General features: G+C 73.3%; 49 protein-coding genes and 4 pseudogenes (2 of these 53 only partly in view). 36 read left to right on the top strand and 17 right to left on the bottom strand.

Going from position 1 to position 56,988, the window contains the following annotated elements; genetic code table 11:
* A protein-coding gene (locus tag ACNAYW_RS14255) for a MarR family winged helix-turn-helix transcriptional regulator (RefSeq protein ID WP_415850341.1) crosses the window boundary here: on the top strand, nt 1-199 show its 3' end. 302 nt of this gene lie to the left of the window's left edge; only the last 199 of its 501 coding nucleotides appear in the window; its start codon lies beyond the left edge, outside the window; the stop codon is at nt 197-199.
* Here ACNAYW_RS14255 and ACNAYW_RS14250 read toward each other — a convergent pair.
* Nucleotides 183-1,619 (bottom strand): MFS transporter, encoded by a 1,437-nt coding sequence (locus ACNAYW_RS14250; protein WP_415850340.1) that lies wholly within the window; start codon nt 1,617-1,619, stop codon nt 183-185. The genes ACNAYW_RS14255 and ACNAYW_RS14250 overlap by 17 nt on opposite strands.
* A 111-nt stretch (nt 1,620-1,730) precedes the next feature.
* Between ACNAYW_RS14250 and ACNAYW_RS14245 the strand changes: the two genes are divergently transcribed.
* On the top strand, nt 1,731-2,561 hold the full coding sequence (locus tag ACNAYW_RS14245; RefSeq protein WP_415850339.1) for a helix-turn-helix transcriptional regulator: 831 nt from the start codon (nt 1,731-1,733) through the stop codon (nt 2,559-2,561).
* A 16-nt stretch (nt 2,562-2,577) separates the two neighbouring features.
* Here the strand turns inward: ACNAYW_RS14245 and ACNAYW_RS14240 are convergent, their stop codons facing one another.
* Nucleotides 2,578-3,255, bottom strand: a complete 678-nt coding sequence (locus ACNAYW_RS14240; protein WP_415850338.1) for a FadR/GntR family transcriptional regulator — start codon at nt 3,253-3,255, stop codon at nt 2,578-2,580.
* A gap of 172 nt (nt 3,256-3,427) precedes the next feature.
* On the opposite strand from ACNAYW_RS14240, the gene ACNAYW_RS14235 reads away from it, so the two are divergent.
* Genes ACNAYW_RS14235 through ACNAYW_RS14220 form a run of 4 tightly spaced genes read left to right on the top strand, consistent with a single transcriptional unit; the run spans nt 3,428 to nt 9,922 of the window.
* Nucleotides 3,428-5,179, top strand: a complete 1,752-nt coding sequence (locus tag ACNAYW_RS14235) for a 2-isopropylmalate synthase (protein WP_415850337.1) — start codon at nt 3,428-3,430, stop codon at nt 5,177-5,179.
* A gap of 50 nt (nt 5,180-5,229) precedes the next feature.
* Nucleotides 5,230-7,695, top strand: coding sequence for an alpha-glucan family phosphorylase (glgP, locus tag ACNAYW_RS14230; RefSeq protein ID WP_415850336.1), 2,466 nt, complete (start codon nt 5,230-5,232; stop codon nt 7,693-7,695).
* Nucleotides 7,692-8,597: an ROK family protein gene (locus tag ACNAYW_RS14225; RefSeq protein ID WP_415850335.1), complete on the top strand. Its 906-nt coding sequence runs from the start codon at nt 7,692-7,694 to the stop codon at nt 8,595-8,597. The genes glgP and ACNAYW_RS14225 overlap by 4 nt, the downstream gene beginning before the upstream one ends.
* Nucleotides 8,594-9,922, top strand: a complete 1,329-nt coding sequence (locus tag ACNAYW_RS14220) for a WS/DGAT/MGAT family O-acyltransferase (protein ID WP_415850334.1) — start codon at nt 8,594-8,596, stop codon at nt 9,920-9,922. Before ACNAYW_RS14225 ends, ACNAYW_RS14220 begins: the two co-directional genes overlap by 4 nt.
* Here the strand turns inward: ACNAYW_RS14220 and ACNAYW_RS14215 are convergent.
* Nucleotides 9,910-10,899: a LacI family DNA-binding transcriptional regulator gene (locus tag ACNAYW_RS14215; RefSeq protein ID WP_415850333.1), complete on the bottom strand. Its 990-nt coding sequence runs from the start codon at nt 10,897-10,899 to the stop codon at nt 9,910-9,912. The two genes, ACNAYW_RS14220 and ACNAYW_RS14215, sit on opposite strands and share 13 nt — an antisense overlap.
* A gap of 50 nt (nt 10,900-10,949) precedes the next feature.
* On the opposite strand from ACNAYW_RS14215, the gene ACNAYW_RS14210 reads away from it, so the two are divergent.
* Complete coding sequence (locus ACNAYW_RS14210) at nt 10,950-12,167, top strand: MFS transporter (RefSeq protein WP_415850332.1); 1,218 nt, start codon at nt 10,950-10,952, stop codon at nt 12,165-12,167.
* Between the two features lie 23 nt (nt 12,168-12,190).
* On the opposite strand, the gene ACNAYW_RS14205 is transcribed toward ACNAYW_RS14210, so the two are convergent.
* Nucleotides 12,191-12,787 (bottom strand): TetR/AcrR family transcriptional regulator, encoded by a 597-nt coding sequence (locus ACNAYW_RS14205; protein ID WP_415850331.1) that lies wholly within the window; start codon nt 12,785-12,787, stop codon nt 12,191-12,193.
* 106 nt (nt 12,788-12,893) lie between these two features.
* Here ACNAYW_RS14205 and ACNAYW_RS14200 point away from each other — a divergent pair, with 106 nt between their 5' ends.
* From ACNAYW_RS14200 to ACNAYW_RS14185, 4 genes and pseudogenes are all read left to right on the top strand, one after another.
* On the top strand, nt 12,894-14,630 hold the full coding sequence (locus ACNAYW_RS14200) for an amidohydrolase (RefSeq protein WP_415850330.1): 1,737 nt from the start codon (nt 12,894-12,896) through the stop codon (nt 14,628-14,630).
* Nucleotides 14,627-15,946, top strand: a complete 1,320-nt coding sequence (locus ACNAYW_RS14195) for a M20 family metallopeptidase (RefSeq protein ID WP_415850329.1) — start codon at nt 14,627-14,629, stop codon at nt 15,944-15,946. Before ACNAYW_RS14200 ends, ACNAYW_RS14195 begins: the two co-directional genes overlap by 4 nt.
* 32 nt (nt 15,947-15,978) lie before the next feature.
* Nucleotides 15,979-16,836 (top strand): annotated as a pseudogene (locus tag ACNAYW_RS14190) (nitrilase-related carbon-nitrogen hydrolase); the annotation flags it as partial.
* A 99-nt stretch (nt 16,837-16,935) separates the two neighbouring features.
* Nucleotides 16,936-17,118: a hypothetical protein gene (locus ACNAYW_RS14185; protein ID WP_415850359.1), complete on the top strand. Its 183-nt coding sequence runs from the start codon at nt 16,936-16,938 to the stop codon at nt 17,116-17,118.
* Between the two features lie 16 nt (nt 17,119-17,134).
* Here ACNAYW_RS14185 and ACNAYW_RS14180 read toward each other — a convergent pair whose 3' ends face one another.
* Complete coding sequence (locus tag ACNAYW_RS14180) at nt 17,135-17,899, bottom strand: CPBP family intramembrane glutamic endopeptidase (RefSeq protein WP_415850328.1); 765 nt, start codon at nt 17,897-17,899, stop codon at nt 17,135-17,137.
* A gap of 63 nt (nt 17,900-17,962) precedes the next feature.
* Between ACNAYW_RS14180 and ACNAYW_RS14175 the strand changes: the two genes are divergently transcribed.
* From ACNAYW_RS14175 to ACNAYW_RS14155, 5 genes are all read left to right on the top strand, one after another.
* Nucleotides 17,963-19,267: a glycosyltransferase 87 family protein gene (locus ACNAYW_RS14175; protein WP_415850358.1), complete on the top strand. Its 1,305-nt coding sequence runs from the start codon at nt 17,963-17,965 to the stop codon at nt 19,265-19,267.
* A 4-nt stretch (nt 19,268-19,271) separates the two neighbouring features.
* The gene (locus ACNAYW_RS14170) at nt 19,272-20,336 is read left to right on the top strand and encodes a thiamine ABC transporter substrate-binding protein (protein WP_415850327.1); all 1,065 of its coding nucleotides are present in this window, start codon (nt 19,272-19,274) and stop codon (nt 20,334-20,336) included.
* Nucleotides 20,333-21,970: an ABC transporter permease gene (locus ACNAYW_RS14165; protein WP_415850326.1), complete on the top strand. Its 1,638-nt coding sequence runs from the start codon at nt 20,333-20,335 to the stop codon at nt 21,968-21,970. The genes ACNAYW_RS14170 and ACNAYW_RS14165 overlap by 4 nt, the downstream gene beginning before the upstream one ends.
* A 40-nt stretch (nt 21,971-22,010) precedes the next feature.
* A complete protein-coding gene (locus ACNAYW_RS14160; RefSeq protein ID WP_415850325.1) occupies nt 22,011-23,051 on the top strand; it encodes an ABC transporter ATP-binding protein in 1,041 nt (346 codons plus the stop codon).
* 568 nt (nt 23,052-23,619) lie between these two features.
* Nucleotides 23,620-25,014, top strand: coding sequence for a GMC family oxidoreductase N-terminal domain-containing protein (locus ACNAYW_RS14155; protein WP_415850357.1), 1,395 nt, complete (start codon nt 23,620-23,622; stop codon nt 25,012-25,014).
* 94 nt (nt 25,015-25,108) lie between these two features.
* Here the strand turns inward: ACNAYW_RS14155 and ACNAYW_RS14150 are convergent, their stop codons facing one another.
* Nucleotides 25,109-26,113: a cation diffusion facilitator family transporter gene (locus ACNAYW_RS14150; protein WP_415850324.1), complete on the bottom strand. Its 1,005-nt coding sequence runs from the start codon at nt 26,111-26,113 to the stop codon at nt 25,109-25,111.
* A gap of 49 nt (nt 26,114-26,162) precedes the next feature.
* Here ACNAYW_RS14150 and mgrA point away from each other — a divergent pair, with 49 nt between their 5' ends.
* Complete coding sequence (gene mgrA, locus ACNAYW_RS14145) at nt 26,163-27,224, top strand: L-glyceraldehyde 3-phosphate reductase (protein WP_415850323.1); 1,062 nt, start codon at nt 26,163-26,165, stop codon at nt 27,222-27,224.
* Entirely contained in the window at nt 27,197-27,928 is a 732-nt protein-coding gene (locus tag ACNAYW_RS14140; RefSeq protein WP_415850322.1) for a TetR/AcrR family transcriptional regulator, read from the top strand. Before mgrA ends, ACNAYW_RS14140 begins: the two co-directional genes overlap by 28 nt.
* An 84-nt stretch (nt 27,929-28,012) precedes the next feature.
* On the opposite strand, the gene ACNAYW_RS14135 is transcribed toward ACNAYW_RS14140, so the two are convergent.
* On the bottom strand, nt 28,013-28,291 hold the full coding sequence (locus ACNAYW_RS14135; protein WP_415850321.1) for a hypothetical protein: 279 nt from the start codon (nt 28,289-28,291) through the stop codon (nt 28,013-28,015).
* Between the two features lie 269 nt (nt 28,292-28,560).
* Between ACNAYW_RS14135 and ACNAYW_RS14130 the strand changes: the two genes are divergently transcribed.
* Nucleotides 28,561-29,976: an NAD(P)/FAD-dependent oxidoreductase gene (locus tag ACNAYW_RS14130; protein ID WP_415850320.1), complete on the top strand. Its 1,416-nt coding sequence runs from the start codon at nt 28,561-28,563 to the stop codon at nt 29,974-29,976.
* A gap of 78 nt (nt 29,977-30,054) precedes the next feature.
* Here the strand turns inward: ACNAYW_RS14130 and ACNAYW_RS14125 are convergent, their stop codons facing one another.
* Entirely contained in the window at nt 30,055-30,252 is a 198-nt protein-coding gene (locus ACNAYW_RS14125) for a hypothetical protein (protein ID WP_068524542.1), read from the bottom strand.
* 182 nt (nt 30,253-30,434) lie between these two features.
* On the opposite strand from ACNAYW_RS14125, the gene typA reads away from it, so the two are divergent.
* The 8 genes and pseudogenes from typA (at nt 30,435) to ACNAYW_RS14085 (ending at nt 39,484) form a co-directional block, all read left to right on the top strand.
* Nucleotides 30,435-32,342, top strand: coding sequence for a translational GTPase TypA (gene typA, locus ACNAYW_RS14120; RefSeq protein WP_415850319.1), 1,908 nt, complete (start codon nt 30,435-30,437; stop codon nt 32,340-32,342).
* 313 nt (nt 32,343-32,655) lie between these two features.
* Nucleotides 32,656-33,613 (top strand): annotated as a pseudogene (locus ACNAYW_RS14115) (ABC transporter substrate-binding protein); the annotation flags it as partial.
* A gap of 1 nt (nt 33,614) precedes the next feature.
* Nucleotides 33,615-34,284: pseudogene (locus ACNAYW_RS14110) on the top strand (ABC transporter family substrate-binding protein); the annotation flags it as partial.
* On the top strand, nt 34,281-35,204 hold the full coding sequence (gene mshB / locus ACNAYW_RS14105) for an N-acetyl-1-D-myo-inositol-2-amino-2-deoxy-alpha-D-glucopyranoside deacetylase (protein ID WP_415850318.1): 924 nt from the start codon (nt 34,281-34,283) through the stop codon (nt 35,202-35,204). The pseudogene ACNAYW_RS14110 and the gene mshB, both read left to right, overlap by 4 nt.
* Nucleotides 35,204-35,557 carry a hypothetical protein gene (locus tag ACNAYW_RS14100; protein ID WP_415850317.1) on the top strand — a complete coding sequence of 118 codons (354 nt, stop codon included), beginning with the start codon at nt 35,204-35,206 and terminating at the stop codon, nt 35,555-35,557. The genes mshB and ACNAYW_RS14100 overlap by 1 nt, the downstream gene beginning before the upstream one ends.
* Nucleotides 35,554-38,145, top strand: coding sequence for a bifunctional FO biosynthesis protein CofGH (locus ACNAYW_RS14095; protein ID WP_415850316.1), 2,592 nt, complete (start codon nt 35,554-35,556; stop codon nt 38,143-38,145). Before ACNAYW_RS14100 ends, ACNAYW_RS14095 begins: the two co-directional genes overlap by 4 nt.
* Nucleotides 38,142-38,909, top strand: coding sequence for a hypothetical protein (locus ACNAYW_RS14090; protein WP_415850315.1), 768 nt, complete (start codon nt 38,142-38,144; stop codon nt 38,907-38,909). Before ACNAYW_RS14095 ends, ACNAYW_RS14090 begins: the two co-directional genes overlap by 4 nt.
* Nucleotides 38,910-38,974: 65 nt before the next feature.
* Complete coding sequence (locus ACNAYW_RS14085; protein WP_415850314.1) at nt 38,975-39,484, top strand: Uma2 family endonuclease; 510 nt, start codon at nt 38,975-38,977, stop codon at nt 39,482-39,484.
* A gap of 42 nt (nt 39,485-39,526) precedes the next feature.
* On the opposite strand, the gene ACNAYW_RS14080 is transcribed toward ACNAYW_RS14085, so the two are convergent.
* Nucleotides 39,527-40,726, bottom strand: a complete 1,200-nt coding sequence (locus tag ACNAYW_RS14080) for a NupC/NupG family nucleoside CNT transporter (RefSeq protein WP_415850313.1) — start codon at nt 40,724-40,726, stop codon at nt 39,527-39,529.
* A 126-nt stretch (nt 40,727-40,852) separates the two neighbouring features.
* Here ACNAYW_RS14080 and fdxA point away from each other — a divergent pair, with 126 nt between their 5' ends.
* From fdxA to ACNAYW_RS14055, 5 genes are read left to right on the top strand one after another with little or no spacing between them, the layout of a single operon-like run.
* On the top strand, nt 40,853-41,185 hold the full coding sequence (gene fdxA / locus ACNAYW_RS14075; RefSeq protein WP_068524555.1) for a ferredoxin: 333 nt from the start codon (nt 40,853-40,855) through the stop codon (nt 41,183-41,185).
* A 17-nt stretch (nt 41,186-41,202) separates the two neighbouring features.
* Nucleotides 41,203-42,288, top strand: coding sequence for a succinyldiaminopimelate transaminase (gene dapC, locus ACNAYW_RS14070; RefSeq protein WP_415850356.1), 1,086 nt, complete (start codon nt 41,203-41,205; stop codon nt 42,286-42,288).
* A complete protein-coding gene (locus ACNAYW_RS14065) occupies nt 42,288-43,175 on the top strand; it encodes a multinuclear nonheme iron-dependent oxidase (protein WP_415850312.1) in 888 nt (295 codons plus the stop codon). The genes dapC and ACNAYW_RS14065 overlap by 1 nt, the downstream gene beginning before the upstream one ends.
* Nucleotides 43,176-43,193: 18 nt before the next feature.
* Nucleotides 43,194-43,475 carry a hypothetical protein gene (locus ACNAYW_RS14060; protein WP_415850311.1) on the top strand — a complete coding sequence of 94 codons (282 nt, stop codon included), beginning with the start codon at nt 43,194-43,196 and terminating at the stop codon, nt 43,473-43,475.
* Nucleotides 43,462-43,869 (top strand): hypothetical protein, encoded by a 408-nt coding sequence (locus ACNAYW_RS14055; RefSeq protein ID WP_415850310.1) that lies wholly within the window; start codon nt 43,462-43,464, stop codon nt 43,867-43,869. The genes ACNAYW_RS14060 and ACNAYW_RS14055 overlap by 14 nt, the downstream gene beginning before the upstream one ends.
* A 10-nt stretch (nt 43,870-43,879) precedes the next feature.
* On the opposite strand, the gene ACNAYW_RS14050 is transcribed toward ACNAYW_RS14055, so the two are convergent.
* Genes ACNAYW_RS14050 through ACNAYW_RS14015 form a run of 8 tightly spaced genes read right to left on the bottom strand, consistent with a single transcriptional unit; the run spans nt 43,880 to nt 50,488 of the window.
* Nucleotides 43,880-45,073, bottom strand: coding sequence for an acetyl-CoA C-acetyltransferase (locus tag ACNAYW_RS14050; RefSeq protein WP_415850309.1), 1,194 nt, complete (start codon nt 45,071-45,073; stop codon nt 43,880-43,882).
* 37 nt (nt 45,074-45,110) lie between these two features.
* Nucleotides 45,111-45,914, bottom strand: coding sequence for an alpha/beta fold hydrolase (locus ACNAYW_RS14045; protein ID WP_415850308.1), 804 nt, complete (start codon nt 45,912-45,914; stop codon nt 45,111-45,113).
* The gene (locus ACNAYW_RS14040) at nt 45,907-46,581 is read right to left on the bottom strand and encodes a 3-oxoacid CoA-transferase subunit B (RefSeq protein ID WP_415850307.1); all 675 of its coding nucleotides are present in this window, start codon (nt 46,579-46,581) and stop codon (nt 45,907-45,909) included. Before ACNAYW_RS14040 ends, ACNAYW_RS14045 begins: the two co-directional genes overlap by 8 nt.
* Nucleotides 46,578-47,270, bottom strand: a complete 693-nt coding sequence (locus tag ACNAYW_RS14035; protein WP_415850306.1) for a 3-oxoacid CoA-transferase subunit A — start codon at nt 47,268-47,270, stop codon at nt 46,578-46,580. Before ACNAYW_RS14035 ends, ACNAYW_RS14040 begins: the two co-directional genes overlap by 4 nt.
* Nucleotides 47,267-47,566 (bottom strand): muconolactone Delta-isomerase, encoded by a 300-nt coding sequence (catC, locus tag ACNAYW_RS14030; protein WP_415850305.1) that lies wholly within the window; start codon nt 47,564-47,566, stop codon nt 47,267-47,269. The genes ACNAYW_RS14035 and catC overlap by 4 nt, the downstream gene beginning before the upstream one ends.
* Nucleotides 47,566-48,420, bottom strand: coding sequence for a catechol 1,2-dioxygenase (gene catA, locus ACNAYW_RS14025; RefSeq protein WP_415850304.1), 855 nt, complete (start codon nt 48,418-48,420; stop codon nt 47,566-47,568). Before catA ends, catC begins: the two co-directional genes overlap by 1 nt.
* Before the next feature lie 53 nt (nt 48,421-48,473).
* Nucleotides 48,474-49,586 (bottom strand): mandelate racemase/muconate lactonizing enzyme family protein, encoded by a 1,113-nt coding sequence (locus ACNAYW_RS14020; RefSeq protein WP_415850303.1) that lies wholly within the window; start codon nt 49,584-49,586, stop codon nt 48,474-48,476.
* Nucleotides 49,583-50,488: a LysR substrate-binding domain-containing protein gene (locus ACNAYW_RS14015; RefSeq protein ID WP_415850302.1), complete on the bottom strand. Its 906-nt coding sequence runs from the start codon at nt 50,486-50,488 to the stop codon at nt 49,583-49,585. Before ACNAYW_RS14015 ends, ACNAYW_RS14020 begins: the two co-directional genes overlap by 4 nt.
* Before the next feature lie 207 nt (nt 50,489-50,695).
* Here ACNAYW_RS14015 and benA point away from each other — a divergent pair, with 207 nt between their 5' ends.
* The 4 genes and pseudogenes from benA to ACNAYW_RS13995 form a co-directional block, all read left to right on the top strand.
* Nucleotides 50,696-52,072 carry a benzoate 1,2-dioxygenase large subunit gene (benA, locus tag ACNAYW_RS14010; RefSeq protein ID WP_415850301.1) on the top strand — a complete coding sequence of 459 codons (1,377 nt, stop codon included), beginning with the start codon at nt 50,696-50,698 and terminating at the stop codon, nt 52,070-52,072.
* The gene (benB, locus tag ACNAYW_RS14005; RefSeq protein ID WP_415850300.1) at nt 52,069-52,593 is read left to right on the top strand and encodes a benzoate 1,2-dioxygenase small subunit; all 525 of its coding nucleotides are present in this window, start codon (nt 52,069-52,071) and stop codon (nt 52,591-52,593) included. The genes benA and benB overlap by 4 nt, the downstream gene beginning before the upstream one ends.
* Nucleotides 52,594-52,614: 21 nt before the next feature.
* Nucleotides 52,615-55,188, top strand: coding sequence for a benzoate 1,2-dioxygenase electron transfer component BenC (benC, locus tag ACNAYW_RS14000; protein ID WP_415850299.1), 2,574 nt, complete (start codon nt 52,615-52,617; stop codon nt 55,186-55,188).
* A gap of 1,490 nt (nt 55,189-56,678) precedes the next feature.
* A pseudogene (locus ACNAYW_RS13995) lies at nt 56,679-56,988 on the top strand (LuxR C-terminal-related transcriptional regulator); its annotated part runs 679 nt beyond the window's last position; the annotation flags it as partial.

The following is a 56,988-nucleotide window of genomic DNA, read 5'->3' as shown; positions in this document are numbered from 1 at the left end:
CGGGCTGGTCGAGCGCAAACCCCACCCCACCGACGGCCGCACCACCCTCGTCGCCATCACCCCGGACGGCCGGGAGCTGGTGGAGAAGGCGACCGTGGTGCTCAACGACGTCTTCTCCGACATCGGCATGCCCGACGACGAGTCCGCCGCGCTGGTCGGCGCGATCCGCTCCCTCCGCCGCTTCAACGGCGACTTCTGACGGCGGCGTCCGGGACCGGGGCCTCCGCGCCTTCGGTCGACGGTGCGCGGTGCAGGCTCCGGGCGCACACCGCGAACGCGATCGCGAGCCCCGCGTGCACCACCAGGATCAGCGCGAAGGCATGCCGCGCGGGCATCCCGCCCGCCAGCGCCGTGTAGCCCGTCCCGAGCGTCGCGACGCCCAGCGCGAACGCGGCCTGCTGCGCCGTCGACACCAGCCCGCCGGTGAGGCCCGCGATGCGGTCCGGTACCGCGCCCATGATCGTCCCGACCAGCGGCCCGAACTGCATCGCCTGCGCCGCGCCCACGAGGATCAGGGCGGGCTGCACCGCCCACGCCCAGATCTGCGGGGCCGCGAGGCCACTCGCCGCGAGCGCCAGGAGGCCGACGGCGTTCAGCGCCGCCCCCACCGGCATGGTCCGCGTCCCGAGCAGGCGATGGATCGCCGGCTGCCCCAGCGAGAAGGCCACGAAGGCGGCGCCGTAGGGCACCAGGGCCACGCCCGACGCGACCGGACTCATCCCCAGCGCGCGCTCGCTCACCAACGCGTACTCGAAGACCAGGGCGCCGTAGCCGGAGAAGAACAGCAGCGCCATGAGCAGCCCGACCCGGATCGGGCGGTGCGCGAACACCGACGGCGGCAGCATCGGCGCGCCGCCCGCCGCTTCCGCGCGACGCTGCGCCGACCAGAACGTCGCGCCGGCGGCGACGGCCACGACGAGCAGCACCCACGACACCGGCGGCCAGCCCAGCGAGCCGCCCACTGAGAGCCCGACGAGCAGCGCGAGGAGCGCCACCGTCAGCAACGCCGTGCCGCCGTGGTCCAGCGGCAGCCGGCGCGCCGCCCGGGTGTCGGGCACCGCGCCGGACGCGGCCGCGGCGATCAGGGCGATGCCGGCCGCCGACCACCACACGGCCCGCCACCCGAGGCCCGCCGGGTCCCAGGCGAGCAGAGCGCCGCCCAGCACCTGTCCGCCGCAGAAGCCCAGCCCCGCCGTCGCCGCGATCACCGCGATCGCCCGGCGCCGCGCGTCGCCCGCGGCGGTCGCCTGCACCGTGGACAGCACCTGCGGGGTGAAGGCCGCCGCGCCGACGCCCTGCACGGCGCGCAGCACGAGGAGCGAGGTGATGTCCGGGGCGAACCCCGCCGCGACGGAGGCGATCCCGACGGCGAGGAGGCCCGCGACGAAGATCCGCCGCCGCCCGCGGTTGTCGCCGAGCCGGCCGAACAGGATGAGCGCCGTCGCGAACGTCGCCGAGAACGCGGCCAGGATCAGCGTCTGCTGCGCCGGTGACGCGGAGAGCCGCCGCGCCACCTCGGGGACGGCGACGTTCGCCGAGGCGAACAGGAAGGTGGTGAGGAAGTAGGCGGTGCCGAGGACGGCGAGCCCGCGGCGGGTCAGGCGGGGAGCGGAGGTCATGGCTCGACGGTGCTCCGCCGCCATCCGGGTATCCAGACCGTGCGGATCCTAGTAGTGACACCACCGGGCCGGCGGCGCGGCGACGGGCCCGCGACGGGGGATACTCGGTGCATGGGCACCCGCAACAACGCCGAGCTGGCGCGCTTCCTGCGCACCCGCCGGGAGCAGGTGACCCCGGAGCAGGTGGGGCTGGCGCCCGGTGGTCGGCGGCGCACGCCCGGGCTGCGCCGGGAGGAGGTCGCGGCGCGCGCCAGCGTGGGCACCACCTGGTACACGTGGGTCGAGCAGGGGCGCGACGTCAATCCCAGCCCGGAGGTCCTGTGCGCCGTCGCCGACGCGCTCCTGCTGGATCCGGGGGAGCGGGACCACGTCCTGCGCCTGGCCGGACACCCGCCCGGACCCCCGGCTGCCGACACCGTCACGGACACCGTCCAACCCGTCCTCGACGCCCTCCTGCCGAATCCCGCCGTGGTGCTCAACGCGCGGGGCGACATGATCCGCTACAACCGCGCCTTCCGCTTCCTCATCACCGACGTCGAAGAGTTCGCCCCGCAGGACCGGAACTGCCTGTGGCTCGACTTCACCGACGAGCTCTGGCTCGGCGCCTACGTCGCGGACCGGCAGGAACTGGAGGCCGTCGTGGCGCGGACCCGGGCGATCTACGCCGACAGCCACGCCGACCCCGCGTGGAAGCCGCTGCTCGACCGGCTGCAGGCGGCGTCGCCGTTGTTCGCGCAACTGTGGGGCGCGGGCCTGGTGCTCGATGCCGCGGACTGGGAGAAGACGATCCGCAATCCGCGGGTGGGGGAGCTGCGCCTGCAGGTGAGCACGTTCAACCTGCGGGACCGGCCCTCGCTGCGGATGCTGACCTACCTCCCGCGCGACGAGGAGACCCGGGAATGCCTCACCCGGCTCGTCCCGCCCGAGCATCGCCCCGCCTGATCCGCGGAGGCCGTGCTCAGCGCGCGCCGCGCCCGGAGATCATGCCCGACAGGTGCTCCCGGCTCAGCCGCGCGGCCGCGTCGGCGTCGCGCCGCTCGATCGCCGCCAGGAGCTCGGCGTGCGAGCGCTGATCGTCGTCGCCGCCGAACTCCCCGGCGCGGGTCCGCAGCATGTCGATCATGGCGCGGCGCAGGTGCGCGGCGATGCCGTCGAACATCTCCAGCAGAACGGGGTTGTGGGCGGCGGCGAGGACGGCGCGGTGGAAGGCGGTGTCGGTCTCGACGTGGCGCACCAGGTCGGCGCGGTGCGCGCCGCGGATCGCGAGCGCGGCGCGGATCGCGTCCAGGTCCTCCTCGGTGCGGCGCCGCGCGGCGAGGGCGGCGGCCTCCACCTCGACCGCGATCCGCGCCTCGAGCACCGCGTCGATCGCGGCACCGTCGAGCAGGACGTCGAGGCCGGAGGGTGTGTCGAGCCTGGTCACGAACACCCCGGCGCCCTGCCGGGTGGTGAGCACACCGATCCCCGCGAGCCGGCGGATCGCCTCGCGCACCGTCGACCGCCCGACCTCGAGCTGTGGCGCGAGGGTGGTCTCGCCGGGCAGCTTGTCGCCGACCGCCCACTCGCCGGACCGGAGGCGGGCGAGCAGGGCGTCGGCGGCCTGGTCGGCGAGCGAGGCGCGGCGGATCGGGGGCATGCGTCGAGAATACTTCTCAGCTTGTCTGAGGAGTTGTGGTAGGGTCGTCCGCATGACGCAGCACCTCCGCCTCCTTCTCCTTCCGCGCCACGGCGGGGCCTGATCTCTCGGGCCGGCATCCCGCCGTGGGGGATTCGCGCCGGCCCGCAGCAGACCCGACGAAGGAACCGTCATGCCCTTCCCCACGATCGACACGCCCCGCGGACCCGTCCCGGACGCCGCGCCCGCCTGGAACCGGCAGCGGGGCTCGCAGATGCCCCACCACCGCTACCGCGACGCCTACGCCCGCGTCGACGTCCCCCTTGTGGACCGCTCCTGGCCCGCGCGGCGCCTGACCGCGGCGCCGCTGTGGGTCCCCGTCGACCTGCGCGACGGCAACCAGGCCCTGCCCGAGCCCATGGATCCCGCGCGCAAGCGCCGATTCTTCGAGCTCATGACGGCCATGGGGTACAAGGAGATCGAGGTCGGCTACCCGTCCGCCTCGCAGACCGACTACGACTTCGTCCGGCTCATCGCGGAGACCGATATCGCGCCCGAGGACGTCACCGTCGTGGTGTTCACTCCGGCGCGCCGCGACCTGATCGAGCGGACCGTCGAATCCGTGCGCGGCATCCGGAACGACGTGGTGATCCACATGTACACCGCGACCGCGCCCGTCTGGCGCGACGTGGTGCTCGGCCGCGACCGGGCGGAGCTGCGGGAGCTGATCCTCGCCGGTGGCCGCGACCTGCTGGCCGCGGCGGGCGACCTGGACGGCGTGCGGTTCGAGTTCTCGCCCGAGGTGTTCAACCTGACCGAACCCGACTACGCGCTCGAGGTGTGCGACGCGATGACCGCGCTGTGGGACGCGACCGCGGAGCGGCCCGTCATCCTCAACCTGCCCGCCACCGTCGAGATCGCCACCCCGAACGTCTACGCCGACCAGATCGAGTACATGCACCGCAACCTCGCCCGGCGCGACGGCGTGATCCTCTCGGTGCACCCGCACAACGACCGCGGGACCGGTATCGCCTGCGCGGAGCTGGCGGTGCTCGCCGGGGCGCAGCGCGTGGAGGGCTGCCTCTTCGGCAACGGCGAGCGCACGGGCAACGTGGACCTGGCGACGCTGGCGCTCAACATGTTCGCGCAGGGCATCGACCCGATGGTCGACTTCTCCGACATCGACGAGGTGCGGCGCACCGTCGAGGCGTGCAACGGGATCGCCGTGCCCGACCGGCACCCGTACGTCGGCGACCTGGTGCACACCGCGTTCAGCGGCACCCACCAGGACGCGATCAAGAAGGGCTTCGCCGAGCACCGCGCCCGTGCCGCCGAGGAGGGGCGCCCGGAGCGGGAGATCGAGTGGCGGGTGCCCTACCTGCCCGTCGATCCCGCCGACATCGGCCGGACCTACGACGCCGTCATCCGCGTCAACTCCCAGTCCGGCAAGGGCGGCATGGCGTACCTGTTGGAACGGGACCTCGGGCTGGAACTGCCGCGGCGGCTGCAGATCGACTTCGCCCGCCACGTCCAGGCCCACGCCGACGAGCACGGCGCGGAGCTGGACGCCGCCGCGCTGTGGGCCGTCTTCGAGCGGGCCTACCGGGCCGGGACGGACCGGTTCGAGCTCGTGGACTGCGTCGTCGAGGAGACCGGGGCCGACAGCCGAGTCACCGTCGGGCTCCGGGTCGACGGTGCGCCGCACCGCGCCGTCGTCGACGGCGCCGGCCCGGTCGAGGCGCTCGTCGCGGCCCTGGCCGAGCACGACGCGAAGATCGACGTGCTCGGGCTGCACCAGACCGCGCTCGGCCACGGCGACGACGCGGAGGCGCTGACCCTCCTCGAGTACCGCCGCGACGGCGAGGTGTCCTGGAGTATGGGCCGCGACCGCTCGGTGCTCGCCGCGACGGCCGCCGCGGTGCTCGGTGCAGCGCAGGCCACGTGACCCGCCGGTAACGTCGCGGGCGGCGCGGGCAACCAATAGGGTCGGTAGGCGTGCACGCAGAAGGAACCTTCACCGTCGAGCCCGCTTATCCCGAGTCGCTCGCGCCGCTCGCCGACCTCGCGCGCAACCTGCGCTGGGTGTGGCACGGACCCACCCAGGACCTGTTCTCGACCGTCGCGCCCGAGGTCTGGGCGAACACTCGCGACCCGCTCGAGGCGCTCCGCGGTGCCGACCAGGCGCGGGTGGCCGCCCTCGGCGCCGACGAGGAGTTCGTCGCGCTGGTCCGTGCCGTCCACGCCGACCTGAACGACTACCTCACCCGGCCGGCGTGGGCCGGCGAACTCACGGACGGCGCGAAGGGCATCGCGTACTTCTCGATGGAGTTCGGCGTGAGCCAGACGCTGCCGAACTACTCGGGCGGCCTCGGTGTACTGGCGGGTGACCATCTCAAGGCCGCGTCGGACCTCGGGTTGCCGCTCATCGCGCTGGGCCTGCTGTATCGGCACGGCTACTTCCAGCAGTCGCTCTCCGCGGACGGCTGGCAGCTCGAGCAGTACCCCGAGCTGGACCCGCACCAGCTGCCGCTGCGGCCCGTGACGGTCTCCGGCGGGCAGCAGCTGATCGTCTCCGTGCCACTCGAGGGGCGGGTGCTCAGCGCCGCCGTGTGGCGGGCCGACGTCGGCCGCATTCCGCTCCTGCTCATGGACACCGACATCGAGAACAACGACCCCGATCTCCGTGGCGTGACCGACCGGCTCTACGGCGGCGACGCGGAACACCGGCTGCGCCAGGAGATCCTGCTCGGCATCGGCGGCGTCCGCGCCGCCCGCGCCTTCTGCGACCTGACGGGACATCCCGGTGTGGAGGTCTTCCACGCCAACGAGGGCCACGCCGGCTTCCTCGGCCTCGAGCGGATCCGCGAGCTCATGGCCACCGAGGAGCTGACCTACCCGCAGGCGCGGACGCTGGCCCGCACCGCCACGGTCTTCACCACCCACACGCCGGTGCCCGCCGGGATCGACCGCTTCCCGGTGGACCTGGTGCGCCGCTACTTCGGCGACGGCGGCCAGATGTGCTCCCTCCTGCCCACGGTGCCGCTCGACGAGGTCATCGCCCTCGGCGCCGAGGCCGACCCCGGCGTCTTCAACATGGCCCACATGGGATTCCGGCTCGCCCAGCGCGCGAACGGGGTCTCGAAGCTGCACGGCGCCGTGAGTCGCGAGATGTTCGCGGGCCTGTGGCCGGGGTTCGAGCCGGCCGAGGTCCCGATCGGCTCCGTGACCAACGGCGTGCACCACGGCACGTGGGCCGACCGCCTCGTCGCCGAGCGCGCGACCGATCCGCTCTCCATGCCGGACGACGCCCTGTGGCGCCTGCGCACCACCCTGCGGCACCGCCTCGTCGACGAGGTGCGCACCCGGACCCGCGCCGCGTGGCGCGAGCGCGGGGCCGTCGACGCCGAACTCGGCTGGACGGACCGGATGTTCGACCCCGAGGTGCTCACCATCGGCTTCGCCCGCCGCGTCTCGACGTACAAGCGGCTCACGCTGATGCTGCGCGATCCCGAGCGGCTGCGGGCGCTCCTCCTGGACCCGGACCGCCCTGTGCAGGTGGTGATCGCGGGCAAGAGCCACCCCCACGACGACGAGGGCAAGCGGCTGCTGCAGCAGCTGCTGCACTTCACCGACGACCGCACGCTGCGGCACCGGATCGCCTTCCTGCCCAACTACTCCATCGGCATGGCGGGCTACCTGTACCACGGCTGCGACGTCTGGCTGAACAACCCGCTCCGGCCGCTCGAGGCCTGCGGCACGTCGGGCATGAAGAGCGCGATGAACGGCGGCCTCAACCTCTCGGTGCTCGACGGCTGGTGGGACGAGCTCTACGACGGGAACAACGGCTGGGCCATCCCGTCGGCGGTCGGCGTGGACCCGGGCCGGCGCGACGACATCGAGGCCGATGCCCTGTACGACCTGCTCGAACACGAGGTTGTGCCCGCCTTCTACGACCGGCGCGACGCGGACGACGCGCCGCCGCGCTGGCTCGCGAAGGTGCGGCACACGCTCTCGGCGACCGGGCCCGAGGTCGCCGCCGACCGCATGGTGCGCGAGTACGCCACCGACTACTACCGGCCCGCCGCGCGGTCCGCCCGCGCGACGCGGCCGGCGGTCGCCGAACTCGTCGAGTACATCGACCGGGTCCGCGCGGGCTGGGACGCGGTGCGCATCGCGTCGTCGAGCGCCACCGTCGTGCCCGAGGGCGTCGACCTCACCGCGGACGTCGACCTCGGCGCGCTCGAGGACGGCGACGTCCGGGTGGAGGCGGTGATCGGCGGCGTCGACGAGGCCGGAGAGATCCTGGACGGCAGGGCGGTGCGGCTGCACTTCGACGGCGCGCGCTACCGGGCCGTGCTGCCCGGACAGGTGGGCCGGTTCGGCTACGCCGTGCGCGTGCTCCCGCAGCACCGATTGCTCACCGGCCCCGCCGAACTCGGTCTCGTGCGGTACGCGGGATGACCGTCCTCGCGGTGGACCTCGGCGGCACCAAGGTGGCGGCCGCGCTGGTGGAGGCGGACGGCACCGTCGTCGAGGCGTCGCGCCACCGCGCCCCCACCGGGCCCGACGCGACGACGGCCGAGCTCGAGACCGCGATCGCGGGGGTGGTGCGGGACGCGCTCGCCGCCGCGGACGGTCCCGTCCAGGGTGTGGGGCTGGCGGCGGCCGGGCCCGTCGACGACGCGGCGGGGACCACCTCGCCGATCAACCTCGAGGCGCTGCACGGCTTCCCGCTGCGTGATCTCGTGGCCGACGCCGCCGGGGGACTGCCCGTCGAGTTCCGCCGCGACGGCGTCGCCATCGTCCTGGGCGAGCACTGGCTCGGTGCCGCCCGCGGGCACGACGACGCCCTCGGCATGGTGGTCTCCACCGGCATCGGCGGCGGCTTCGTCGTGGGCGGCCGCGCGCTCGTCGGCAACGCCGGGCACATCGGCCAGGTCGAGCTCTCGGGCTACACCGGCAGCGAATCCCTCGGGCGCACCACCATGCTGGAGTCCGTCGCCTCCGGCCCGCACACCGTGGAGTGGGCGCGGGCACAGGGCTTCGCGGGTTCCACCGGCGAGGAGTTGGGCGCGGCGTACCGCGCCGGCGACGAGGTCGCGGTCGCCGCGGTGCGGCGGTGCGCCGCCGCCGTCGGGCAGGGGATCGGCAGCGCCGTGGCGCTGGTACCGGTCACGATCGTGGTGCTCGGCGGCGGCTTCACCCGCGTCGCCGACGATTTCGTGAATCAGGTGCAGGCCGCGGTCGCCGCGCACCCGCTGCCCTACGTGGCCGCGGCGCGCGTCGTGCCCGCGGGCCTCGGCGGCGACGCCCCGCTCGTGGGCGCGGCCGCCCTCGTCTACCGCCGGGACCTGTTGCCGTGACCGACGGGTTGCTCGCGCCGCGCGACGCCCGCACCTTCTGGGCCTCGCGGGTGATTCCGAGCGACCAGTTCCTCCTCTACTGCTTCGACCACGGCGCCGGCCCGGTCCCGTCGGCCGCGGAGGTCGCGGACGTGGTGCAGGCGCGCGCACCGTCGATCACGGACCTGCGGTTGCGGATCGCCCCCGCCCCCGGCGATCTCGAGCACCCGGCCTGGGCTCCGGGCGAGGTGGTCGACGTGCGCGAGGGCATCGCGCACACCTGGGACGCCGTGCCCGCCGCCGTCGCCCGCCTCTTCGCCCGGCAGGTGGACGCGACCGTCGCGCCCTGGCGGCTGCACGTCCTCCCGAACGTGGCGGGCGCGCCCCGGTGCGCCGGACCCGCGACGGTCGTGGTGCTGCAGGTGGCCCACGCCCTCGCCGACGGGCGGCGGTCCGCCGAGATCGCCCGGGCGCTGTTCGGCCCCGGAGGGGCCGGCGCGGCGCCGGTCCTCCGGCCGCTGCCCGGGCCGGTGCGCGCCGCCCGGGGCCTGCTCGGCCTGCCCGTCGCGCTCGCCCGCACGGTGGCACTCGGCGCCCTCGCGCCGCGAGCCCGCGCGGCGATCGACCGGCGCACCGCCGCCGGCGCCCTGCCGGCCGCCGTCCCCGGCTGCCCGCTCACCCTGCTCAACGCCGCGCCCGACGCCACGCGCGACGTGCGAATGCTGGTGCGCGACGCGGCATCCCTGCGCGCAGGCCACACCGTCACGGTGACCGCACTCGCGGCGGTCTCGCTGGCCGTGGAGCGGTACCTGCGCGCGCGGGGCGGGGCGGTGCCCGCGGCGCTGTCCGCGGAGGTGATGGTGGCCCGCGAGCGGCGGCCGGGCGAGCGCAACGCCTTCGGCAACGTCTCCGTGCCGCTGTACCCGGGCACACCCGCCGGGGACCGGTCCGGCCTCATCGCCGCGGCGCTCGCCGCCGCGCGCGAGCGCGCCGCGAGCCCCCTGTGGCGCACCGTCGGCGCGGCGGAGGACGCGGCACCGTCGGCCCTGGCGGTGCTCGGAGTGCGGGCCTTCGATCCCGCGTTCGTCCCGGACACGATGGCGGGTGCGACGGTGGTCTCCAGCGTGCACCGCGGCCCGGCGGACCTGGAGCTGCTGGGCGGGAGATCGGTGTTCACCGCGGGCTTCCCGGCGCTCTCGCCCGCGATGGGGCTCACGCACGGCGTGCACGGACTGGGGGAGACGGTGACGGTGTCGACCTCCAGCAGCCGGACCGCCGTGCCCGATCCGGACGCGTACGTGGGGCTGCTCGCGGCCGCGCTCGACGAGGTGGCTCAAGGCCGCTGAGGGGCGGGTCCGGTGGTGTCGCCGACGACGAGCTCGACGTCGAGCGCGAGGGTCGGCAGCGGCGCGCCCTCTTGCGCGGCGAGCACGGCCTGCGCTGCGCGCCTGCCCATCTCGACGATCGGCTGCCGGATCGTGGTGAGGGTGCGGTCGAAGCCGTCGATGCGGACGCCGTCGAAGCCCACGACGGACAGATCCTCCGGGACCCGGAGCCCGCGGGCCTCCGCAGCGCGGATCACCCCGGCGGCCAACAGGTCCGACTGGGCGATCACCGCGGTGGGGGAGCTCGCGTCGAGCAGCTCGCCACCGGCGCGGAAGCCCTCGTCGATCGTGCTGTCGGCCGAGATCACCACGGCGGCGTCGGGGAAGGCGGCCAGCGCCGCTGCGGTGCGGGCCTGCTCGACGTCGCCGTGCCGGAGCCGCACGACGCCGACCGAGCGGTGCCCGAGTGCGCGCAGGTGGCCCGTGAGGAGCGCGGTGGCGGCGCGGTTCTCGACGCCGACGCTGCCGATGTCGTCGACCTGGTTGCCCGCGGTGACGACGGGGATCGCGCGCTTCGCCATCGCCGCGCGCAGCGAGCCGAGGGCGGGGGAGCAGCCGGCGGCGACCACACCGTCGACGGGCAGCGACCGGAGGCGCTCCTCCGGGAGGGAGTCGGGGAGGAGCAGCACCGAGGTGGGGCTCGCGGCCAGCGCGGCGGACACTCCGTCGAGGATGCCGATGATCACGGGGTCGCGGAAGGCGCGGCCCGCCTCGTCGTCCACCTGGACGCCGATGATGTCGGTGCGGCCGCTGCGCAGCGACCGGGCCCGGGGGTCTGGCCCCTCGTAGCCGAGGTCGGCGGCGGCCGCGAGGACGCGGGCGCGAGTGGCGTCGCTGATCGGCTTGTCGACGCCGAAGGCGTGCGAGGCGGTCGACAGCGAGACGCCTGCCGCCTCGGCGACGTGCACCAGCGTTATCCGGTTTGACCCGCGTGTCATGGGGACCTAGCCTAGCAAGCAGTAATCGAAACGTTTCGAAGGGTTGATCGGTGAGCGTGGACTTCCAGGAGCAGAGGACGGACGCGGTAGGGGGCTCAGTGCTCGCCTGGCGCAACGCCGTCGCGGTGATCTTCGCGCTCAGCGGGCTCACCTTCGCGAGCTACCTGGGCCGGCTGCCGCAGGTCCGCGACGACCTCGGCGCCACCACGCTGCAGGTGAGCCTGCTCACCTTCGGCCTCGCGGTGGGCTCCGTCGTGGGGCTGGTCGGCTCGGGCGCGCTGGCCGCGCGGTTCGGCGCGCGGCGGGTCATCGCGGTGACCCTGCCGGCGCTGGGTGTCACGATGATCGCGGCCGCCGCGGGCGCGCAGTCCGGGAACTACGCGCTCACGCTGCTGCCGCTGGTCTTCGTCGGGCTCTCGCACGGCATCACGGACGTCTGCATGAACCTCTCCGGCGCGGAGAACGAGCGGGCGCTGGGGCGCACCGTGATGCCGGCCTTCCACGCGGCCTTCTCGATGGGCACCGTCGCCGGCGCGCTCACCGCCGCCGCGGCGCAGGCGGCGCACGTCCCGCTGCTGCCGCACCTGCTGGTCGTGAACGGCGTCCTGCTGGTCGCGGGCTGGTTCGCGCTGCGGCACGTGCCCTTCCAGGCGCACGACGCCGGCGACCACGCGCCCGTCTCCCGCCGCGAGCGGCTCGCGGTGTGGCGCGAGCCGCGCACGCTGCTCATCGGCCTCATGGTGCTCGGCATGGCGCTCACCGAGGGCAGCGCGAACGACTGGCTGGCGCTGGCCATGGTCGACGATCACGGCACGTCGAAGACCGTCGGCACGCTGACCTTCGCGGTCTTCGTGACCTTCATGACCGTCGGCCGGCTCGCGGGCACCCGCGTCCTGGACGCCTACGGCCGAGTGCGGACGCTGCGGGCCTGCGGCGTCCTCGCATTCGTCGGCCTGTCGCTCGTGATCTTCGGCCCGACCTGGGCCGCGTACCTGGGCGTCGCGCTGTGGGGCCTGGGCGCGTCGCTGGGCTTCCCCGTGGGCATGTCCGCCGCGGCCGACGAGCCGCGCATGGCCGCGGCGCGGGTCTCCGTGGTCTCGACGATCGGCTACCTCTCCTTCCTCGCCGGCCCGCCGATCATCGGCGCGCTGGGCGAGTACGTGACGCTGCTCTACGCGCTGATCCTGGTGCTCGTCGCCGTCGCCGTGGCCGTTCTGGTGGCGCCCGCCGCGCGCGAGCCGGAGGCTGCGGGGCCGGCGGCCCGCTAGCCGCGGGAGTCGGCGCGCGAGTGTCAGGGCGCGGGGAAGTACCGCGCGATGGCGGGGCGTAGCCGTGCCGGTTCGAAATCGTCGACGGGGAGCGCCAACTGCTCCAGGACGAGGCCGTTGACCGTCGTGAGGAGGTCCGCCGCGTCGGCCTCCGGATCGGCGGCCCCGGCGCCGCGCAGCTCGCGGGCGAAGGCGGCGCGCTGCGTGGTGCCCCATTCGTCGAGGCTGGTGCGCAGGCCCGGGCGGCGAGCGACCTCGAGGAAGAGCTCGTAGCGGGCGATCGCCGCATCGCGGTCGTCGGTGAGTGAGCCGGTGACGTACCGGGTGAGCCGGTCGATGCGCTCGGGGACCCCGGCGTCGGGCAGCTCGTCCGCGAAGAGCGTGCGCACCTCCTCGATCTGGCGCGTCGCGAGCCGGTGCAGCGCCTCGTCCAGCAGTTGGTCGAGGGTGCCGAAGTAGTAGCGGGCGTTGCCGTGGGTGGTGCCGGCCTCCGCCGCGACCGAGCGGTGCGTGAGCGCCCGGGCTCCGTCGCGCGCGACCAGCCGGACCGCCGCGTCGAGGAGCGCCTCGCGTCGCGCGGCGCCGCGGGCCATGCGCGGTTCGCGCACCGGTGAGGACATGTCCGCGATCGTACCGGCGACGGCTTTCGATCAATTTTCTCCAAATGGAGAAAATTGGGGTTACGGTGGTGGCGTCCGCAGGGGACGACATCTCGGAAGGGCCGCTATGACCGCAACACTCATCACCGGTGGGCGAGTGCTCACCTTCGATCCCGACCGCCCGGAGGCTGAGGCGATAGTCCTCGACGGGGGCCGCATCGTGGCCGTGGGCGACCGCCGTGACATGGACGCCGCCGCGGGGTCCGGTGCGCAGCGCGTGGACGCCGGCGGCGCCACCGTGATGCCGGGGCTCATCGACACGCACCCGCACGTCATGCACTTCGGCATGCTCGCGGGCGGCCTCGTCGACCTCACCGACGCCGTCGACCACTCCGACATCGTCGCGCGGATCCGGGCGAAGGCCGCGGTCACGCCGGCGGGCGAGTGGATCATGTGCACCCCCGTCGGGGAGCCGCACTACTTCCTGCGTCGGTCCGAGAAGGACCTGCTCGAACGGCATCTGCCGGACCGGTGGACGCTCGACGCGGCGACCGCCGACCACCCCGTCATGATCCAGGCCTGGGCGCCGAAGATGCCGAACGTGGTGGCCTTCAACAGCGCCGGCCTCCGCGCCGTCGGCCTGAGCGCCTTCATCCCCGACCGCGTGTGCGACGTCGAGATCGAGAAGAACGACGCGGGGGAGCTCACCGGCGTCCTCCGCGGACCCGTCACGAACTACTACACCTACGACCCCTTCTGGGGGCAGATCCTCACCAAGCTGCCGCGCCCGAGCCTGGACACGGCGGCAGCCGGAACCACCGCGGAGATGGCGAGGTTCACCCGACAGGGCGTGACCACGGGCTACGAGGGGCACGCCATGGAACCCGAGCACCTCGCGCTGTACCGGCACCTGCGCGCCGCGGGCGCCCTCACCATGCGCATCCACGCCACGCTCGACGTCGAATCGGTGATCTTCTACCCCTTCGACCCGCTCACCGACGCCGAATTCGCCGACCGCCTCCCGCAGTTCGCCGCGCAGGTGGGGCAGGCGGGCGACGACCTGCTCCGCACCGGTGGCCTCACCATGAGCCCCGGCGGCCCGTGCTTCTCCGGCTACTTCGCCACCTACGAGCCCGCCCTCGACCCCTTCGGCAGGCCCACCCGCGGCACCCGGTTCCTCTCCCTGGAGAAGGAGGAGGCCTTCGTCCGCTACTGCGCCGAACAGGGCATCCGCGCCAATCTCTGCCTCGGCGCGTTCCGCGAGCACGACGACTTCCTCGACATCGCCGAGCAGGTCGTCCGCGAGGTCGACTTCCGGGACCGTCGCTGGATCCTGCAGCACGCCATCACCATCACGCCCGCGCAGGCCCGGCGCTACGCCGACCTCGGCTTCCAGGTGACCACCAGTGCGGGCTTCGCGTGGGGCAAGGGCGCCATGTACGGCGAGCGCATCGGCCAACACGCCTGGCGTGACCTCGAACCCCTCCAGCGCCTCGTCGACACGGGGTTGGACCTCGCCGGCGGCTCCGACTGGGGGCCCAAGAACCCCTGGGAGCAGATCGAACTCGCGCAGACCCACCGCTTCGCCGGCAGCGACCGTCGCAACGACGGTCCCGACCAGAAGCTCTCCCGCGTCGACGCCCTCCGCATGTGGACGACCGGCGCCGCCGCCGTCCTCGACTGGCCCGAGATCGGCTCGCTCGCCGCGGGGAAGCACGCCGATGTGATCCTCGTGGACCGCGACCCGTCGACCTGCCCGATCGACGAGCTCGCCGGCACCCGGGTGCTGCGCACCTACCTCGGCGGCGAGACCGTCCACGACAGCGGCGAACTCGCCGCCCCGGCGCGGGAGGTGCGCGCGTGACCGCCGCCGATCGGGTGCTGGGCCGCGTCGACGGCCTGCGCGAGGAGATGATCGCGACCCTCGGCGCTGCGATCGCCGTTCGCAGCGTCAACCCCACCTATCCGGACCAGGACTTCGACGACCTCGTCGGCGGCGAGACCGACGTCGCGCGGCTGCTCGCCGGCGTCTACCGCGAGGCCGGCGCGGAGACCGAACTGTTCGGCGAGGTCCCCGGGCGCGACAACGTCGTCGGCGTCGTCCACGGGGAGGGCGACGGCCGCTCACTCATCTTCAACGGTCACGTCGACGTGGTGCCGGCCGGCGACGCCGATGCCTGGACCCACGATCCCTTCGCGGGTTTCCACGACGACACCCACGTCTGGGGCCGTGGCTCCGTCGACATGAAGGCCGGCCTCGTCGCCCAGGCCTTCGCGGCCCGCGCGCTGCGCGAGGCCGGGGTGCGCCTCGGCGGCGACCTGATCCTGCAGGGCGTCGTGGGGGAGGAGAACCTCGAGCACCACCTCGGCACCTCCGCCGTGCTCGCCCGCGGCTACACCGCCGACGGCGCGATCATCGCGGAACCCACCGGCGCGCTGGTCCCGCTCAGCGTGATGCCCGCGACTCCCGGCGTCCTCGTCCTGCGGATCACGGTGACGGGTCGCACGGGCCACGCCTCGGCCCGCTCCCTCATGCGCGTCCAGCAGCGCGACGGGGCCGGCGACCCGGTCGCCGCGAGCGCCGTGGACGGCGCGCTCGCGATCCACGACGCGCTGCGGCGCCTCGAGACCGCGTGGGAGCGCACTCGCGTCGACCCGCTGTTCGAGCCGGGCCAGTTCACCATCGGCCTCGACGTGATCGACGGCGGCGCCCGCGCCGGGCGCAACGTGGCGTTCATCCCCGACGAGGCCGTCCTGGACTACGCGATCTTCTACCCGCCTGCGGCGGGCGTCGCCGACGTGCAGGCCGAGATCGCGGCCGTCGTCGCCCGGGTGGCCGACGCGGACCCGTGGTTGCGGCGTCACCCGCCACGGCTCGAGTGGCCGATGCACTACCCGGGCGGACGCACCGACGGCGACGACCCGTTCTGCCGAGTCGTCGTGGCCGCGCGCGAGGACGCGGCGGCCGGAACGGCCTACGCGGGCACGCCGGACGTACGGCCCTTCCCCAGCGCGACCGATCTCACCTGGTTCACCGCGGCGGGCATCCCCGCGGTCGGGCTCGGGCCGGGTGCGCTCGCCATGGCGCACGCGGTGGACGAGCGGTGCGCGATCGACGAGGTGGTCTGCGCGGCCAGGACCTACGCGCTCGCCGCCCTGCGTTGGTGCGGTGTCCGGTGAGCGCGCCGACGAACGGGCCGGTCGCGCCCTACATGGCGGTGGGCCTGTCGACCTTCGTGCACGGCATCGGCGCGCGCGAGCACATCGCGCGCAACCTCGACGTGATCGAGGAGGCCTTCCACGCCGCGGTCTCCATCGTGGGCATCAACCTCCCGGTCAAGCTGGTCGCGCTCTCCGAGGGGGCGCTCACGGGTTTCACCGACGAGGTCTTCGACCTGCCGCACGCGCGGAGCGCCCGCGAGCTGTTCATCGACGTCCCCGGGCCGGAGACCGAGCGGCTCGCCGCGCTGGCGCGCATGTACCGGACCTACGTCGTGGTGCAGTGCAAGGCGCGGTGGCCCGAGGTGATCGAGGACCGGTTCTTCAACGTCATGGTCGTGATCTCGCCCGACGGGGAGATCGTGCACCGAGCCGCGAAGAACCACGTCTGGTGCCGCGAGCACTCGTGCACCCCGCACGACGTCTACGACCGGTGGGTCGAGCTGTTCGGCGACGGCATCGACGCCTTCTACCCGGTGCTGCGCACGCCCGACATCGGCAACATCGGCACCATCTGCTGCAGCGACGGCGAGTACCCCGAGGCCGTGCGGGCGCTCGCGTTGGGCGGCGCGGAAGTGATCTACCGGCCGAGCGAGGCGGTGCCGATGACCGCGGCGGGTCCGGACGCCGGCGGCACCTGGCTGCTGCAGAACCGCGCCCACGCGCACTTCAACGGCGTCTACATGGTGTGTCCCAACACCGGGCCGGTGTACTCGTCGCCGGCGGCGGAGCATCCGGTCGACATCGCGGGCGGCAACGGGCACATCGTCGACTACACCGGGCAGGTGATCGGGCGGGCCCCGTCGGGCGCCAACGCGATCGTCGCCGCCCCCGTCGACGTCGAGGCGCTGCGCCAGTTCCGGGCGATGAATCTCAACTCCAACTGGATGAAGGACCTGCGTACCGAGCTCTTCCGCGGCATGTACGACCGGCCGATCCACCCGGCGAACCTGTGGCTGGACCGCGAGCCGGGCCGGCACGCCGAGGTCGACGAGATCTACCGCGGCAACATCGCGCGCCTGGTGGAAGCGGGCGCCTACACCGAGCCCGCGGTGCGGCACCCCGGCGCGCGTCACCTTCCCGGACCCGCGGACGGTGACTTCGACGCCGTGATCGCGAGCTGGGAGGGGTGATGCCCGACGGCGCGGGTCAGCGCAGGAGCTGCCAGGCGAAGGCGGCGGCCAGCGCGCCCGCGCCGTTGAGGCACCAGTGCAGCGCGATGGGGGCGATGAGGGAGCCGCTGCGGGAGCGGAGCCAGGTGAACACCCAGCCGGCGAAGGCGGTCGCGATCACCGCGCCCGCGATGCCGAGGATCTGCGCCAGGGGGCCGGCGCCGAGGATCTTGGTCAGGCCCGCGTTGCCGCTGGTCAGGCCCAGCGACGAGGCGATGTGCCAGAAGCCGAAGAGTAGCGAGCCCGTCACCACGACCCAGCGGAAGCGCATCGCGCGCGACAGCGTGCCGTGCAGCGCGCCGCGGAAGGCCAGCTCCTCGGGGATCACCGTCTGCAGCGGGATGATCACCATCGACGCGATGATCGCGGTCGAGAAGGTGGCGTAGCGGTCGTTGAGGAACAGGCCGCGCGTGACGGGCAGCAGCGCGCCGACGACGATCACCGTCGCCACGACCAAGACCGCGGCGGCCGCGTACTTCGCCCCGGAGCGCCAGTGCTCGCGGCCCAGGCCCAGTTCGTGCCAGTCCAGGCCGCGGTGCCGGGCGATGGCGATCAGCAGGACCGCGGACACCGGCACCGCCAGCAGAGCGGCCCAGCTGCCCGTGAAATGCGCGACAAGATTGGTCGCGACCAGCACGGCGACGACCACGCCCACGTCGACGATCGCGCGTGCCCCGGAGACCGCCGAACGCAGGGCGGAATGATCGGGGGCGGTCGTCTCGACTGTGGTCACCCGCTCCATAGTCCAGACGCGCGGCGGTTCGCGCAACGGGTGTGAGCATGGCTAAGGTGTCCACCCGTGACCATGGACCGCAGCACGTCGGCCGACGGCGGTCCCGCGAGCGGCCTCCGGCGCGCCGCGCTTCCCCTCTTCCTCGTGGCCCTCGGCGCCCGGATCGTGTGGATCCTCGCCGGGCAGCACAACTTCAACTTCGTCGACCTGCGGGTGTACTACGAGGCCGCCCAGCGGGTCACCGCCGACGGCGGGTTGTACGACTTCGCGCTGCGCGACTACACGCCGCAGCAGCCGCTGCCGTTCACCTATCCGCCCTTCGCGGCCCTGTTCTTCTACCCGCTGAAGTTCCTCCCGTTCCCGGTGGTCGCGGTCGGCTGGGTGGCGCTCACCGCGGGCCTGTTGTTCCTGGTCATCCGCATGTGCCTGGCCATCCTGGCCGCGGCCCGCGGCGCACCGTCGCGCCTGGGCGACGTGCCGCGCGAGCTGCCCCTGGTGTGGACGGCGGCTGCGCTCTGGATCGACCCGGTGCGCACCAACCTCGACTACGGCCAGATCAACGTGGTCCTCATGACCTTCGGCGTGTGGGCGGCGTACCTCATCGCCCGCGCCGCCCCGTCGCCGTCGCTCTCGCCGAAGCCGGAGAAGGTCGACGGTGCCTCCGGCTTCCTCGTCGGCCTCGCCGCGGGGATCAAACTCACGCCCGCGGTCGGCGGGCTGTTCCTGCTCGCCCGCGGCCGCGTGTGGGCGGCGTTCTTCTCCGGTGTGACGTTCGCCGCCACTGTGGGGATCAGCTACCTGATCCTGCCCTCGGAGACCCGGCGCTACTTCACGATCCTGCTCGGCGACACCGGCCCCATCGGCGACCCCGCCAAGCCCGACAACCAGGCGCTGCGAGGCGCGGTGTCCCGGTTCGCCGGGCACGACGTGGGCACCGGGCCGGCGTGGATCATCGCGGTGGTCGTGGCCGCGGCCCTGCTGGTCGCCGCCTGGTGGGTGGTGCGCCGCGGCGACGCGCTCATCGCGCTGGTGCTGGTGCAGTTCCTCGGGCTGCTCGCGTCGCCCATCTCGTGGATCCACCACTTCGTGTGGATCGTCCCGCTGCTGATCTGGGTGGTGCACGGCCCGCTCGGCCCGGGCGGCGGCGCGGACTTCCGCACCCCCGGCGCGGGCTTCACCCCCTGGGCGACCGCGGTCGCCGCCGTCACCGCGGTGTTCGGCTACATCGGCGTGCACTTCCTGCGCAAGGGCCTCGCCGCGGTCGGGATCGAGGACGGCCCCGTCTGGGCGCTGTTCATGGCGCCCGGCGTGCTGGCGCCGCTGGTCCTCGTCGCGCTGATCCTCGCGCAGCGGCGCCGGCTGGACGCACTAGTCTGAGCGGATGACCACCCTCGGCCGGTTCGGCCTGGCGATCCTCACGGCGGCGGCACTGGCGACCGGTGCGTGCGCGACCAGCACGGCACCGTCGCAGGAGAGCGGCGCACCGTCGGCGACGGGGACCGTGACCCTGGTGACCCACTCGAGCTTCCACCTGCCCGAGAACGTGCTCGCCGACTTCACGAAGCAGACCGGGCTCGCGATCAAGACCGTCGAGCTCGGCGACGGCGGCGAACTCGCCACCAAGCTCTCGCTCACCCCGGGGAACCCGCCCGGCGACGTCGCGTTCGGCGTGGACAACACCTACGCCGCGCGGCCCGTGCGCGCCGGCGTCTTCGACGAGTACGTCTCGCCCGCGGCGGCGAACGGCGCGCAGGAGTACGCCCTCGCGGGCATGCCGCAGCTCACCGCGATCGACTTCGGCGACGTCTGCGTCAACATCGACACCCGCTATTTCCGGGACAAGAACCTGCCCGAGCCGGTCACCTACCAGGACCTGGCCGAGCCCGAGTACCGCGGCCTGACCGTGGTGCAGAACCCGGAGACCGCGTCGCCCGGCATGGCCTTCCTGGCCGGCACCGTCGCGACGCTGGGCGACGGCTGGCAGGACTACTGGCGCTCGCTGCGCGCCAACGACGTCGCCGTGACCCCGAACTGGTCCACGGCGTACTCCACCGACTTCTCCGGCTCGTCGGGCAAGGGCCCGAAGCCGATCGTCGTCTCCTACGCCAGCTCGCCCGCCGCCGAGGCGGGCAAGGACGGCTCGGCGCCCCCGACCAAGGCGCTGCTGGACACCTGCTTCCGGCAGGTCGAGTACGCCGGCGTGCTGCGCGGCACCAAGAACCCCGACGGCGCGCGCAGGCTCATCGACTTCCTGCTCTCGCCGGCGGCGCAGGCCACCATCCCCGACGAGATGTACGTCTACCCGGTGACCCGCGGCGTCGCGCTGCCCGAGTCCTGGGCCAAGTACGCGCCCGTGCCGCCGAAGGCCGCCACGCTGCCCGCCGACCGCCTCGCCGACGAGCGCGACGGCTGGGTGCGCCAGTGGCGCCAGCTGATGGGGCGGTGAATCCCCTGCCGTTGCGGGACACCGTGACGTCGTCGTCGCGCGGGCGGCTCGCGCTGCTGGCCGCGCCGCTGCTGTTCGTGGCGGTGTTCTTCCTGTGGCCCGTCGCCGCGATCGTCGCGCGCGGGCTCTCGTCCGACGGTGTCGGCATGTGGGAGGGCTTCACCGGCGCGGGCGGCCTGGGGCTGGTCTGGTTCACCGTCTGGCAGGCGGCCGCGTCGACGCTGCTCACCGTGGTGCTCGGGCTGCCCCTCGCGTGGCTCACCGCGCGGGTGCGGTTCCGCGGGCAGTGGCTCGTGCGGGTGGTGGTGACGGTGCCCTTCGTGCTGCCCACCGTCGTGGTCGGCGTGGCCTTCCGCACCCTCTTCGCGCCCGGCGGGAGCCTCGGCCTCCTCGGCCTCTCCGAGACCGTGTGGGCGGTGCTGCTGGCGCACGCCTACTTCAACGTCTCCGTGGTGGCGCGCATCGTCGGCGGCGTGTGGTCGGCCGTCGACCCCCGCGCCGAGCAGGCCGCGCGCACCCTGGGCGCCGGCCCGGTCCGGGCCTTCCTCACCGCCACCGCGCCGGCGCTGCTGCCCGCGATCGCGTCGGCGGCGTCCGTGGTCTTCCTGTTCTGCGCGACGAGCTTCGGCATCGTCCTCGTAGTCGGGGGCAGCCGGTTGCGGACCCTGGAGACCGCGGTCTACCAGGAGGTCGTCGGCGCCTTCGACCTGCGCACCGCCGCCCTGCTCGCGCTGGTCCAGATCGTCATCGTGGTGCTGGCCGTCGCGCTGAGCGGCGCGCTGCGGGTGCGGGTCTCGCGGCCCTCGGCCGCCGCCCGGCCGGAGCCGCCCCGCGCCGCGGGACGCGCCCGGCTCGCGGTGTTCGCCGGCGTGCCCGTGAGCGTCGCGCTGCTCCTCTTCCCGCTGGGGGCGCTGCTGTTGCGCTCGCTGCGACCCGACCCGTCGGGGGCGCTGAGCCTCGACGCCTACCGGCGGCTCACCGCCGATTTCGGCGGCGTCGTACCGGTGAAGGCGCTGCTGATGTCGCTCGTCACGGCCGCGCAGGCCGGCGCGATCGCGCTGCTGGTCGGCGGGCTCGCCGCAGTGGCGATCGCCCGCTCCCACGGGCTGCTGAGCCGCTTCGCCGACGCCGTGGTGATGCTGCCGCTCGGCGTGAGCGCGGTGACGCTCGGCTTCGGCTACCTGCTGGCGCTGCAGTCGCTGCCCGCGGTCCGCGAATCGCCCGCGGTGCTGCCCTTCGTCCAGGCGCTCGTCGCGGTGCCGCTCGTCGTGCGGGTGCTGGTGCCCGCGCTCGGGGCCGTCGACCCGCGGCAGCGCCAGGCCGCCGCCGTGCTGGGCGCGTCACCGGTGCGCGTCTTCACCACCGTCGACCTGCCGGTCATCAGCCGGTCGGTGGCCGTCGCGGCCGGCTTCGCGTACGTCGTTACCCTGGGGGAGTTCGGCGCCGCCAGTTTCCTGGTGCGGCCCGAACAGATGACACTGCCCGTGCTCATCGGCCGGATCTCCGGCCGCCCCGGCTGGGCCGACGCCGCGCTCGCCGCGTCGTGCTCGGTGCTGCTCATCGCCGCGACGGTGGCGGTGATCGGCGCGGTCGAGGCGCTGCGCCGCGACGACGTCGGGCGGGCGGAGTTCTGATGCGTCCGCGGGGGCGCGCCGTCGGGGGAGGGGAGTCGCAGTGCTGACCATCGATCGGGTCTCGGTGCGCTACGGCGAGCGGACCGCCGTGCGGGACGTCTCGCTCACCGTCGGGGAGTCCGCCGGGGAGTCCGCCGGGAGCACGAGCTCCACCGCGGTGACCGCGCTCCTCGGCCCGTCGGGGTGCGGCAAGTCGACCTTGCTGCGGGCCGTCGCGGGGCTCGAGCCGCTGGCCGGCGGCCGCATCCTGTGGGCCGGCGAGGACCTCGCGGACGTGCCGACCCACAAGCGCGGCTTCGGCGTCGTCTTCCAGGACGGGCAGCTCTTCGGGCACCGCGACGTGGCCGGCAACATCCGGTACGGCCTGCAGCGCCACCACTGGTCGCGGGCCGAGGCGAACGCCCGCGTCGAGGAGCTGCTGGAACTGGTGGGCCTGCCCGGAATGGGCGCGCGGCCCGTCGGGGAGCTGTCCGGCGGGCAGCAGCAGCGGGTCGCGCTGGCCCGCGCGCTGGCCCCGCGGCCCCGGCTGCTGCTGCTCGACGAGCCGCTCTCGGCGCTCGACCGGCAGTTGCGCGACCGTCTGGTGGGCGACCTGCGGCGGATCCTGCGGGAGACGGGGACGCCCGCGCTCATCGTGACCCACGACCACGACGAGGCCGTCGAGCTGGCCGACACCGTCGCCGTGCTCGACGCCGGCGAGCTCGCCCAGGTCGATCGGTCCGCCCGGCTGTGGCGGCGGCCGCGCACGCCCGACGTCGCCCGCTTCCTCGGCTACACCGTGCTGCTGGACGCGCAGGTCAAGGACCTGCAGGCCACGTCCGCGCTGGGACAGGTGCTCGTCGACTGCCCCGACGGCCGGTTCCGGCTGGGACTGCGCCCCGGCTCCGTCGTGATCCAGGCGCACGGGGTGCCGGCCCGGGTGACCGGGTCCGTGCCCACCGCCGACGGGGTGCGGATCACCGCCGCCGTCGACACCGCCGACGGCGAGCTGCTGGTCGACGCGCTCGGCGACACCGCGCCCGCGGACGGCGAGGTCGTGCGCGTCGCGCTCAACCCGCGCCGGATCGCCGTGATCGGATAGCACCGTGAGCTCCTTCGGTACCGACGTCTTCACCCCGCGCCAGGCCCGGGCCCTGCTCGCCATCGCCGACACCCTGATACCCGGCGGCGACGGCGTGCCCGGCGCCCGCGACATCGACTTCGTCGACGCGGTCTCGCGCACCGCCCGTCACAAGATGCTGCCGCGGGAGCTGCGCGAGCTGCAGGTCTTCCTCGACGTCTGGGACACCCGCGGCTTCGGCGTGGTCAACCGCATCGGCCCGCGGAAGTTCTCCGCGCTGCCGCATGCGCGGCGCGAGGAGGCGTTGCTCGGCTGGGGCACGCACCCGCTCGCCCCGGTCCGCGCCGTCTTCCAGGGCCTGCGCTCGCTGCTCATCGGCGCCTACTACATCGCGCCCGACGCGACCGCCGCCCGCGCCGCGATCGGCTACCCCGAGGCGCCCGGCCCGCTGACCGACGCCCCCGAACCACCGCTGCGGCCGCTACCGATCCCCGCGGGCGGCGCGCGGCTGACGGCCGACGTCGTGGTCGTGGGGTCCGGCGCGGGCGGCGGCACCGCNNCCGCCGTGCTCGCGGCCGCGNGCNTCGACGTGCTCGTGCTCGAACGCGGCGGCTACCACGACGACCGCGACTTCGGCCGGGGCGAACTGGAATCGCTCACCACCCTGTACGCGGGGGCGCCCGCGATCTCGGCCGAGGGACAGTTCTCGTCGCTCATGGCCGGCGGCACGCTGGGCGGCGGCACCGTCGTGAACTGGACCACCTCGTTCGCGACGCCCGAGAACGTCCGCGCCGAGTGGGCCGCGCACGGCGCCCGGCAGTTCGCGGACGACGAGTTCACCCGCTCGCTCGGCGCCGTGCAGCGCCGGCTCGGCGTGAACACCGACCACGGCACCGCGTCGTCGCGCGACGTCATCCTCGAGCGCGGCCTGACCGCGCTCGGGTGGCACTGCGACGCCATGCCGCGCAACGTGCTCGGCTGCGACCAGGGCGTCGAGTGCGGGCGGTGCGGGTACGGCTGCCGCATCGGCGCCAAGCGGTCCACCGCCAAGACCTGGCTGCAGGACGCCGCGGCGGACGGGGCGCGGATCGCCGTCGGGGTCGAGGTGCGACGCGTGATCGTCGAACGGGGCCGCGCGACCGGCGTCGAGGCGATCGGACCCGACGGTGCCCCGGTCACCGTCGCCGCGCGGACCGTCGTGGTCGCGGCCGGATCCCTGCAGACCCCGCCCCTGCTGCGGCGCTCGGGCCTGCGGAACAAGCGGATCGGGGAGAACCTGCGGCTGCACCCGGTGACCGCGGTGGCCGGTGTCTTCGACGAGGACGTGCGCCCGTGGGAGGGCGGCCTGCAGACCCGCTACTCCACCGAGCACGCCGACCTCGACGGTGCCGGCCACGGCGTCATCTACGAGACCGGGCCCGTGAGCCCCGGCGCGATCACGCTGTTCCAGCCCTGGCACTCCGCGGCGCAGCACGCCGCCGATATGCGGGCGATGCGGCACACCGTGCAGGTGGGCGTCATCGTCCGCGACAGCGGGAGCGGGCGGGTCACCGTCGGGCGCGACGGCGAGCCCGTCGTGCGGTACCGCCTCGGCGCGCGCGACGCCGCGCACATGCAGCGCGGCGTGGTGGGCGCGGCGGAGATCCTGGCCGCCGCCGGCGCGCGGTCGGTGCGCAGCTCGCACCAGAACCGGGTCGCCGCCGACCTGCCCGGCGCGCTCGACGACTTCGCCGCCGCGGCGCAGCGGGAGGGCTACGCGCCCGCCCGGTGCATGATGATCGCGCTGCACATCATGGGCACCGCCGCGATGGGCGGCAGCCGCGACACCTCGGCGACCGATCCCGACGGGGCCACCTGGGAGGTGCCGAACCTCGTCGTCGCGGACGCCTCGTGCTTCCCCACGGCGAGCGGCGTGAACCCGATGATCTCCATCGAGGCGATCGCGCACATGAACGCCTCGCGCCTCGCGGCGCGGCTGCGCTGACTCGCATCCGCATCCGCATCCGTATCCGCACCCGGGCCGACCGGGCGCCGGGGTCAGCGCGGAGCCGACCGACGCCAGTGTCAGCGCGGCCGGGTCAGCGCGGCGGCGGCGACCCGTCCGCGGGCAGGTACCAGTCCGGCAGCGGGTCGAGGGTGAGCCGGGTGGTGTCGCCGGGGCGGGTGAGGGTGAAGACCGCGCGCTGGATCCGCGGGATCCGGTGCATGTCGTCCGCGATCGCCGCGAGCCGCGTCGCGACCTGGGACTCGGGCAGATCGCCCTCGAGATCGACGGCGGCCACCAGGAAGAGGCGGTCGGCGCCGACCCACTCCATGTGCAGGAAGCTGACCTGCTTGATGTCGGGGTGCGCGTACAGCGCCTCGAGCATGCGGTTGCGCGCCAGCGGCGTGGCCTCCTCGCCGGTGAGGAAGTCCATGTTCCGGCGGATCAGGAACACCGCGACGAAGCCGAGCAGGATCCCCACCGCGATCGAGCCGATGGCGTCCCACACGGGATCGCCGGTGATCTGGTGCAGCGCGATGGCGGCGGTCGCGATGACGATGCCGATCAGCGCGCTGAGATCCTCGGCGAAGACGGAGCGCAGTACCGGGTTCGACGTGATCCGGACGTAGCGCAGCGGGGACAGGTGCCGCTCCTCGGCGCCGGACTTCGTCTGGCGCAGGGCCTGCAGGAAGGAGATGCCCTCGAGGACGAACGAGATGCCCAGCACGGCGTAGTTCCAGCCGTAGTCCGTCACGTCCTCGGGCTCGCCGAGCGCGCTGATCCCGTGCCAGACGGATACCGCCGCGCCCACGCTGAACAGTCCGAAGGCCGCGAACATCGACCAGACGTAGCCGGATCGCCCGTAGCCGAAGGGGTGGCTCTCGTCGGCCGGCTTGCCCGCGCGTTTCGCGCCGATGAGGAGGAAGACCTCGTTGCCGGTGTCGGCCCACGAGTGCGCCGCCTCGGCCACCATGGCGGCCGACCCGGTGATCGCCGCCACCACCGATTTCGCCACCGCGATCAGCACGTTCGCGCCGAAGGCGACGAGCACCGTCAACAGGCTCTCGTTCTGCGAACCGTCCGCCGCCGCGTCACTCATGCTGCCGATCGTAGGCCCGGGGGCGGCCCGCGCCGGGCATGATGGAGGTATGGGTGCATTCGATCCGTACGTCGCCGACGACCGTCGCTACGACGGGGTCCCGTACCGCCGGGTGGGGGAGTCGGGCCTGCAGCTCCCGGCGGTCTCGCTGGGGCTGTGGCACAACTTCGGCGACGACAAGCCGCTGCAGACCCAGCGCGACATCCTGCGCCGCGCCTTCGACCTGGGCGTGACGCACTTCGACCTCGCGAACAACTACGGCCCACCGCCGGGCAGCGCCGAGCGGAACTTCGGCACGCTCTTCGCCGAGGATTTCCGGCCCTATCGCGACCAGCTGATCATCTCCTCGAAGGCCGGCTGGGACATGCAGCCCGGCCCGTACGGCTTCGGCGGCTCCCGCAAGTACCTGCTCAGCTCGCTGGACAACTCGTTGCGGCGGATGGGCCTCGACCACGTGGACGTCTTCTACAGCCACCGTCCCGATCCCGCGACGCCGCTCGAGGAGACCATGGGTGCGCTGCACACGGCCGTCACCTCGGGCCGGGCGCTGTACGTGGGCATCTCGTCGTACAGCGCGGAGCTCACCGCGCGGGCGCAGGAGATCATGCGCGGGCTCGGCACGCCGCTGCTCATCCATCAGCCCTCGTACTCGATGCTCAACCGCTGGGTCGAGCGCGGCGACGGCTCGGGGCCCTCGCTGCTGGAGACCACCGCCGCCGAGGGGATGGGCGTCATCGCCTTCTCGCCGCTGGCGCAGGGCCTGCTGACGGACCGCTACCTCGGCGGCGTGCCCGAGGACTCCCGCGCCGCCGCGGGCAAGAGCCTCTCCGGCGGCATGCTCTCCGCGGAGAACCTGGCCCGGGTGCGGGGGCTGGCCGCGATCGCCGCCGACCGCGGGCAGACGCTGGCGCAGATGGCGATCGCGTGGGTGCTCCGTTCGCCGGCGGTGACCTCCGCCCTCATCGGGGCGTCGAGCGTCGCGCAGCTCGAGGACAGCGTGGGCGCCGTCGCGAACCTCGGCTTCACCGCGGACGAGCTGGCCGCGATCGACGAGTTCGCCGTGGACGGCGACGTGAACATCTGGTGGGGCGCCACCGCTTCGACATCGTGACCGCCGCGCGGACCGGCGCCGCTGATCGGAGCGCCGCCGGACGGAGCACGGCCGAACGGAGCACGGCCGGACGGGTCTACGGCGGCGCCGACGCGCGGACCCGGCACGCCGAGCGCGTGGCCCGGCTCGAGGACGCCGGCCTGGAGCTGTTCGCGACGGTCGGTTACCAGCAGACCACCGTCGCGGACGTCTGCGAGCGGGCGAAGGTCTCGCGGCGACACTTCTACGAGCGGTTCGCCGACCGCGAGGCCCTCCTGCGGCACCTGTACATGGGGGTCCACGACCGCGGGCGCGCCGCCGTCGCCGCCGCGCTGGCCGACGGTGCCCCCACCGCGGGCACGGGCGACGGGGCCGTGGCGACCCTGGTCGCATCGGGCCTGACGGCGTACATCGACGCGGTGCTCGCCGACCCGCGCGGGCTGCGGGTGGCCTTCGTCGAGGTCGTCGGCGTGAGCGCCGAGCTGGAGGCCTGTCGGCTGGCGAACCGCGACCAGTGGGCGCAGACCATCCGGTCGGCGGCGGAGGCCGCCGGCGCCCGGCCCGTGGCGTCGTGGGTGCACGCGGCGTTCATCCCGTCGGTCAACGAATTCCTCATGGCCTGGTGGCAGCACGCCGGCGACCGCTCGGACCCCGCCGAACTGGTGCAGGTGCTGACGTCGGTCCTGACGAACCTGCTGGTGACGGCACCGTCGGACGGAAACTGACCGCATTCGGTTCTCACCTGGCCCCGTGCCCGCCACCGCCGTCCCCGTCCTGCCCTGCGTCGACCCCGAGGCCCTCCGCGACTTCTACCGGCCCTCGGCTTCGAGTGCGTCGGGTACCAGGTCCGCCCGTACCTGTACCTCGCGTTCACGCGCGACGGTGCCGACGTCCACTTCGGTCGCTTCGCCCGCGACGCCGACGACACCGGGACCTGCCTGTTGCTGGTCGACGACGTGGCCGCCGAGCACGCGGCGTTCAAGGCCGCGATCAAGCGGCTGCTGGGCAGGGTCCCGTCGTCCGGCGACCCGCGACTCACCCGCTTCCGGCCCGGCGCCACCCGGTTCACCCTGGTCGACCGGCGACACCGGCCCCGATCGAGCGTTCGCCCTGGCCTTCCTGCTGGAGCTCGCGCCCGCGGCGGGCCGGGAGGGGGACGTGCCGGATCTGGTGGCGGAGCTGCGGGCGCTGCCCGTGACGGCGGAGGAACTCGACGCCGCGGTCGCGACCGCCGCCGACCCGGGCGCACTGCGGGGACTGCTCGGCCGCTGAGGGCGGGCCGCCGAATATCCATTCCCGGTGCGAATGCAACGCCGGAGGTCTTTACTGCAAGGTGCGCCCACCATTCGGAGGAACCATGACTGTTGCACCGTGGCCAGTACAGTCCGGGACCGGCCGACGGCACCACGTCGTCATCGTCGGATCCGGTTTCGGGGGCCTGACGGCCGCCCAGGCCCTCAAGAACGCCGACGTCGATGTGACCATGATCGCGAAGACCACGAGCCACCTGTTCCAGCCGCTCCTGTACCAGGTGGCCACGGGCATCCTCTCCGAGGGCGAGATCGCCCCGAGCACGCGGCTCGTCCTGCGCGACCAGGCCAACGTCCGGGTGGTGCTCGGCGAGGTCGAGGACGTGAACCTCGCGGCGAAGACGGTGACCTCGAAGCTGATGACGATGGAGACGGTGACGCCGTTCGACAGCGTGATCGTCGCGGCGGGCGCGCAGCAGTCGTACTTCGGCAACGACCACTTCGCGATGTTCGCGCCGGGCATGAAGACCATCGACGACGCGCTCGAGCTGCGCGGCCGCATCCTGGGGGCGTTCGAGGCCGCGGAGGTGTCGACGGACGAGGCCGAGCGCCGTCGCCGGCTCACGTTCGTCGTCGTCGGCGCCGGACCGACCGGCGTCGAGCTCGCCGGCCAGATCGCCGAGCTGGCGCAGCGCACCCTCGTCGGTGCGTTCCGGACGATCAATCCGTCCGACTGCCGGGTGATCCTGCTGGACGCGGCGCCCGCCGTGCTCCCGCCGATGGGGCCGAAGCTCGGGAGGAAGGTGCAGACCAGCCTCGAGGAGCTCGGGGTGGAGGTGCAGCTGAACGCCATGGTCTCGGAGGTCGACTACCAGGGGCTCACGGTCAAGGAGAAGGACGGCACCGAGCGGCGGATCGAGAGTGCGTGCAAGGTGTGGTCGGCCGGCGTGCAGGGCAATCCGCTGGGGAAGCTGATCGCCGACCAGGTCGAGGGTACCGAGGTCGATCGCGCGGGCCGCGTGGTCGTCGAACCGGACCTGACGGTGAAGGGGCACCCGTACGTCTTCGTCGTCGGCGACCTGATGTTCGTCAAGGGCGTTCCCGGCATGGCGCAGGGCGCGATCCAGGGCGCCAAGTACGCCACGAAACTCATCAAGGCATCGCTCGAGGGCCGCGACGACCCGGCGAACCGGAAGCCCTTCACGTACTTCGACAAGGGCAGCATGGCCACGGTGTCGCGGTTCGACGCGGTGGTGAAGGTCGGGCGGATCGAGTTCGGCGGATTCATCGCCTGGCTGATGTGGCTCGCGCTGCACCTGGTGTACCTCGTCGGCTTCAAGAACCGGTTCAGCACACTGCTCACCTGGCTCGTCACCTTCTCCAGCAACAGCCGTGGCCAGATGGCGATCACCAGCCAGATGGTCTACGCGCGCCTGGCGATGCACCAGCTCCAGACGAAGCAGGGGGAGCTGGCGGCCGTCGAGGAGGCGGAGCGGGTGGAACGGGCGGAGGGCTCGGGCTAGCCGACCCCGAGCGCTCGAGCGCGCCGATCGCCCGGCCGGTCCAGTCGGCCGGCCCCGTCAGCCGGCCTGGCCGGTCGTCTAGGCGACGCGGGTGCGATCCGGGTTGGCGCGCACCGTCTTCAGGGACTTCTCGAGTTCCTTCTTGGTCGCGCCGTGCGCGGCCATCCGGTTGAGCTTGTGGATCACCACGGGGCACTTCATGCACCGCGTCTTCTTGCGACAGCACTTCTTCTTGGGCTTGCTGCCCACGAGCTTGTGCGCCTTGGTCTTACTCACGTAAATAGGTTAGCGCAACCTAATCGTACGATGCCAACCGTCACATCCGGCGGTCACGATGCGGCTCCGCGGGCCTGCGGGAAGTAACCTGGTCACGACCAGGCGTGTCCGCACGCCCCCTTCGACGCGCCCACGGATCATCGACCGTTGCGCGTGCACGACCACCTCACAGGAGAACCACAGTGGCTCAGCCCAGCTTCCGCAACGTCGCCATCGTCGCGCACGTCGACCACGGGAAGACCACCCTGGTCGACGCCATGCTGCGGCAGTCCGGCGCGTTCGGCGAGCGCGCCGAGCTGGTCGACCGCGTCATGGACTCCGGTGATCTGGAGAAGGAGAAGGGCATCACCATCCTGGCGAAGAACACGGCCGTGCACCGTGTCAACGCCGACGGCACCACCACCGTCATCAACGTGATCGACACCCCCGGCCACGCCGACTTCGGCGGCGAGGTCGAGCGCGGCCTGTCGATGGTCGACGGTGTCGTCCTGCTCGTCGACGCGTCCGAGGGCCCGCTCCCGCAGACCCGCTTCGTGCTGCGCAAGGCGCTCGCCGCGTCGCTGCCCGTGATCCTGGTCGTGAACAAGACCGATCGCCCCGACGCCCGCATCGAGGAGGTCGTCACCGAGGCCCAGGACCTGCTGCTCGACCTCGCCTCCGATCTGTCCGACGAGGCTGCGGAGGCCGCCGAGCTCGCGCTCGGGCTCCCCGTCATCTACGCCTCGGGCCGCGAGGGCAAGGCCTCGACCACCGCCCCCGCCAACGGCGCGGTCCCGGACGCCGAGAACCTCGACGAGCTGTTCGAGATCCTGCACGACCACATCCCCGCGCCCAAGGGCGATGCCGAGGCGCCGCTGCAGGCCCACGTCACCAACCTCGACGCCTCGGCCTTCCTCGGCCGCCTGGCGCTGGTCCGCATCCACAACGGCACGCTGCGCAAGGGCCAGACCGTGGCGTGGATGCGCGAGGTCGACGGCGAGCCCGTGGTCACCAACGCCAAGGTCACCGAGCTGCTGGCCACCGACGGCGTGGAGCGCAAGCCCGCCGAGGAGGCCGTCGCGGGCGACATCGTGGCCGTCGCGGGCTTCCCCGAGATCATGATCGGCGACACCCTCGCCGACCTGGAGAACCCCGTCGCGCTGCCGCGGATCACCGTCGATCAGCCGGCCATCTCGGTCACCATCGGCACCAACACGTCGCCGCTGGTCGGCAAGGTCTCGGGCCACAAGCTGACCGCCCGCATGGTCAAGTCGCGCCTCGACTCCGAGCTCATCGGCAACGTCTCGCTCAAGGTGCTCGACATCGGCAAGCCCGACCAGTGGGAGGTGCAGGGCCGCGGCGAGCTGGCGCTGGCCATTCTGGTCGAGCAGATGCGCCGCGAGGGCTTCGAGCTCACCGTCGGCAAGCCGCAGGTGGTGACCCGCAAGGTCGACGGCAAGGTGCACGAGCCCTTCGAGCACCTGACCATCGACGTGCCCGAGGAGTACCTCGGCTCGGTCACCCAGCTGCTCGCCAACCGGCGCGGCCGCATGGAGACCATGGCCAACCAGGGCACCGGCTGGGTCCGCATGGAGTTCGTCGTCCCGTCGCGCGGCCTCATCGGCTTCCGCACCGACTTCCTCACGGAGACCCGCGGCACGGGCATCGCCAACGCCGTCTTCCACGAGTACGCGCCGTGGGCCGGCGAGATCCGCGCCCGCCACACCGGTTCGCTGGTCTCGGACCGCCAGGGCAGCGTGACCCCGTTCGCCATGATCCAGCTCGCCGACCGCGGCACCTTCTTCGTCGAGCCCGGCGCCGACACGTACGAGGGCATGGTCGTGGGCATCAACCCGCGCGCCGAGGACCTCGACATCAACGTCACCAAGGAGAAGAAGCTGACCAACATGCGTCAGTCCTCCGCCGACGTCATGGAGACCCTCGCGAAGCCCATCAAGCTGGAGCTCGAGGCGGCGATGGAGTTCTGCGCCGGCGACGAGTGCGTCGAGGTCACCCCCGAGGTCGTTCGGGTGCGTAAGGTGCACCTGAACGCCACCGAGCGCGCCCGTGAGCGGTCGCGCGCCAAGTCGCGGGACCAGGCCGCGGGCTGATCGCCCTCGGTCGCGGTGACGTGACCCGACGGTGACCCGTCGGGCGGTGTGGACTTCGAGCGAGCGGTAGGAGGCACGAGCAGTGCGGCGTAGGTCCCTGGGGCTGACGGTGGCGTCGGCGCTGCTCGCGACGACGCTGACCGCCTGCGTGGCCGATCCGCCACCGGCGGTGCCGGGCTCGGAGACCTCCGCGCCGCCGCAGGCCCCGGCCACGACCGGCGCCACCGTGCAGGTGGCGATCGACGGCCTCGGGCCGGGCTTCAATCCGCACCTCGCGTCGAACTCGTCCTCGGCCTCGCGGGCGCTGGCCGCGATGACCCTGCCCAGCGTCTTCCGCGAGGTGCGCGGGGCGGACGGCCGGGTGACGCTCGCGCAGAACACCGACCTGATCCCGACGATCGAGCACCCCGCGCCGCTGCAGATCGCGTACACCATCCGGCAGGACGCGCAGTGGTCCGACGGTGCGCCGATCGCGGCCGAGGACTTCGTCTACCTCTGGCAGTCGATGACCACCGCGCCGGACACGGTGGGCTCTGCGCCGTACCGGCAGATCGAGTCGGTGGCCTCCGGCGCCGGCGGCAAGCGCGTCATCGTCACGCTCAAGGCCCCGCTGCCCGGTTGGCGGACCCTGTTCCAGAACCTGCTGCCCAGCCACCTGATCAAGGGCTCGCCGGGCGGCTTCAACGGCGCGATGCAGGAGAAGATCCCCGCCTCGGGCGCCGGTTACCTGGTCAAGAAGGTGGACGTCGCACGCGACGAGGTGACCCTCGAGCGCAACGACCGCTACTGGATGAAGCCCGCGCGCGTGGACCGCATCGTGCTGCGCAAGGGCGGCACCGATACCCAGCTCGCCAACTCCGTCCGCACCGGCGACGTGCAGGTGGTCTCGATGCACGGGGGACAGTCGCTCCTGGCGCAGCTCACCTCCATCTACGAGGTGCGGGCCGTCGAACAGGTCGACCCCCGCGTGCTCGCGCTGACCCTGAACACCCGCTCGAAGTTCCTCGCCGACGTCGAGGTGCGCCGGGCCCTCCTCGACGCCGTGAACGTCGACCTGCTCACGACGGTCGGCTCCGGCGGCGACGCCGTGCGACCCGCCCGCGCGCAGGTGCTGGCACCGTCGGACCCCGGCTACGTCCCGACGATGCCGACGCGCCCCGCGCCCGCGGAGGCGAAGGCCCGGCTCGAGCAGGCCCTCGCCGGCGCCGGCTACACGCTGCAGAACGCCCCGATCCCGCCCAGCCAGAGCGTGCCGCCCACCCCGCCGCCGCNCACGACCGAGCCGGGGAGCGCGACACCCGGCACCGACCCCTCGGCGCTGCCGGTCCCGCCCTCGCCGTCGCCGGGCGAGAACGTCCAGCAGTACGTGCGCGACGGGGTGCCGATGTTCCTGCGGATCGGCGTGCCGCAGGGCAACGTCGCCGCGTTCGCCGTCGCGAGCAACGCCACCGACCAGCTTCGGGCGATGGGCGTCTTCGCCTCGGTCGTCACGCTGGAGCCGCAGGTGGTCGCGGGGACGGCGCTGCTCGACGGTGCCGTCGACGCCGTGGTCGGCTGGTCCGCCACCGGTCCCACGCCCGCGGAGCGGTTCGCCTCGCGGGTCGAGTGCCCCGCGCCCCCGTCGGAGGGCACCCAGCGGCCGACGGCCACCAGCACGCCGCCGACGCCGAACCTCGAGAACGACCCCGCGGCGACCACCGTGGGCGGCAACCTCTCCGGCCTGTGCGACGCGGACCTGCAGGGCCTCGCCCTCGACGGATTGCGCGGCGGCCCCATCGATCTCGCGGCGATCGACGCGCAGCTGTGGTCCCGGGCGACGGTGCTGCCGATCCTGCAGGACGTGACCTTGACGGCCGTGGGACCGACGGTGCAGGGCGTGACGCTGGAGGGGACGCCGCGCGACGGCGTCTTCACCGGCGTCGAGGGATGGGCCCGCCGATGACCCCGGCGAGCGGACGGCGGCTGCTGCTGGTGCACGCGCACCCCGACGACGAGACGATCACCACCGGCGGGACCATCGCGCGCCACCTCGCCGACGGTGCCGAGGTGACCGTCGTGACCTGCACGCTCGGCGAGGAGGGCGAGGTGATGGAGCCGCGCTTCGCGCAACTCACCGCCGACAACGCCGATCAGCTCGGCGGGTACCGGATCGGCGAGCTCGCCGGCGCGCTGGCGGCGCTGAGCGACCCCGGAGGGCCGGTGCTGCGGCCCCGCTTCCTCGGCGGCATGGGGCGCTGGCGCGACTCCGGCATGGCCGGCACGCCCGCGGCCGAGCACCCGCGCGCCTTCGCCGCGTCGCCGTATCGGACGCAGGTCGACGGCGGCCCCCTACAGGCCCTGACCCGCATCATCCGGGACACGCGGCCGCAGGTCGTGATCACCTACGACGAGGTCGGCGGCTACGGCCATCCCGACCACATCGCCGCGCACCGGCTCACGCACGCCGCCGTCGACGCCGCGGCGGACCCCGGCGTGCCGGGGGAGCCCTGGGACGTCGCCAAGCTGTACTGGGCCGTGACCTCCCGCGGCGACCTCGACGCCGGGCTCGCGGCGCTGCGCGCGGCGGCGGCGCGCGCCGAGCTGCCCCGGGACTGGCGGGTTCCCGCCGCGGACGAGCTGCCCGCCCACGACGACGCGGCGATCACCACCCGGATCGACGTCTCCGGCGTCCTCGACCGCAAGCGCGCCGCGCTCCGCGCCCATGCGACGCAGCTCGGCGTGAGCGCGGACGGCGCCGCCCTCGCCCTGACGAACCGGATCGCGCAGCCCGTCTTCGCCGAGGAGGCCTACGTCCTGGCCCGCGGCACCGTCGTCCCCGGCCCCGACGGGGTCGAACGGAACCTGTTCGCGGGAGTCCTGTGATGGAGCCGCTCGACCGGATCCTGCTCGGCCTCGCGGCCGTGGGCGGCGCCGTGTGCGCGGTGGGCGCCACGATGTACCTCTACCTGTACGTCGGGGCCGTGCCCCTTCCGCTCTCCGCGGTTCTCTTCGGAGCGCTGCTCGCGGGGATCTCCGTCGCCGCCCGCCGCCTGGGCGGCGAGCCCGTGCACGGCGCCCTGCCCGTGATCGCGTTCCTCCTGGTGATCGCGGCCTTCCTGGTCGGCGGACCGGGCGGCGACATCGTGCTCCTGGCCGACTGGCGGCTGCTCCTGCTCCTGCTCTGTGGAATCGGGATGCCGATCCTGGCGGGACACCTGGCATCATCGGAGAAGTGACGGACGCTTCAGAGCAGACCCCCGCGCTCCTCCCGCTGCCGACGGTGCCGAAACGCGCGGCGGAGCCGTACGTGCCGACGGCGTCGGCCATGCGCCGCGCCCTGCGCCGCGCGCGGGACGGAGCGGTGCTCAACGTCGACGAGGCGCAGGCGCTCCTCGCGGCGCGCGGCGACGACCTGGACGACCTGTGCCGTTCCGCGGCGCGGGTGCGCGACGCAGGCCTCCTCGAGGCCGGGCTGACCGGCGCCGACGGTACGCCGCAGGTCACCTACAGCAAGAAGGTCTTCATCCCTATCACGCGGCTGTGCCGCGACCGCTGCCACTACTGCACCTTCGTGACGGTGCCGGGCAAGCTGGCCGCGGAGGGCCACGGCGCCTACCTGGAGCCCGACGAGATCCTCGAGGTCGCGCGCCGCGGCGCCGAGCTGGGCTGCCACGAGGCGCTGTTCACGCTGGGCGACCGGCCGGAGGACCGGTGGGAGGCGGCGCGGACCTGGCTCGACGAGCGCGGCTACGACTCCACCCTGGACTACGTGCGGGCCATGGCGATCCGCGTGCTCGAGGAGACGGGGCTGTTGCCGCACCTCAACCCCGGCGTCATGAGCTGGGAGGAGCTCTCGCGGCTCAAGCCCGTCGCGCCGTCGATGGGTATGATGCTCGAGACCACCTCGGAGCGCCTCTTCACGGAGAAGGGGCAGCCGCACTACGGCTCGCCGGACAAGGACCCGGCGGTCCGGTTGCGCACCCTCACCGACGCGGGGCGCCTCTCGGTGCCCTTCACGACGGGGCTGCTCATCGGCATCGGCGAGGACGAGCGCGAGCGTGCCGAGTCGATCATGGCCATCCGCAAGGTGCACAAGGCCTTCGGCCACGTGCAGGAGGTCATCATCCAGAACTTCCGCGCGAAGCCGGACACCGCGATGCGGTCGGTCGAGGACGCGGACCTTGAGGTCTACCGCGCGGCGATCGCCGTGACCCGGATGGTGCTGGGCCCGGCGATGCGCGTGCAGGCGCCGCCGAACCTGGTCTCCGCCGACGAGTGCCGGCTGCTGCTGGAGGCCGGCGTCGACGACTGGGGCGGCGTCTCGCCCGTGACCCCGGATCACGTCAACCCCGAGCGCCCCTGGCCCGACCTGGACGCCCTCGCCGCGATCACCGCCGACGCGGGCTTCGAGCTGCGGCAGCGGCTCACGGCGCAGCCGAAGTACGTGCGCGCCGGCAACCCGTGGATCGACCCGCGGGTCGCGCCGCACGTCGCGGCCCTCGCCGATGCGGAGACCGGGCTCGCCGACCCGGACGCGATGCCCGTCGGACTGCCGTGGCAGGAGCCGGACGAGGAGTGGGCGTCGTCGGGCCGGACGGACCTGAACACCGCGATCGACGTCGACGGCCGCAACACCGACACCCGCTCGGACCTCGGCTCCGCCTTCGGCGACTGGGAGTCGGTGCGCGAGCAGGTGCTCTCGCTGTCGGCGCCGGAGCGGGTCGAGTCCGACGTCCTCTCCGCCCTGCGGGCCGCGGAGCGCAACCCCGGCGGGCTCAGCGACGACCAGTACCGCGCCCTCGCGTACGCGGAGGGCAGCGGTCTGGAAGCCCTGGTGGCGCTGGCGGATCAGCTCCGCAAGGACGCCGTCGGCGACGTCGTGACCTACGTGGTCAACCGGAACATCAACTTCACCAACATCTGCTACACCGGCTGCCGGTTCTGCGCCTTCGCGCAGCGCAAGGGCGACGCCGACGCCTTCACCCTCTCCATGAAGGAGGTCGCCGACCGCGCCGAGGAGGCGTGGCAGGTGGGAGCCACCGAGGTGTGCATGCAGGGCGGCATCGACCCCGACCTGCCCGCCACCGGCTACGCCGACCTGGTGCGCGCCGTCAAGCAGCGCGTCCCCGGCATGCACGTGCACGCCTTCAGCCCGATGGAGATCGTCAACGGCGCGGCCCACTCGGGGGAGTCGGTGCGGGACTGGCTGATCGGGCTGCGCGAGGCCGGCCTCGACACGATTCCCGGCACCGCCGCCGAGATCCTCGACGACGAGGTGCGCTGGGTGCTCACCAAGGGCAAGCTGCCCACCTCCGCGTGGGTCGACGTGGTCACCACCGCCCACGAGGTGGGCATCCGGTCGAGCTCGACGATGATGTACGGCCACGTCGACAACCCGTCGCACTGGGTGACGCACCTCAACGTGCTGCGCGACATCCAGGACCGCACGGGCGGCTTCACCGAGTTCGTGCCCCTGCCCTTCGTGCACCAGAGCGCCCCGCTGTACCTCGCCGGCGCCGCCCGGCCGGGGCCCACCAAGCGGGACAACCGCGCCGTGCACGCCCTGGCGCGGGTCATGCTGCACGGCCGCATCGACCACGTCCAGACGTCGTGGGTCAAACTGGGCACGGCCGGAACGCAGGCCATGTTGCAGGGCGGAGCGAACGACCTGGGTGGCACCCTGATGGAGGAGACGATCTCGCGGATGGCGGGATCGGCACACGGATCGGAGAAGACGGTGGCGGAATTGCACGCGATCGCGAACGGCATCGGGCGCCCGGCGCGCGAGCGCACCACGACGCACGCCCAGCGGGGTGCCGCGTGAACGCGCTCGAGCCGCGCGGCGGCGCGGTCACGGGCACGGTGACCGACCTGGAGCTGGCCCGCACCGTCGGGGTCTTCGTGACGGTCGCGCGGCCGGCCGTCGCCGGGGTGCGCTTCGTCTCCACGCTGGCCGGGCTCACCCCGATCCCGGTGGTCAACGCTTACCTCAAGCGGGACGCCGACGGCCGCTCCCGCTGGTGGGTCATCCCCGTCGGCGCCGTCTCCACGGTGGCGGTGGCCTGGCCGGGCACGCTCGGATTCGTCGCGCGGCTGCTGCCCGTGCAGACCTACCTCGGCTTCGCCAACCAGACCCTCGTGGTCGTCGGCGTGGCGGGGGAGCACGGCGTGGACCAGGTTCCGGAGCAGATCGACCTCGTCGCGCGGGTGCTCTCGCGCCGCCAGATCGACGCCCGCGCGCTCCTCGGCGATCAGCCGGGATTCCAGGACCTCGTGCCCGTCCGCGAGACCGGCGACAAGCTGCGCGGCGGCGTCCGCTCGGCGTTCGGCGCGATCCGCGACGTGGTGCACACCGTGAAGTCGGCGCGCTCGGCGCTCGAATCGCGCCCGCGTCCGGGCGGCGTCTTCGACACCCTCGGCAGGCTGCCCGTGGTCGGCGCGGCCGCCGGCTACGTGGGCGAGTTCGCCACGCTGCGCATCGTCGAAGCCCAGGCCTCCGACGGCGCCAAGATCCTCGGCCTCGAGGCCGCCTTCGCCGGCAACGCGGCTCCGTCGGGCGTCGAGGCGGACCCCGAGCCCGAGGCGTAGCCCCGGTTCCTGTCGCTCTGCGGGGCTAGACTCGGCTCATGACCGCAGCTCGGAGAGTCGACTTGATGTCGCTGGACGACTGGCGTGCCTTGGGGGAGGACACGTCGGGGCGGTCGGAGCTTCAGGAGGGGGTCCTGATCGTGTCTCCGAGTCCAGTGCCGAGGCATCAGAAGGCGGGGTTCCGTCTCGGGATGGAGCTGTTTCCGCACGTGCCCGACGGTCATGAAATCGTGCCGGACGTCGACGTCATCGTGGCGAGCGGGTTCCCACCGACCGTGCGTCGTCCGGATCTCGTGATCGTGACGACCGGCACCGCGACGGACCTCGTCGCTGCGGACGTGCTGCTCGTCGTCGAGATCCTCTCGCCCGGCACCCGGCGCCAGGACCTCGTGACCAAGCGCAGCGAGTACGCCGACGCGGGCATCCCGCACTACTGGATCGTCGACCTCGACGGCGGCCCGAGCATCGAGGCCCTCACCCTCCGCGACGGCCAATACGAAGGCGCAACCTCCACAGGTGAATTCACGACGACGGTGCCCTTCGACCTCCGCGTGGACCTGACCGCACTGGCCTGACGAGGGACCCGGCCCGGCCCGGAGCCTACCGTCGACCTCGGATCAGGAGATGAGCCCCACGACGGTGGCGGAGATGAACGAGACCAGGGTCGCGCCGTAGAGCAGTTTGAGGCCGAACTTGGCGATCTGGTCGCCCTGCACCGGGGCCAGCGACTTCGCGGCGCCGGCGATGATGCCGATCGAGCTGAAGTTGGCGAAGGACACCAAGAAGGTCTGCGCGATCGCCTCGGCGCGGTGCGAGAGCTGCAGCGGCCCGCCGGGGTTCTGCTCGGTGAAGGAGAGCATCGCCACGAACTCGTTGGTCACCAGCTTGGTCGCCATGAGGCTGCCGACGGTCTGGCACTCGCTCCACGGCACGCCCGTGAGCCAGGCCAGCGGCGCGAACACGTAGCCCAGGACGTCCTGGAAGGTGGTGCCGTTGAACAGGCCCGAGAAGATGCCGTTGACGAGCGCCATGATCGCGACGAAACCGATGAGCATCGCGGCGACGGTGAGCGCGACCTTGGCGCCATCCATGATGTACTCGCCCAGCATCTCGAAGAAGGACTGCTTCTTCTGCTCCGGCGGCGCGTAGACGTCGTCCTCCGGCGCCACCTCGTACGGGTTGATGAGGGAGACGACGACGAAGGCGCCGAACAGGTTGAGCACGATCGCGGCCACGACGTACCGGGGTTCGATCATCACCATGTAGGAGCCGACGATCGACATCGAGACCGTCGACATCGCCGAGGCGGACAGCGTGTACACGCGGTTCTCGGGGAGCGTGGGCAGGATCTTCTTGATCGCGATGAAGTTCTCGGACTGGCCGATGATCGCCGAGCTCACGGAGTTGAAGGACTCCAGCTTCGGCATGCCGGTGATCTTCGACAGGCCGAGGCCCAGGTACTTGATGACCAGCGGCAGGACCTTGATGAACTGCAGGATGCCGATGAGCGCCGAGATCAGGATGATCGGCGTCAGCACGTTGAGGAAGAAGGGGGTGCCGCTCGAGGCGTCCTTCTTGTAGTCGACGAGCCCGCCGAAGACGAACGCCGTGCCCTCGTGGGCGTAGCTCAGCAGGTGCTGGAAGCCGGTGGACATGCCGTCGATGACGTACTTGCCCACCGGGGTCTTGAGCATCACCAGGCCGAGGACGAACTGGATCGCGAGCATGCCCAGGATGTACGGCGCCTTCTTCTTGAGCAGGGCGACGTTCCGCGTGGGCAGGTACGCGAGGAGGAGGAAGACGACGAGTCCGAACACACCGACGATTACGTGCACTGGTGAATGAAATCACACACCGGCAGGTTAGGCGACACTTCTTTGTGACACGTTCCAACGGCGCGGAATACTGTCGGGTGGAAGCAGTCGGTGCGAAGGAGATGACAGGTGACGTACACCATCGCAGAGCCCTGTGTGGATGTGCTCGACAAGGCATGTATCGAGGAGTGCCCCGTCGACTGTATCTACGAGGGCAACCGGATGCTGTACATCCAGCCCGACGAGTGCGTGGACTGCGGCGCCTGTGAGCCGGTGTGCCCCGTCGAGGCGATCTTCTACGAGGACGACGTGCCGGACGAGTGGGCCGAGTACGTGACCGCGAACATCGATTTCTTCGACGAGATCGGTTCGCCCGGCGGCGCCGCCAAGCAGGGGAAGATCGACTACGACCACCCCTTCATCAAGGCGCTCCCGCCCATGAACACCGACACCGAGCACTGATCGTGCCGCGCGTGCCCGTGGCGTCCGGCCTGCCGGACTTCCCGTGGGACACCCTGGCGGGCGCGAAGGCGAAGGCCGCGGCGCACGTCGGGGGCATCGTCGACCTGTCCGTCGGCACCCCGGTCGACCCGGTGGCCGAGCCGATCCGCCGGGCCCTCTACGAGGGGTCCGCGTTCCCCGGCTACCCGGCCACGATCGGCACCCTCGCGCTGCGGGAGGCCGCCGCCGCCGCGCTGAGCCGCCGGTACGGCACCGTCGAACTGCCCGAGAACGCGATCCTGCCCGTGATCGGGACCAAGGAGGCGATCGCGCAGCTGCCGTCGATCCTCGGCCTCGGCGCGGGTGACGTGGTCGTGATCCCCGAGGTCGCCTACCCGACCTACGAGGTGGGCGCGCTGCTGGCCGGCGCGCGGCCGGTGCGGGCCGACGGTACCGCCCAGCTCGGCCCGGAGCGGCCGGCGCTCGTGTTCGTGAACTCGCCGTCGAACCCGACCGGCAAGGTGCTCGGCGTCGATCACCTGCGCAAGGTGGTGCAGTGGGCGCGCGAGCGCGGCGCGATCGTGGCCTCCGACGAGTGCTACCTGGGCCTGGCCTGGGAGGCCGAGCCCGTCTCGGTGCTCGACCCGCGCGTCTGCGACGGCGACACCACCGGGCTGATCGCGATCCACTCGCTCTCGAAGACCTCGAACCTGGCCTCGTACCGCGCGGGCTTCCTCGCGGGTGACCCGGCCCTCATCGCCGAGTTGGCCGCCGTGCGCAAGCACGCGGGCGCGATCGTGCCCTTCCCGGTGCAGGCCGCCATGACCTACGCCCTCTCGGTGGACGAGCACGAGGCCGAGCAGCGCGCCCGCTACGCCGCGCGCCGCGCGGCGCTGCTGCAGGCCGTCCGCGGCGCCGGCTTCACCGTGGACCACTCGGAGGCCGGGCTGTACCTGTGGTCGACCCGCGGCGAGCCCTGCCGGGACACCGTCGATTGGCTGGCCGAGCGCGGCATCCTCGCCGCGCCGGGCGAGTTCTACGGCCCGCAGGGCGCGCAGCACGTGCGCATCGCGATGACCGCGACGGACGAGCGGATCGCCGCCGCCGCCCAGCGCCTGGCCTGATGGCGATCTCCGGCGTCTCGGCCGCGTGGCGGCCCGAGCTCGCCGGGATGCTGCTCGACGGTGCGCGGTCGGGGTCCGTCGCGTTCACCGAGGTGGTGGCGGAGAACGTCGACCCCGCCGACCCGCCGGCGGAGCTCGCGGAACTGGCGCGGTCGGGCGTCACGGTGGTGCCGCACGGCGTGACGCTGGGCATCGCCGGCGCCGACCTCCCCGACGCCGGCCGGCTGCGGCGGCTCGCGGACCTGGCCCTCGCGTTCGAAGCGCCGCTGGTCAGCGAGCACGTCGCCTTCGTCCGGGCCGGCACGGTCGGGCTGGACGACGGGGCCGCGGCCGGACCCCACGACGACGTCCTCGAGGCCGGCCATCTGATGCCCGCGCCGCGCACGGCGGAGGCGCTCGACGTACTCGTGGAGAACGTGTGGGCGGCGCAGGCGGCGCTGCCCGTGCCGCTGGCGCTCGAGAACATCGCGGCCCTGTTCGCGTGGCCCGAGGACGGCTACGACGAGCCGGCCTACCTGCGGGAGCTGGTCGAGCGGACCGGGGTGCGCCTGGTCCTCGACCTCGCGAACGTCTACGCCTCGTGCACGGCCCGCGGCACCGACGCCGCCGCGGAGCTGCGGCGGTACCCGCTCGAGGCCGTCGCGTACGTGCACATCGCGGGCGGGCGCTTCGACGGCGACCTCTACCTCGACACCCACGCCGATCCGATATGTCCGGAAGTTCTGGATCTGCTCGCCGTCTGGCGGGATTCACAGCGTTCTCTTGGGGGCGTCGCCGCAGGTGGGGGCACGTTGCCCGGAGTGTTGCTGGAACGTGACGAGTCCGTGATCGAATCCGCCGTCCGGCACGAGATGCTGTGCCTACGAGAGGTTCTCGGGATCGACTGAACGACGAGGAGGTGCGGGATGGAATTCCTGGTGGTGTTCTTCGTGATCTTCGCAGTGATCGCCGTGTGCGTGTCCATCGCGGGCGGTCAGAACGGTGGGCGGCGCGGCGGGCGGTCCCGCGGGCGGGGCGGCTCGGCGGGCGACGGCGGCGGTTCGGCCTGGTTCTTCGGCGGCTCCGACGGCGGTTCGCACCACTCGGGCCACGATTCCGGCTCCAACTGCAGCGCGAGCAGCTGCGGGGGTTCCAGCGGCTGCGGGTCCAGCTCGTCGAGCAGTTCGAGCAGCTGTGGTTCCTCCTGAGGCCCGGGACCGGCTGCGGCACCGGCAGGCGGCGGTGCTCACCGATCTCCTCGCCGGCCGGGTGCCGCCCGGCTTCGACGGGGCCGGTGCCGCGCTGACCGGCCGGGTCCTCGCGGTGAAGCGGGCGGGCTCCGCGGCCCGGGCCCTCCCGGCGCTGCGGACCCTGCCCGGCTGGCCGCGCGGCTTCGTCGGTTACGCGGCCGCGCACCCGAAGGCGGACTGCTCCGCCCACGACGCCCGCGACTACATCGCCTGGCTCCGCGCGCACGGCTCCGACGCCGAGCGCGCGTGGGTCGCGGTCGAGGCGGTCCGCAGCGGCGCGCGGCGCTGGGCCCTCGCGCACGGCCGGCCCGTGGTACGGGTGGGATCTCGGGTGTACGGCGCCCCGCGCTGACCCCGGGCCGTCAGGGCAGCCGTTCGAAGACGGCGGCGATGCCCTGGCCGCCGCCGATGCACATCGTCTCGAGCAGGTAGCGGCCCTCGCGCCGGCGGAGCTCGTGCAGGCCGGTGGCGAGGATCCGCGCCCCGGTGGCGCCGACGGGGTGTCCGAGGGAGATGCCGGAGCCGTTGGGGTTCAGGCGCGGGTCCTCGGGGGAGAGCCCCCACTCGGCGAGCACCGCGAGCACCTGGGCGGCGAACGCCTCGTTGAGTTCGATCACGTCCAGGTCGGCGAGACCGATCCCGGCGCGTGCCAGTGCGGCCGCGGTCGCGGGCACGGGCCCGATCCCCATGCGTTCCGGGGCGACACCGGCGACCGACCACGACACCAGCCGGGCCACGGGGGTGAGTCCGTGCCTGCGCGCCGCCGCGGCACTCGCGACGATCGCGGCGGCGGCGCCGTCGTTCTGGCCGCTGGCGTTGCCCGCGGTCACGGTGGAGTCGGGGTCCACCGCGGAGCGCAGGGCGGTGAGGGTCGCGAGCTTGTCCCGGTCGACGTTCGGCCGGGGGTGCTCGTCGGTGTCGACGGTGCCGGAATCCGTGGGAACGGGAACGATCTCGTCGGCGAACCGCCCCGCCCGCTGCGCCGCCACGGCCTTGCCGTGGGAGGCGAAGGCGAGGTCGTCCTGCGCGGCGCGGGAGATCCGGTACTCGGCGCGCAGGTTCTCCGCGGTCTCGACCATGCCGCCCGGCACGGGGTGGGACCGTCCACCGGCGGTGACGCGCGCCCGGGCGAGCCGGTCGACCGGATCCGCCGGCGCGTCGTCCTCCCAGCGGAGCCGGCGGTCGTAGAACTCGGTGCGGCTCATCGACTCCGCGCCGCCCGCGATCACCACGTCGGCGCCGCCCGTCGCGATCTGTCCCGCGGCCGCGAGCACCGCCTGGAGGCCGGAACCGCAGCGGCGGTCCACCTGCTGGCCCGGGACGCCGATGCCGAGGCCGGCGTCGAGGGCGGCGATCCGCCCGATGGCCGGGGCCTCCCCGTTCGGGCCGGCCTGGCCGAGGACGACGTCGTCGACCGCGGCGGGGTCGATGCCGGTGCGGGTGACCAGGGCGCGGATCACGGTGGCGGCGAGGGTCTCGGGCGGCACGTCCCGGAGGGCGCCGGTGAACCGGCCGACCGGGGTGCGCAGGGGTTCGCAGATCACGATGTCGGGCATGGGTGTCCTCTCGTCGGACGGGTCCGGATGGGGAGCGTCAGGGGCGCAGGAGCTCCAGCAGCAGCCGGTCGAACGCGCCGGGGGTTTCGAGCGACGGGGTGTGGCCCGCGGCCGGGAGCACGTGCAGATCGTCGGTGCCGAGGGCCGCGGCCAGGGCCGCTCCGAGGGTGCCGGCGTCGAAGACGTCCTCGGCGCCGACCACGACCCGTGCGGCGCCGGCGAATCCGGCGGCCACGGCGGTGAGGTCGCGGCGTCCGGCCCGGCCGCGCAGCGCGGCGGCCGCCCCGGACGGTGGCGCGGCGGCGATCATGGCGCGCGCGAGGTCGCACACCGCCGGCCGGGTCGCGACCGTCGTCGGCCCGAGCACGGCCGGGAGGAACTCCGCGCCGTACGCGGTGGTGCCCTCCGCCTCCAGCCGGTCGGCGAGGGCGCGCCGCGCGGCACGGACCTCCGGGGTGTCGAGGCCCGCGAAGGTGTCGCTGAGCAGGAGCCGCTCGAGCCGCGGGCCGGCGCGGTCCGCCAGTTCGAGCGCCACCTGGCCGCCCATCGAGTAGCCGACGGCGGCGAAGCGCTCGGCCCCGAGCGCGTCGAGCACGTCGATCGCGGCCTCGGCGTGGTGGTGCAGCGGGATCTCGCCGCCGGGCGGTGCGGGCGCGGTGTCGCCGAAGCCGAGGAGGTCGATCGCGACGCCCCGGTGTCCGGCGCCGGCCAGCGCGCCGAGCTGCGGCGCCCACATGGCCCGGGAGAACAGGAAGCCGTGCAGCAACAGCACCGTCGGGCCGCCTCCTGCCGTGGTCACGCCGACGGGGCCGTGCCGGGTCGCGACGATCCGGTCAGGCATCGCGCAGCCGGGCCAGGAGGGCGCCCGCGGTGGTGCCGAAGACCTCGGTGATGACGGCGCCGTCGGGTCCGCACTCGATGATCGCGTCCGGGCTGTACACGCGGTTCACGCAGCCGAGGCCGGTGAGTGGATACGTGCAGCCGGGCACCAGTTTCGGTGTCCCGTCCTTCGCGAACAGCGTCATCATCACCAGCACCTGTCGCGCACCGGTGGCGAGGTCCATCGCGCCGCCGACCGCGGGGATCGCGCCGGGGGCGCCGGTGTGCCAGTTGGCGAGGTCGCCGCGGTAGGACACCTGGAAGGCGCCGAGCACGGCGTAGTCGAGGTGCCCGCCGCGCATCATCGCGAAGGAGTCGGCGTGGTGGAAGTACGACGCCCCGGGCAGTTCGGTCACGGGGACCTTGCCGGCGTTGGTGAGGTCGAGGTCGACCTGCTCGCCCACGGCGGCGGGGCCCATGCCGAGCATGCCGTTCTCGGTGTGCAGCACCACGCCGCTCGCGGGGTCGAGGTGATCGGCGACGGTGGTCGGCTGCCCGATCCCCAGGTTCACGAACGAGCCGGGCGGGATGTCGGCCGCGACCCGCGCGGCGAGCTCCGCCTTCGTCAGCGGTGCGGCGTGCTCGACGAGGTCGGGGGAGATCGCCGGGGCGGCGAGCGCGGCGGTCATCGCGCACCCGCCACGGCCAGGTGCCGGGTGGGCACGGCGACGATGCGGTCGGGGTAGATGCCCGGCGTCACGACGCTCTCGGGGTCGAGGGAGCCCGTGGGCACCACCTCGTCGACCTGCACGGCGACCAGCTCGGCGGCGGTCGCCATGATCGGACCGAAGTTCCGGGCGGTCTTGCGGTACACCAGGTTCCCGGCGCCGTCGGCGCGGTGCGCGGCGATCAGCGCGAGATCGGCCCGGATCGGCGACTCCAGTACGTAGGTGCGCCCGTCGAGCTCGCGTACCTCCTTGCCCTCGGCGAGCGGCGTCCCCACCGAGGTGGGGCAGTAGAAGCCGCCGATCCCCGCGCCCGCGGCGCGGATCCGCTCGGCGAGGGTGCCCTGGGGCACCACCTCCAACTCGATGCGGCCGGCCGCGTACAGCCCGTCGAACACCCAGGAATCGGACTGGCGTGGGAACGAGCAGATCACCTTGCGGACCCGGCCGGCGGCGAGCAGCGCCGCGAGCCCGTGGTCGCCGTTGCCGGCGTTGTTGCTGACCACGGTGAGATCGGTCGCGCCGGACTCGATGAGGGCCTCGATCAGGTCGAAGGGCATGCCCGCGAGGCCGAATCCGCCCACGAGGACGGTGGCGCCGTCGGTCACGCCGGCGACGGCCTCGGCGGGCGTGCCGACGATCCGGGCGGTCACGGCGCACCCCCGCCCGCGGCGATGTCCGACGGGTGCGCGGCGAGCGGCGTGACCTCGACGGTCATCCACTTGAACAACGGCAGGCCCCAGAGGATCTCGTGCAGCCGCTCGTTGTCGGCGACGTCGAAGACGGAGATGTTGGAGTACTGCCCGACGATCCGCCAGATGTGTACCCATTCGCCGCCGCGCTGCAGCTCCTGGCTGTAGGCCTTCTCGGTGGCGATGGTCTCGGCGCGCACCGCCGGGTCCACGTCGTCGGGGATGGCGACGTCCATGCGCACCGCGTACAGCGCCATCAGTTCGTCTCCGGGTCGAGCACGAAGTCGTAGACCACGGTCTCGCCGGTGCCGTCGGCGGCCGGCTGCGGATCGAGCACCAGCTCGGGCTTCACGGCGGAGGCGATGTCGTCGTCGTTGTGCGCGTCGCCGGGGAAGTAGAGCTGGGCCGTGAGCAGGTCCTTGCCGGGCGCCGACACCTTGAGGTGCAGGTGGGCGGGCCGCCACGCGTGCCAGCCGGCCGCGGCGATGAGCTTGCCGCACGAGCCGTCGGTGGGGATCTGGTAGGGCGCGGGACGCACCGTCGTGATCTCGAACCGGCCGTCCTCGTCGGCGAGGTAGGTGCCGCGCAGGTTCCACTCCGGCAGCCCCGGGGCGTACTGGGAGTAGAAGCCGCTCGCGTCGGCGTGCCAGATCTCCACCTTCGCGCCCGGGAGGGCGTTGCCGTCGAGATCGCGGACCTGCCCGGAGAAGACGAGCGGCGTGCCGGATTCGTCCGCGCGCATGGGCAGCGGGCCGCGGGCGCCGATCACCGGCGCGTCGGGCACGTAGTACGGGCCCTCGATGGTGCCCTTGTTGCCCTGGTGGTGCGCGTTGGCGACCTCCTCGACGACGTGCTCGATCCAGACGTCCAGGAACAGGGGCCATTCGCCGTCGCGGCCGACGTTGATCACCCAGGACTTCACCGCGTCGTACTCGGCGTAGGTGACGCCGTGGCGGCGGATCACGTCGTGTACGGCCGTGATCACCTCGGTGGCGAGCTGGGAGACGCGCTCGGGCGGGGTCTCGGCGCCCGCGCCCTGCTTCTTCAGGAAGGCGGCGGTGGCGCCGGCTCCGGAGTCGGCGGCCTTGGCATCGAATTCGGTGGCGGTCATGTTTCTTCTCCTCGGGATGGGCTGGTGTCGAAAGGGGCTGGGGGACGGGGATCTCACCCGTCGAGGCGGTAGTGCGCGAGCTTGTCGGGGTCGACGGTGACGCCGATCCCCGGCCCGGCGGGGACCGCCAGTTCGCCGTCGACGATGCGGAGCGGCTCGGTCAGCAGGTCGTCGGCCATGTCCAGGAAGTTGGAGAGCTCGCCGGCGCGCGCGCTTGTGGCGGCGTGGGCGGCGCCGAAGGCGACGGTGCAGGCGGTGCCGAGCTGGCCGTCGATCTGGTTGCCCATCACCACCTCCACGCCGAGGCCGGTCGCGAGGTCCAGGATCTCCTGCGAGCCGGTGAATCCCGTGCGGGCGGTCTTGATGGAGACGGCGGTGGCGCCGCCGCCGAGCAGCTCGCGGGTGACCTCCGCCGGGGTGGTCACGGACTCGTCGCCGACGAAGGGGACGCGGCACTGCGCGACGAGCCGTCGCCGGCCCAGCACGTCGTCGGCGGGGCACAGCTCCTCGGCGAGCGTGAGCCCGGCGTCCGCGAGCAGGTCGAGGGCGCGCAGCGATTCCGACGGGGTCCACCCGCGGTTGCCGTCGATGTACAGCTCGGCCTTGTCGCCGAGGGTGTTCCGCAACGCGCGGACCACGTCGACGTCGAGGTCGATCGGGCGGCGCCCGACCTTCACCTTGAAGGTGGTGATGCCGTACCGGTCCCGGACGGCCGCGGCCTCCTGCGCCATCGCGGCGGGCGCGTCGAAACCGAGCATGTGGCACACGCGCATGCGGTCGGTGAAGCCGCCGAGGGCGCGGCTGACGGAGGTGCCCCACGCCTGCGCGAGCACGTCCCACACGGCCATGTCGACGGCGGCCTTCGCCGCGGGATTGCCGACGGTGCGGTGCAGGCGGGCGTGCAGCACGGCGCGGCGGTCGGCGTCCTGCCCGACCAGCTGCGGCGCGAAGATGCCGTCGATGACGGCCACGATCCCCGCCTGCGTCTCGCCGTAGGTGAAGGGCCGCGGCGGCGCGTCGGCGTGGCCGACCAGACCGCCGGCGGTGTGCACCCGCACCAGCACGTGATCGGCGTGGGTGACCTCGCCGGAGGCGAACTTCAGCGGTTTGACGTACGGGATCCGGTAGGGGATCGCGTCGATGGCGGTGATGCGGAGATCGGTCATGCCGCGGACTCCCGTTCGTCGGTGAGGTCGGTGCCGCCCAGCGCGTCGAGGACGCGGGCGAGCAGGGGCGAATCGTCGGCGGCGCGCCACGCGAGGGCCAGCTCGACGCTCTCGGTGTCGGGCAGATCCACGAAGTGGACGCCGGGGAGCTGGATGGAGCTGGCGGTGCGGGGCACCAGGGCGATCCCCAGCCCCGCCGCGACGAGCGCGAGCAGGGTGGAGGTCTGCGGCACCTGGTGGGCGCGGCGCGGGGTGAAGCCCGCGGCGGCGCACGTCCGGACGACTGCGCCGTCCACGACGGAGCCGGTGTCCGCGGGATAGGTCACGAAGGCCTCGTCCTGGAGGTCGGCGACGGTGACGTCGGGGTCGCCGTCGAACCGGTGGCCCTGGGGCAGGGCGAGGATCAGCGGTTCCGCGAACAGGACGCGGTGCGCGATGCCCTCGACGGCGACGGGGGTGCGCAGCAGCGCCAGATCGAGCCGGCCGTCCGTGAGGGCGGCGGCCTGCAGTGGCGTCAGCATCTCGGTGTCGATGGTGAGCTCGACGTCGGGGAGCGCGGACTTCACGCGACGGACGACCCGGGGGAGCACGCCGTACGAGGCCGATCCGGTGACACCGACGCGCAGCACGCCGCTCGCGCCCTGCCCGATCAGCCTGGCGCGCCCGACGGCACCGTCGAGCTCGGCGAGGATCCGCCGGACCTCCCCGGCGAAGACCCGGCCGGCCTCGGTGAGCTCGACCTGGCGGGTGGTGCGCTCGAAGAGCGGGGTGCCGAGGGAGGCCTCGAGCTGCCGGACGGACCGCGACAGGGCGGGGCCGGCGATGTGCAGCCCGTCCGCGGCGCGACCGAAGTGCTCGGTCTGCGCGACGGCCAGGAACTGGCGCAGGTGCCGGAGTTCCACGACGTCCTCCTCGCTGTCTCATGTGATGTGCATCTCACGGTAGGAGCATTGATTGGGAAAGACCAGGACCTATTCGGACGTGATTAGTGCCTCATGAGCAATGAAGACACCCTGGTGGGTTGCTAGCGATATGCCCGGCGCGCGGGAGGCACTCCGCGCGCGACGGTGATGGGGATCACAGCCACTCAGTCGACCGGAGGTCTCCCGATGACCGTCACCGAACCCTCGCCCACCCCGTCCGCGGACGTGCTCGATCACGCGATCGACGAGCGCCCCGCGGACGGCGTCTACCGGGTGAACCGCAACATCTTCACCGACGAGGAGACCTTCGAGTTGGAGATGCGGTACATCTTCGAGGGCAACTGGGTGTACCTCGCGCACGAGAGCCAGGTTCCCGAGCCGGGTGACTACTACACCACCTACATCGGCCGGCAGCCCGTGGTGATCACCCGGGGCTCGGACGGCGAGCTGAACCTGCTCATCAACGCGTGCGCGCACCGCGGCGCCATGCTGTGCCGCAAGAAGACCGACAACCGCAAGACGCTGACCTGCCCGTTCCACGGCTGGACGTTCCGCAACGACGGCCGGCTGCTCAAGGTCAAGGATCCCGACGGCGCCGGCTACCCCGCGCAGTTCGACCACGAGGGCAGCCACGACCTGACGAAGGTCGCGAAGTTCGGGAACTACCGCGGCTTCCTCTTCGGCTCGTTGAACCCCGACGTGCTGCCCCTCGAGGAGCACCTCGGTGACACCCGGACCATCATCGACATGCTGGTGGACCAGTCGCCCGACGGACTCGAGGTGCTCCGCGGCGCCTCGACCTACACCTACGACGGCAACTGGAAGGTGCAGGCGGAGAACGGCGCCGACGGTTACCACGTGACCGCGACGCACTGGAACTACGCGGCCACCACCAGCCGGCGCAACACCGGCGACTCGACGAACACCACCAAGACCGTGGACGCCGGCCAGTGGGGCAAATCGGGCGGCGGCTACTGGTCCTATCCCAACGGACACCTGTGCCTGTGGACCTGGACCGGGAACCCGCAGGATCGCCCGCTGTGGGACCGGATGGACGAGCTCAAGGAGCAGTACGGGGAGGCCAAGGGCGACTTCATGGTCCGCGGCTCCCGCAACCTGTGCCTCTACCCGAACGTCTACCTGATGGACCAGTTCTCCACGCAGATCCGGCATTTCCGCCCGATCAGCGTGGACAAGACGGAGGTGACCATCTACTGCATCGCGCCGAAGGGCGAGTCGAAACAGAACCGCGCCTGGCGGATCCGGCAGTACGAGGACTTCTTCAACGCCTCGGGGATGGCCACGCCGGACGACCTCGAGGAGTTCCGCAGCTGCCAGAAGACCTTCCTCGCGACCGCCGCGCAGTGGAACGACATGAGCCGCGGAGCGGAGCACTGGCTCACCGGCCCGGACGAGGTGGCGACCACCCTCGGCATGACCGGCGTCGTCTCCTCCGGCGTCAAGAACGAGGACGAGGGCCTGTACCCCGTGCAGCACAAGTACTGGCAGGAGGCCCTCCAGGCCGGCCTGCGCGCCGATGCCGCGAAGGGGGTCGTCCGATGAGCGCACCCGCCACCACCACGACCGGAACCCGCACCATCGACCAGCACGTCATCGAGCAGTTCCTGTACCGCGAGGCGCGGCACCTCGACGACCGCGAGTTCGAGAAGTGGCTGGACTGCTACGCGGACGACTGCGAGTTCTGGATGCCCGCCTGGGCCGACGACGACAAGCTCACCGAGGACCCGCAGACCGAGGTCTCCCTCGTGTACTACCCGGACAAGGCGGGCCTCACGGACCGCGTCTTCCGGATCCGCACCGAGCGCTCCTCCGCCACCTCGCTGCCCGAGCCGCGGACGAGCCACAACATCAGCAACGTCGAGGTGATCGAGCGTCGCGGCGACCTCGTGGACGTCCGGTTCAACTGGCACACCATGTACTTCCGGTACGACACGGTCGATCCGTACTACGGCACCACCCTGGCGACGCTGGACTTCTCGGGCGAGCAGCCCCTGTTCCGCCGGAAGACGGTGGTGCTCAAGAACGATTACATCCACCACGTCGTCGACATCTACCACGTCTGATCGGGCGGAAGGGATCTCATCATGGCGCATCAGGTGGCGCTCGCCTTCGAGGACGGGGTGACCCGGTTCATCTCGGTCGACCCGGGCCAGACCGTGGCGGACGCCTCGTACCGGCAGCGGATCAACATCCCGCTCGACTGCCGCGACGGGGCGTGCGGAACGTGCAAGGCGCTCTGCGAATCCGGGACGTACGACGGCGGCACCTACGTCGAGGACGCGCTCACCGCGGGCGAGGCGGAGCAGGGCTACTGCCTGCCCTGCTCCATGTCGCCGACCTCCGACCTGGTGCTGCAGATCAACAGCACCTCGGCGGTGGCGAAGACGCAGGTGGGCGAGTTCGCCGCGACCGTGACCGGCCTCGAGCGGCTCACCCCGAGCACCGTCGGGCTGCGGTTGCGCGCAGACGAGCGGGAGCGCCTGGCCTTCCTGCCCGGTCAGTACGTCAACATCGCGGTGCCCGGATCCGGGGTCGACGGTGCGCCGGACGCCGAGCGGTCGTACTCGTTCGCCTCCCACCCCGACGACGAGGAGCTGGAGTTCCTGGTCAAGCTGATCCCCGGCGGCGGCGCGATGTCCGATTGGCTGACCGGCCGGGCGGCCGTCGGCGACCGCGTGCGGTTCCGCGGCCCGCTCGGCTCGTTCTTCCTCCGCGAGGCCGACCGGCCCGCCCTGCTCGTCGCCGGCGGCACCGGGCTCGCGCCCATGCTGTCCATGCTGCGGTCCATGCGCACCCGCGACCCCGGCCGCACGGTCCAGCTGCTCTACGGAGTCTCGCAGGACCGGGATCTCACGCAGCTCGACGTGCTCGCGGGGCTCCGGGAGGAGCTGCCGGAGTTCGCCTTCGAGCACTGCGTCTCCGCGCCGGACAGCGCCGCCGCGCACCGCGGGCACGTGACCGACATCCTGCGCACCGCACACCTGCACGGCGGCGACGTGGCCGTCTACCTGTGCGGGCCGCCGCCCATGATCGACGGCTTCCGGGCCGAGCTGGACCGGCTCGGCATCACGCCGACGGGCTTCTACTACGAGAAGTTCCTGCCGGCGGTCGCCGCGACACCCGCTGAGCCACCCGCCGCGACACCCGCCGCCGAGGGGGCGGCCGCCGCCGGCGCGGCTCGGCCCGCCCCCGCGGCCCCGTCCGCGGACCTCCACGCAGAGACGGTGCCGGCGCCCGCCGGCGCACTGACCTTCGCGGGCCTGCTGGTCGACGCGGGTGGCTCCCTCGTGGAGAACCCGGACGCCCGCGGGCTCGCCGGGCAGCCGATCCTGGCCGCACGGGACCTGCAGCCGCTCAGCGCGCCGCCCGAGCCGATCGTGCCGGGCGGGTACGAGATCGGCGAGGAGCACCCGGACATCCGCAAGTCCGACGCCGTGTTCGAGGCCCGCAAGGCGCTGGAGCTCGGCGCGCTGGAACTGGTCCTCGGGCGGCTCGGCTCGCCGCAGCTGGCGGGCTACCGGTTGCTCGCGGAGGCCACCGTGCCGTACCTCGACGGCGACCGGCTCACCGACGCCGCCGGGTACACCGAGGCGAACGCGGCCTTCCACGACTACCTGTTCACCCTCACCGGCAACGAGCACCTGCTCGCGGCGTACCAGCGGCTCGGCGTGCGCAACCACATGGACACCACGCTGCGCAGCGCCACCTGGATCCATCCGCGCTGCGCGCAGGACCATCTCGACATCGTCGAGGCGATCGCCGCCGGGGACCGGGAGGCGGCCCGCACGCTGGTGGCCGACCACGCCGAGCGGTCGATGGAGACCACCCGGCGCGCGATGCACGAGCAGGAGCTGGCGCGCACGCCGGCGTTCGTCCACCCCGGGCGGTTCGCCGGCAGGGTCGTCGTGGTCACCGGCGCCGCGCAGGGCATCGGCGAGCGCGTCGCCCGCCGGGTGCACGCGGAGGGCGGGCAGGTCGTGCTCGTGGACCGGTCCGACCTGGTCCGCGAGCTCGCCGAGGAGCTCACGCGGGCCGGCTCCGAGGCGGTGGCAGCCGTCGCGGACCTCGAATCGCTCACGGGGGCACAGGACGTCGCCGCGCAGGCGCTGGAGCGCTTCGGCCGGATCGACGTGCTGGTCAACAACGTGGGCGGGGCGATGTGGTTCAAGCCCTTCACGGAGTTCACCGAGGCCCAGATCGGCGCCGAGGTGACCCGGTCGCTGCTCACCACGCTGTTCTCCTGCCGGGCGGTCCTGCCGTCCATGCAGCGGCGCGGCCGCGGCGTGATCGTCAACGTCTCGTCCGTCGCCACCCGCGGCGTGCACCGCGTCCCGTACTCGGCGGCCAAGGGCGGCGTCAACGCCCTCACCGCCTCGCTCGCGATGGAGTACGCCGACAGCGGTATCCGCGTGGTGGCCTCGGCGCCCGGCGGCACCGAGGCGCCGCCGCGGCGCATCCCCCGCGGCGGCGACGTGCCCGAGACCGAGGCCGAGCGCGCCTGGTTCCAGGCGCACATCGACCAGACGCTGGAGTCGAGCCTGATGCACCGCTACGGCACGCTCGACGAACAGGCCGCCGTGATCTGCTTCCTGGCGAGCGACGAGGCCGGCTATCTCACCGGCTCGGTGCTGCCCGTCGGCGGCGGGGATCTCGGCTGAACCGCCGACCCACGGCCCCGATCGCCCCCTATCGTGGGGCGATGGAGCCCTGGTCGGTGCGGCGGATCCGCGGAGCCCGGTTGGCCGTGGTCGGCGACCCGTCCGGCCGCGGCGCCCGCGCGCTGGCGACACTCGCGCTCCCCGGCGCGCCCGTCGTGCAGGCCCTCGCGGCACTGGCGGGGGACGACGGTGCGCGCCTGCGCGCGGCCCTCGCCGCCGACGCCGTCGTGGTCGCCGATGCGCAGCGGCTCGGGTCCGAGGACCNGGCCGCCGNCGCCGCCGCGGCGCAGGGCGGGACCACGGTCGTGCTCGCCCGCGCCACGGCGGAGCGACCAGCCTCCGACCTCTGGACCGACGATGCCCGGGCCCTGGGCGCCGACCTCCACCTCACGCTCGACGCGTTCTCCGCCGACGAGATCGTCGCCCTCGCCCGCGACCGCGAACTCGACCTGTCGGGCGCCGCCGCGGTTCGGCTGCACCGACGCACCGCGGGCGCGATCGAGGCGACGCTGGCCGCGCTCGACGAGTCGGCGCGCTCGGCCGGTCACCCCGGCGACGGGGTGCCTGCGGCGGAGCGACAGCGGGTGGCCGCGGCGCTCGCGGAGGTCGGCCCGGATGCCGCGCGCATCGCGCTCGCGGCGGCGATCCTCGGCGGCGCCGCCCCCACGGCCCTCGCCGCCGTCGCGGGGAGCGAGGTGACCGCCGAGGTGCTCGACGCGCTCACGGTCCGCGGCCTGGTGCGCGCCCGCCGGGACCGGGACGGGCCGTGGGTCCTGCCGCCCGCACCGATCGTCGCCCGCGCGGTGCAGGAGGCGTCGTCGTGGACCGACCGGGCGCGCCTGCACGCGGCGGCGGCCACAGTGGTCGATCCGCACCGCGCCCTGCGGCACCGCGCAGCGGCCGTGTTGGGGAGCGACGCGGCGCTGGCGGTCGCACTCGCGGACGACGGCGCCGCGCTCGCCGACCGCGGCGAATGGTCCTCGGCGGCTGCCGCGTTCGCCGCGGCCACCGGGGTGGCCGCCGACGCGGACACCGCCCGCGAGCTGCGCATCGCGGCCGTGGACGCCTACGTCAGCGCCGGCGACCTCGGCGCCGCGCGCGAGCTGGTGCCGGCCATCGAGGCGCTGCCGCCCAGCCCCGAGCGGGACTCCGTCCTGGGGTACGTCGCCATCCAGTCGGGTCGTCCCGCGGAGGCGCAGGACCGGCTGGAGCGCGCCTGGAAGGCCGTGAACCCGCGGTTGCACCCCCTTGCCGCCGCGCGGATCGCGCACCGCCGGGGCCTGGACGCCCTGGTGCGCTGGGACGGTCCGGCGCTGACCGCCTGGGCCGACCGGGCGATCGATCTCGGCGGAACAGCGCCGCCGGCGATCGAGTCCCGCGCCTTCCGCGGGCTCGGCGCCGCCGCGGCCGGGGCNNTCGTCGGCGCCGCCCGCGCCGTGGACGCGGGCCTGGCCGAGACGGGCCTGCCCGTCGCGGTGTCCCAGCGCCTGATGCTCGGCGTCGGCTGGATCCAATTCGGACTCGGCGATCTCGACCGGGCGCGCACCGCGCTCACCGCCGCCCGGGACGCCGTGGGCGGCGCGCACCGGGTCTCCCTGTGGGCCCTCGGCTGGCTGGCCCGCGTGCAGTTCGAGATCGGCGATTGGGACGCCGCGCTGGAGAGCTCGCGCGAGGCGGTGGAGCTCGGCGACAGCACCGGGATCGTGCTGTGCTCGCCGTTGGCGCACTGGACCGCCGCGGAGATCCGCGCGCTGCGCGGTGACGCCGACGGCGCCGAGCGGCACGCGGCCGCGGCCCGCG

Origin of the sequence: Tsukamurella ocularis (assembly GCF_965138335.1) — a bacterium.
In the GTDB taxonomy this organism is placed as follows: Bacteria; Actinomycetota; Actinomycetes; order Mycobacteriales; family Mycobacteriaceae; genus Tsukamurella; species Tsukamurella ocularis_A.
This window is presented reverse-complemented; position numbering and strand designations above follow the sequence as displayed.

Excerpts from the sequence above, each read along its gene's own strand:
- benA (WP_415850301.1), top strand. The coding sequence starts at position 50,696 with ATGACCGTCACCGAACCCTCGCCCACCCCGTCCGCGGACGTGCTCGAT.
- mshB (WP_415850318.1), top strand. The coding sequence starts at position 34,281 with ATGACCCCGGCGAGCGGACGGCGGCTGCTGCTGGTGCACGCGCACCCC.
- benB (WP_415850300.1), top strand. The coding sequence starts at position 52,069 with ATGAGCGCACCCGCCACCACCACGACCGGAACCCGCACCATCGACCAG.
- ACNAYW_RS14170 (WP_415850327.1), top strand. The coding sequence starts at position 19,272 with ATGACCACCCTCGGCCGGTTCGGCCTGGCGATCCTCACGGCGGCGGCA.
- ACNAYW_RS14225 (WP_415850335.1), top strand. The coding sequence starts at position 7,692 with ATGACCGTCCTCGCGGTGGACCTCGGCGGCACCAAGGTGGCGGCCGCG.
- ACNAYW_RS14250 (WP_415850340.1), bottom strand. The coding sequence starts at position 1,619 with ATGACCTCCGCTCCCCGCCTGACCCGCCGCGGGCTCGCCGTCCTCGGC.
- ACNAYW_RS14100 (WP_415850317.1), top strand. The coding sequence starts at position 35,204 with ATGGAGCCGCTCGACCGGATCCTGCTCGGCCTCGCGGCCGTGGGCGGC.
- ACNAYW_RS14060 (WP_415850311.1), top strand. The coding sequence starts at position 43,194 with ATGGAATTCCTGGTGGTGTTCTTCGTGATCTTCGCAGTGATCGCCGTG.
- ACNAYW_RS14065 (WP_415850312.1), top strand. The coding sequence starts at position 42,288 with ATGGCGATCTCCGGCGTCTCGGCCGCGTGGCGGCCCGAGCTCGCCGGG.
- ACNAYW_RS14050 (WP_415850309.1), bottom strand. The coding sequence starts at position 45,073 with ATGCCCGACATCGTGATCTGCGAACCCCTGCGCACCCCGGTCGGCCGG.
- benC (WP_415850299.1), top strand. The coding sequence starts at position 52,615 with ATGGCGCATCAGGTGGCGCTCGCCTTCGAGGACGGGGTGACCCGGTTC.
- ACNAYW_RS14205 (WP_415850331.1), bottom strand. The coding sequence starts at position 12,787 with ATGTCCTCACCGGTGCGCGAACCGCGCATGGCCCGCGGCGCCGCGCGA.
- ACNAYW_RS14215 (WP_415850333.1), bottom strand. The coding sequence starts at position 10,899 with ATGACACGCGGGTCAAACCGGATAACGCTGGTGCACGTCGCCGAGGCG.
- ACNAYW_RS14085 (WP_415850314.1), top strand. The coding sequence starts at position 38,975 with ATGTCGCTGGACGACTGGCGTGCCTTGGGGGAGGACACGTCGGGGCGG.
- ACNAYW_RS14150 (WP_415850324.1), bottom strand. The coding sequence starts at position 26,113 with ATGAGTGACGCGGCGGCGGACGGTTCGCAGAACGAGAGCCTGTTGACG.
- mgrA (WP_415850323.1), top strand. The coding sequence starts at position 26,163 with ATGGGTGCATTCGATCCGTACGTCGCCGACGACCGTCGCTACGACGGG.
- ACNAYW_RS14040 (WP_415850307.1), bottom strand. The coding sequence starts at position 46,581 with ATGACCGCCGCGCTCGCCGCCCCGGCGATCTCCCCCGACCTCGTCGAG.
- ACNAYW_RS14235 (WP_415850337.1), top strand. The coding sequence starts at position 3,428 with ATGCCCTTCCCCACGATCGACACGCCCCGCGGACCCGTCCCGGACGCC.
- ACNAYW_RS14020 (WP_415850303.1), bottom strand. The coding sequence starts at position 49,586 with ATGACCGATCTCCGCATCACCGCCATCGACGCGATCCCCTACCGGATC.
- ACNAYW_RS14130 (WP_415850320.1), top strand. The coding sequence starts at position 28,561 with ATGACTGTTGCACCGTGGCCAGTACAGTCCGGGACCGGCCGACGGCAC.
- catC (WP_415850305.1), bottom strand. The coding sequence starts at position 47,566 with ATGGCGCTGTACGCGGTGCGCATGGACGTCGCCATCCCCGACGACGTG.
- ACNAYW_RS14240 (WP_415850338.1), bottom strand. The coding sequence starts at position 3,255 with ATGCCCCCGATCCGCCGCGCCTCGCTCGCCGACCAGGCCGCCGACGCC.
- ACNAYW_RS14175 (WP_415850358.1), top strand. The coding sequence starts at position 17,963 with ATGGACCGCAGCACGTCGGCCGACGGCGGTCCCGCGAGCGGCCTCCGG.
- ACNAYW_RS14180 (WP_415850328.1), bottom strand. The coding sequence starts at position 17,899 with ATGGAGCGGGTGACCACAGTCGAGACGACCGCCCCCGATCATTCCGCC.
- ACNAYW_RS14200 (WP_415850330.1), top strand. The coding sequence starts at position 12,894 with ATGACCGCAACACTCATCACCGGTGGGCGAGTGCTCACCTTCGATCCC.
- ACNAYW_RS14045 (WP_415850308.1), bottom strand. The coding sequence starts at position 45,914 with ATGCCTGACCGGATCGTCGCGACCCGGCACGGCCCCGTCGGCGTGACC.
- catA (WP_415850304.1), bottom strand. The coding sequence starts at position 48,420 with ATGACCGCCACCGAATTCGATGCCAAGGCCGCCGACTCCGGAGCCGGC.
- ACNAYW_RS14245 (WP_415850339.1), top strand. The coding sequence starts at position 1,731 with ATGGGCACCCGCAACAACGCCGAGCTGGCGCGCTTCCTGCGCACCCGC.